The following is a 57671-nucleotide window of genomic DNA, read 5'->3' as shown; positions in this document are numbered from 1 at the left end:
ACACCGGTTCACTTTGGGCTGCTACCAGCTTCTGGAGCGCTGTTTTCGTCGGCGGCTTCGTTCTTGCCGCGATGGCTGGCGGGTTCAGCTTTGTGCCAGCTCTCATCCTCATCATTCTGGCTGAGGCGCGCGGTTACAAGTCGTCGCTGTTCTACTGCGTTGCGGGTGCCCTGATCGGGCTTGCCGCCGCAGGCGCATCGCTTCCGTTCAGCGATGGTCGGAGCGTGCCCGAAAGTTCGCTCTGGATCGCAGCCATTGCAGGCGCCGGTGTCGTCGGCAGCTTCGTCTACTGGCTGTTGGCCGGGCGCAATGCCGGACGGCTTTTAACCCGCCCGGCTGAATAGGCGATTTATTTTGCCTGTGCGGTGATGATCTTCAGCGCGAAGGCCGAGAATACGCCCGCAAACATCCAGTCCACGATGCGCGTCACAGTCGGGTTCTTCTTGAGGAGTCCGGCGAAACGATCTGCCGCCACCACCATCGGAATGGTGAAGGGCAGCGCCATCGGAATGAATGACAGGCCGAGGAAGAACAATTTGCCCATGGCATGCGGGTCATGTGCGGAGACGAACTGCGGCAGAAAGGTCATGTTGAACAGGATGATCTTCGGGTTCAGAAGATTGATGCCGAGGCCGGTCAACCAGTTCTGGAACAGCGTATGCTTCTTGCCACCATTCTTTTCCGGCGAGAAGGCCGAGCCCTTGCGGATCGCCTGCACGGCCAGCCAGACCAGATAGCCAGCCCCCACCACTTTCAGCGCCGTAAAGGCTGCAGGCGAAGCCAGAATGAGCGCCGAAAGGCCGAGCGCCACCATGGTGGTGTGAATGACGATGCCGGTGCTGGCGCCCGCCATGCAGGCAAAGCCTGCGGCCTTGCCTTCGGAAAGGGCGCGCCCGACGAAAAGCGTCATGTCAGGACCGGGCGTGATGGAAAGGATCGCGGTTGCTATCGCGAACTGGACAAAGATCGTCCATTCGGGAATGAAGGTCAGGTTTGTCAGAAAAGACATCGAAATGTGCTCCAAGAGATGGCGCACGCTAGAATAATTTCCCGGCAAATGAAACAGTCGAATGGAGGTAGAAATGCTGCTGATCATAGGGACCGTCCGCCTGCCGCCGGAAAACCTTGCAAAAGCGCGCGAGGCCATGCAGCGCATGATCTCGGCCAGTCGGGCGGAGGATGGCTGCGTGGATTATGGCTATGCCGCTGACATTCTCGAGCCGGGCCTCGTCCATGTGAAGGAGATGTGGCGCGACCGTGCTTCGCTCGACCGGCATTTCGCCTCCGCCCATATTGCCGAATGGCGCGCGGCATGGCCTGAGCTTGGTATAGGCGACCGCAATCTCGTTGTTTATGAAGTCGGCAAGCCGCAGGCTACATGATACCGCATCAGTTTTAGCGATAAGTCGCAGCCCTTCGGCTTGCACGCGGCTTGGCAACTGATAAAAGACTTGCGGATATATCTGTTGGAGTTCCCGCTCCAACCGGCACCGCATCAGACGGAAGTGAACTATGAGCAAGTGGAAAGACGTTAAGAAAGTCGTTCTCGCCTATTCGGGCGGCCTCGACACCTCGATCATCCTGAAGTGGCTTCAGACGGAATTGGGCGCGGAAGTCGTGACCTTTACTGCCGATCTGGGCCAGGGTGAAGAACTTGAGCCAGCCCGCAAGAAGGCGGAAATGCTGGGCATCAAGGAAATCTTCATCGAGGACGTACGCGAAGAATTCGTGCGCGATTTCGTCTTCCCGATGTTCCGCGCCAATGCCGTCTATGAAGGCGTCTATCTGCTCGGCACCTCGATCGCCCGTCCGCTGATCTCCAAGCATCTCATCGAGATTGCCAGGAAGACCGGCGCAGACGCCATCGCGCACGGCGCGACCGGCAAGGGCAACGACCAGGTTCGTTTCGAGCTTTCGGCCTATGCGTTGAACCCGGACATCAAGATCATCGCCCCATGGCGCGACTGGTCGTTCAAGAGCCGCACGCATCTGCTCGAATTCGCCGAACAGCACCAGATCCCGGTTGCCAAGGACAAGAAGGGCGAAGCGCCGTTCTCCGTCGACGCCAACCTGCTGCACTCCTCGTCCGAGGGCAAGGTTCTGGAAGATCCGGCTGTCGAGGCGCCGGAATATGTGCATATGCGCACCATTTCGCCGGAAACCGCGCCCGACAAGGCAACGATCATCAAGATCGGCTTTGAAAAGGGCGATGCCGTTTCGATCAATGGCGAGCGCCTGTCGCCTGCCACGCTTCTAGCCAAGCTCAACGACTATGGCCGTGACAACGGCATCGGTCGTCTCGACCTCGTGGAAAACCGCTTCGTCGGCATGAAGTCGCGCGGTGTCTACGAAACGCCGGGCGGCACGATCCTGCTGGCTGCCCACCGTGCCATCGAATCGATCACGCTTGACCGTGGTGCGGCGCACCTGAAAGACGAGCTGATGCCGCGCTATGCGGAACTCATCTATTACGGCTTCTGGTTCTCGCCGGAACGCGAAATGCTGCAGGCGGCAATCGATCACAGCCAGCGCCATGTCGAAGGCGAAGTCACGCTCAAGCTCTACAAGGGCAATGTGATGGTGATCGGCCGCGAATCCGACAAGTCGCTCTATTCCGACAAGCTCGTCACCTTCGAAGACGATCAGGGCGCTTACGACCAGAAAGACGCAGCAGGCTTCATCAAGCTCAATGCATTGCGCCTGCGCACACTTGCTGCGCGCGACCGCAAATAAGCATCGCTAATCCAAACAAAAGCCCGCCTTCCGGCGGGCTTTTTTTATAGCAGGACGTGAATTTTGTCTTTTTATCTGGCCCTGCCTGCCTGCATTCTGCTTGGCATTTATCTGTTGGTGCGCTGCACTTCCATCCTGTGGAAAGTGATTGCGCCTGATGTCCGTCATCGCTTTGCAGGCGACACAGAGCCACACATCTTTCATTTGCCGAAAGCCGGGCGATACGCGATCAATATCGTATTTCCGCCGTTCACCGTTCTCACCGGAACAGCTTATTTCTCAACACAGTTTGCCATCAAGGCGCGCGCGACCGGCGCCCCGATCGCCTATCATTCCACAAGCCGTTTCCTGTTGAGCGTCAGGCGGACGGATATGCGCGGCTATGCTTCTCACGCTTTGGGTCATTTCGACTGCACGGCACCCGGCGATTACGAAATCACCTGCCTGACACCTGAAAAGATCAGGGCGAATTTCCAGATGGAAATAACGCCCCATATTTCGTTCCTGAAACTCGCGCCTGTCATCGCAGGGACTATTCTTGCCGCTGGAATGAGCGTGGGCGGGACGATTGTCTTTGTGCTCTGGATGGCTGGCAGGATCGGATGAGATTCAAGCTGCGTGTTTCACACCAGCGAGCATCTTTTCCTCACCGGGGCGCAAGGTCAGCACCCGCACGCCATTCGAGGTGACCGCAACCGTATGCTCAAACTGCGCTGACAGTTTTCCATCACGCGTCACCACCGTCCAGCCGTCCTTTTCGGTCTTCACCTTGGCCGTTCCCTGATTGAGCATCGGTTCGATGGTGAACACCATGCCTTCGCGCAAACGAACGCCGGTGCCGGGCTTGCCGAAATGCAAAACCTGCGGTTCCTCGTGCATCTCGCGACCGATACCGTGGCCGCAATATTCCCGCACGATGCTGTAATCATGCCGCTTGGCGTGGCGCTCGATGGCATGGCCAATGTCACCCAAAGTCGCGCCGGGTCGCACGGCTGCAATCCCCTTCCACAATGCCTCATAGGTCACACGGACCAGCCGCGAGGCAAAGGGAGCAACCTCACCGACCATATAGGTCTTGCTGGAATCGGCGATATAGCCCTCCTTTTCCAGCGTGATATCGAAGTTGATGATTTCGCCGTTTTCAATGATCTCGTCATTCGACGGCATGCCATGGCAGACGACTTCGTTCTTTGAAGCATTCAGCACATAGGGATAGTCATATTGCCCCTTGCTGGCAGGCCGCGCCTGCAGTTGCCGGGTAATGTAATCCTCGACCAGATCATTGACCTGCATCGTGGTCATGCCCGCCAGCGGCGTGCGGTCGAGAAGTGCAAAAACGGAGGCGAGCAGCGCGCCGGATGCCGCCATTTTCTCCACTTCGGCAGGTGTCTTGGTCATGACGACTGCACCGCCAGAACCGGCAGCTCGACCTGCGCTGCACGCAACTGCATCTGCACGATCTCGTTGAACGACAGGTCGGGATGGGCCTGCGCCAGCATGCCGATCTTCATCCAGTATTCAGCCTGCGCATTGATCGAACGGCACATGACATCACTCGCCTTGCGCAGTTCCTCATGCAGTTCGTCACCGATTTTCACGATACCCATAGCATTGTCCAGACCATACGATTCATATATGGATCATATATAAACCGTATATATCTATCGATCAAGCTCCCCTGATTTTCACTTGAACATTCAAAACCGCTTGCTTTTAGTATGGCGCCATATTATATGTCGCCATATGGAAATAATCGAACAAAAGCATCGCGCCCTTCTGGGCGAAACGGAGCGCCGGCACAGCCCGTCCATCGGCGCGCTGAAAGTCTGCTTTGAGGTTTTGTCGCTTGCTGCGGCCATTGACCGGGATTGCGCCAACCGGCTTGCACCGCACAAGCTTTCGGAAGGCAAGTTCGTCCTGCTGTTTCTGCTGCACGATGCGCCCGACGGCCTCTCGCCGCACGAGCTTTCAGAACGCGCAGGTGTCACGCGCGCCACCATCACCGGCCTGCTGGACGGGCTGGAGCGCGATGGTTTCCTCAAGCGCCGCGCGGATAGCGAGGACCGCCGCAAGCTGATTGTCCGGCTGACATCCGAAGGTTCGTTGCTGGCGCAACAACTTTTCGAAGAACACACCGCATGGATTGCAAGCCTGATGAGCGACCTCTCGACAGGCGAACAGCAACTTCTCAGCACCTTGCTGCGTCGCATCTGGAGTCGCACCGATGCCGGTCGCTCTTTCAAGATCAATGCAACCCTAAGGGATATGACATGACCTATTACCTCGCCGAGCTTTATTCCCCGAAATCAAGCTGGTGCGCGCTTGATGTTGAAGGCAGGCAGGCCTTCTTTGAAAAAGTCGGTGCGGGTATGGGCGGTCTTGCGGCGCTCGGTATCGAGGCTTTGGCATTAGGTCCCGTCGACGCGACAAAGCCTTTTGCACCCGACCAGCGTTTCTTCGCCATCTGGCGTTTCCCGGACGAAGCAGCTCTCGACATGCTGATTACCGGAATCACCGCCACCGGCTGGCATGATTATTTCGACACCATCAATGCGGCTGGTGCTGGCACCGACCTTCCCGGCCATCTGGCGCAACTGGCAGGCGTGCCTTTCAGGGAAGCCGCCTGATCCAAAACCGCTATCGCGATGATAGAGCGTATCCCGAAAAGTGTGAAACGCCTATGCAAGGAAATCAGTCCACTGGACTGATTTCTGATCCCGCTTGACTCTTGCCTCGCTCGATTCAATACTAGAACATATAGAGAACAAAAGATGGAATCTAGACGTGAGCGGCATCGACATCGCGGCGCTGCGGCGCATGGTTACGACCATAGAAGGTAACGATCCGCAAGGTAGTTTTGCAAATCAGGGACAAACGGGCTTCGGGCGCGCGCGCAGTTTCACGCTCGGCCTTGCCGGGGCCGATGCCGCCTTTCCGCATGGCCTGGCGGGCGATGCGCTGCATGAGGTTTTTGCCGAAAACCCCGGTGCGCATATGGCCGCGACCGGCTTTGCGCTCGCTTTTGCCGCCCGTGCAGCAGAAGGTGTTACAGAGCCTCGCCGCCCGATCATCTGGATCGAGGAAGAAAGCGCCGCAAGTGAATATGGCGGGCTTTATCCGCCGGGGCTTCATGCCTTCGGGATCGACCCGTCGCGTCTTCTGATCGTGCGCTGCCCCACGGCACAGGATGTCCTGAAGGCAGCAAACGATGCGCTGGAAGCCGGAAGCGGCGGCAAGGCCTCGCATCTTGTTTCCGGCGTCGTCGCCTCGGTGACAGGCCAGCCGAAATGTCTCGACCTGACCGCTTCGCGTCGTCTGCTTCTTGCAACAGAAATCGCGCAACTGCCTGTCATCCTGCTCAGGAGCCACCGCACAGGCGTGCAGAGCGCTGCCGTCAGCCGCTGGCGGGTGGCGCCTGCGCCTTCGCGCTCCAGCGGAGCAAACGCGCCGGGAAAGCCCGCCTTTTCCACCGTTCTGGAGCGCAACCGCCACGGCACATGCGGGCAATGGATCATGGAATGGAACAATGAAACCCTTGAATTTGGTGCCAATGAACGCGACGGCAGAACGCTTGTTTCTCGCCCTCTGGTTTCCGTTTCTGCCGACCGACCGGCTTCGCAGCAGCGCTCCGCCTGATGGCAAACCGCGCCTGCCTTTGGTGGTGACCGAGCGCACGGCCAATGCGCTGCGCCTGACAGCGGTGGATGCGGCAGCGGCAAAGCTTGGCCTTTTTCCCGGCATGGCGCTGACCGATGCGCGCGCCCGCGTGGAAAGGCTCGACGTGGCAGCCGCAGCACCGGAACATGATGCGGCATTGCTCAAGCGTCTTGCCCATTGGTGCGAACGCTATACGCCGCTTGTCGCCTTCGATGAGCCGCATGGGCTGATGCTCGACATAACCGGCTGCGCGCATCTTTTTGGCGGGCTCGACGCCATGCGTGCCGATGCAATCCGGCGTCTGGAACGGGCCAGGCTTGGCGTACAGGCGGCGATTACCGATAACAGTTTTGCCGCGCGGCTTCTGGCACGGGGAACGAAGGGCGGTGTCTTCAGCAGGACAGAGACCGACCGGTTGCTTCCCCGCCTGCCGCTCTCCGCGCTTGAACTGACGCAAGCTGCCGAAACCGGCCTCAAGCGCGCCGGATTGAAACGCATCGGCGATGTGATGGAGCTTCCGCGCGCAGCCCTCACCGCCCGTTTTGGCACCGATCTTGCGACCCGGCTCGACCGGCTGGTGCGGCAGGAGCGCGCGCCGATTTCTCCCTTGCGCATCATGCCGCTCAGTACCGTCGAGCGCCGCCTGTCAGAGCCGGTTACCGCAATGGAACTGGTCGAACGCATCTTGCAGGAACTGGCGCAGGCGCTTTTTGCGCAGCTTGAACCGGAGGGCAAAGGCGCACTGCTGATTGAGGCCTCCTTCTTCCGTGTCGATGGCGAAGTGCGTCATATCCACATCGAGACCGGCCAGCCCTTGCGCAGCGACAAGGTTTTCCTGCGCCTTGCGCGTGAAAGGCTCAACGCCTTGACCGACCCACTCGATGCCGGTTTCGGCTTCGACATGATCCGGCTGGCAGCGCTGCGCAGCGCGGCAGTGGCCCAGCGCCAGACCGGGCTCGACCAGCACGAGGAAGATGAAGCGGGGTTCGGCCAGCTTGTCGACCGGCTTTCGGCACGACTTGGACAGGACCGCGTTCTCGTTTCCTTTCCGCGCAACACGCATATGCCGGAGCGCGCTTTCGGCCTCGTCCCTGCCTTGCATGGGTCGCGAAGAACCGAAGCCGATTATCGCAGCCAGGCGGAACTGCCGGGCGACCCGCCAGCGCGCCCCATAAAACTGTTTCGCCCACCACAGCCAATCGAAAGCGTGGCGGAAGTGCCCGACAGTCCGCCGTCATTCTTCCTGTGGCGACGGGTGCGCCATCATGTGCGCCTTGCCGAAGGGCCGGAAAGGATCGAACCGGAATGGTGGCTCGCCATCGGTCACGAAGTTCCGGGACTGCGCGATTATTACCGGGTGGAAGACGAGAACGGCCAGCGCTTCTGGATTTTCCGCGAAGGCCTTTATGACGGTGCCAATCATCCGCGCTGGTTTCTGCATGGGTTATTCGCGTGATGGTTCCTTATTATGAAATGGCCGCTGCCAGCAATTTTTCCTTCCTTTGCGGTGCTTCGCATCCGCAGGAGCTGGTAGCGCGTGCGCATGAACTTGGCCTGTCCGGCATCGGCATTGCCGACCGCAACACGCTGGCTGGCGTGGTGCGGGCACATGCGGTCTGGAAGGATATTCGCAAGAAAAGCGATTTCCGCCTTTTCATCGGCTGTCGCCTTACCTTCATCGACGGCACGCCGGATATGCTCGTCTATCCGCGTGATCGTCCGGCCTATGGGCAATTGTGCCGCCTGCTGACGGAGGGCAAACAGCGCGCCGCCATCAAGGGCGAATGCCATCTGCTATGGGCCGACCTGCTGTTTCGCGCGCGGCAGTTTCAGATCGCTGTCTTTCCGCCTGACGAAGACGAGCCGGATTTTGCCGCACGCCTGACGGAGATTGCGCAAGCTGCCCCCGGCTCGGTCTGGCTGGCGCTCGCCATGCCGCATCAGGGCCATGACGGACGCCGCGCAGAACGCACCGCCCGTTTTGCAGCCGAAGCCAATGTGCCGCTGCTCGCCACCAATGACGTGCTTTATCATCACCCCGACCGCCGCGCGCTTCAGGATGTGCTGACGGCAACCCGCCACCACACGACTGTTTTCGCAGCCGGGCGGCTTCTCGAAAAGAACGCCGAACGCCACCTGAAGCCACCAAAGGAAATGCTGAGACTGTTCCGGGATTACACTGAGGCCATCGAAGCGACCGCCGATTTCATCGCGCCCATCACCTTCCAGCTTGATGAGCTGAAATATGATTATCCCGATGAACCCATCCCACCCGGCAAGACAGCACAGCAGCATCTCTATGATCTCGTCTGGGAAGGTGCTGCCCGTCATTACGGCGCGGACACTATCCCGCCGAAGGTGCAGAGCCTGATTAACAAGGAACTGGCGCTGATCGCCAAGCTTGAATATGAGCCCTATTTCCTCACCGTCTATGACATTGTGAACCATGCCCGCGGAGAAGGCATTCTGTGTCAGGGACGCGGTTCGGCGGCCAATTCCGTTGTCTGCTTCTGCCTTGGCGTCACCGGTGTGGACCCGACACAGGTTGACCTCCTGTTCGAGCGCTTTCTTTCGGTGGAGCGAAAGGAGCCACCGGATATCGACGTCGATTTCGAGCATGATCGGCGCGAAGAGGTGATGCAATATGTTTATAAGCGCTATTCCAGAGATCGCGCAGCCATTGTCGCGACCGTCATCAGCTATCGGTCGCGCAGCGCAATCCGCGATGTCGGCAAGGCGCTGGGCCTGACCGAAGACGTAACGGCAGCGCTCGCCAATACGGTGTGGGGCATATCGGGCGGCGGCATCGACAAGCAGCATATCAGGCAGGCGGGTCTCGATCCCGACAATCCCATCATTCGGCGTGCGGTGGAACTGGCTATCACGCTGATCGGCTTTCCGCGCCATCTGTCCCAGCATGTCGGCGGTTTCGTTCTGACCCGTGATCGACTGGACGAGACCGTGCCTATCGGCCCGGCGGCGATGGACAAGCGATCTTTCATCGAATGGGACAAGGACGATATCGACGAGGTGGGGCTGATGAAGGTCGATGTGCTGTCGCTCGGCATGCTCACCTGCATCCGCAAGGCCTTCGACCTCATTCACCAGCACAAGCCGCAGCTTTATGGTGGGCAGAAGCTAACGCTGGCCACCTTGGAGCAGGGCGACAAAGCCGTCTACGACATGCTGTGCAAGGGGGATTCGCTCGGCGTGTTTCAGGTGGAAAGCCGCGCCCAGATGAACATGCTGCCACGTCTGCGTCCACAGGAGTTCTATGATCTCGTCATCGAGGTCGCCATTGTGCGCCCTGGCCCTATTCAGGGCGACATGGTGCATCCTTACCTGCGGCGGCGAAACGGACAAGAACCCTGCACCTTGCCATCGCCTTCACCGGAACATGGCCCGCCGGACGAGTTGCTGCAGATTCTCGGCAAGACGATGGGCGTGCCGCTGTTTCAGGAACAGGCGATGCGCATTGCCATGGAGGCTGCAAAATTCACACCGGATGAGGCCAACCAGTTGCGCCGCGCCATGGCCACTTTCCGCAAGATGGGCACTATCCATACGATGGAGACCAAGATGATCGAAGGCATGGTCAATCGGGGCTACGACCGGACCTTTGCCGAAAACTGCTTCAACCAGATCAAGGGTTTCGGCGAATATGGCTTCCCCGAAAGCCATGCGGCAAGCTTTGCCCATCTGGTCTATATTTCCGCATGGATCAAATGCCACCACCCGGAAGTGTTCGCCGCAGCGCTTCTCAATTCCCAGCCCATGGGTTTTTACGCCCCCGCCCAGATCGTGCGCGATGCTCGCGAGCATGGCGTGACGGTGCTGCCCGTCGATGTGAACTTCAGTCACTGGGATAATATTCTGGAGGATACGCTCGATATTCGACCAGCGCTCCGGCTCGGCTTCCGGCAGATCGACGGGTTTTCCAAACGGGACACCGAACTCCTGATTGCCGACCGGCAGGAGCCTTACCGCACCATCGAGGACATGCATCGGCGGCTCCGGCTCGACCGGCGCGCCTTCACGCTTCTGGCGGATGCCGATGCCTTCGGCTCGCTCGATATCGACCGCCGCGCCGCATTGTGGGCCGTGCGCCGTCTGCCCAACGACGAAACCCTGCCGCTGTTCCGCGCCGCCGCAACCAGCGAACTGGCGGAGGAACCGCGCACGAAGCTTCCTGAAATGGCCGCATCGGAGCATGTGATTGCCGATTACGAGACGACGCGGCTTTCGCTGAAAGGGCATCCGCTGCAATATCTGCGCGAGGGGCTGGCAGCGGAAGGCGTTTCCACCTGCCGCGCCGTGCAGGAAGGTGCCGACGGGCACCGCATGAAAGTGGCGGGCATCGTCACCGTACGCCAGCGCCCCGGCAGCGCCAAGGGCGTGGTGTTCCTCACTATCGAGGATGAAACCGGCATCGCCAATATTGTCGTCTGGCCGAAGATCATGAAGGCGTTTCGCCGCGAAGTGATGGGGGCGCGGCTGATCCATATCGAAGGGCGCATCCAGCGCAGCCCCGAAGGGGTCGTGCATCTGGTCGCGTCAAAACTGCAGGATCGTTCGGCAGCATTGATCGAAATGAGCGGACGCGAAGCGCAGCGCCTCGTCGCTCCATCCCAGATGGCGCATCATCCGCGCAATGTGAGGATTATGCCGAACTCACGCGACTTCCATTAGGATTCAGCTTCTGACGGCCTGCAAATGACGTTTTGCTGCGCTTCCGGTGCTCATGTACCTTAAAGTACATTCCGCTCCGGTTCTCGCAAACCACCATTTTCGGCACGTCATAAACTGAATCCGAAACGTCGCGCTTTTCGCTTATTCCATGCGCCCACATTTAAGGTACATGAGCATCGGGAACGCGCCATTTGCAGGCCGTCAGAGCCGAAATAGACCGGGCTTCAGTTCCATGCGCCAACGAAGAACACCGCACAATAATGCAGCGCCGCGCCCACCACGACAAAACCATGCCAGATGGCATTTTGAAACCGCAGGCGCTCCCAGACATGGAAGATCACACCCAGAGAATAAACCATGCCACCGGCCGCGATCAGCCAGAAAACGGCTGGCGGCAGTGACTGCACCATGGTGTCGTAGACCATCACGCCACTCCAGCCGAGCGCCAGATAAAGCAGGATCGACAACCGGTCGAAGCGCCCCGGCATGAACAGTTTCAACGTAATGCCGACCAAAGCCACACTCCACACGAAGAGAAGCAGCGGCAGCGCGCGGTCCCCCATATGCATGGCAAATGGCGTGTAGGTTCCGGCAATCAGAAGATAGATAGCCGAGTGGTCAAAACGGCGCAGGAACCATTTGGTCGGCGAAACCGGCCAGATATTGTAGACAGCCGAAATTCCGAGCGCTGCCAGAAGGCTCGCGAGATAGACCCCCGATGAAATCGAGGTCGCTGCAGGCATGTTCGGCAGAAAATAGATCAGCATGGCAATGGCGCCCGCAAGCGCCAGCCCGACACCCAGAACATGGATGATACCATCGGCCCACAATTCGGCCCGGTCATATTTCCATTTGATCGGATAAGGCAATCTTACATCCATGGAGGCTTTCCTGTCGTCAGCTCAGGACAGGAAACTGCCATCGCTTTGCAGCGTCAAGATGACAGTTGGTTTATTGCGCTGCCGGTGCGTAGGACGCCTGGATGGGAGCGACACCGGGGAGTGGCGCTGCCCCGCCTTCCGGCAAGGACGCCGGTTGGATGGAAGCGGCTGCGTCGCGGGTCGGGCCGCTGCGCTTCCAGCTTCCGTCGAGACCCGTTTCCTGCAACAGTCCCTTGCGCTTGGCATCGTAATAATAGCCGCGCGCATAGTAGCGAACTGCCTGGCTCTCATTACCACCGGCTACCTTATAAGCGCCGGACAGATAGCGAACCGCATATTTCAGATTGGTTTCGGCATCGAGCAGGCCCTTGGCTGCGCCCGTATAGCCCATGCCGCGAGCGGTCGGATGGCTGATCTGCATCAGGCCCCAATAGGGGCCGTTGCGCGCACCCGGATTGAACCGGCTTTCACGATGCACGACCCGGCGCACAAGGCGCTCCGGCACATCATAGGCGACGGAATATTTGGTGATCAGCGCATCAAGCTCTTCCGGCGCATGATCCGGTGTCTCAAACGCCATATTGGCAGCCACGGATGCCGGCGAAGCGGCGGCCTGCGCACCGGCATAGGCCATCATCGGTTCGGACTGGCCACGAATGCCGGGAATGGGGACGATAGCAGGCAGGACCGGATCGGAAGGATCGGTCACCGCTGCGACGGTTTGCGTTCCGGCAACAGCGCCTGCATCGGCAGTCACCGTGCCTGCGGTGTCTGCCGTCGCACCGGCAGCGCTGCCTGTCGCGGAAGCGGTCTGGCTGGATGCAGTATCGGTCTGCGTGATCAGCGCCGTCTTCACGGGCTTGCCGTCATTGGTGGTGTTGCAGGCACTGAGCGCCACGGCACAACCAAGAAGCATGAGGCCCTTGCGGACCAGAGCGGCAGATGAAGAAGAGGAAAGCGCGTAACGCATGACCGGACCCGTTCTCAGGAATCGAAATCTTTTTCGATGCGTTTTTCAAGCTCGACCAGATCTTCAGGCAGAGGCAAACCGCTGGCCCGCAGCGCATTGAGCTTCTCGCGAACCGTTTCACGGATTTCATGAGCGTCCTGCGGCTGATTCACCATTTGCTCGAAAAGCAGCGCAATTTCTGCCTTGATGTCCTCGAATGCCATCCAGATCCTCTTGGCTTTACAGGCATCGGAAAGCGCCCGTTTCAGTCAATATTCTTTCGGTCGATGACAATCGTGTACCACGCAAAAGACGGCAAACGGAAGCGCTAAACGTCAGGGCTCAGCCAAAATGAATATTTCAAATGGTAACAAAAGGATTAACGCAATCACAGAGCGCGTGAGAGCATTGTATCTACAGCATTGAAATTAAACGCGAAAATATCAAGGTCATCGAGGTCCAGACCGCCGTTTGGATCGAAGAGATAAATGCTCATCCAGACGAGCGCGATCACGAGCAAAATTGCCAGAATCATCAGAATCAAAAGACGTCGCCCGAGCGCGGTCTTGCGCCCCACTCCTTCCGGCGGCTGTTTGGCCATAGTCAATTGCTGCCTTGTTCAATCGTCATTGGTCGCGTTCAGTTCATCCGGCGGAGTGCCATGTTCGGGCTCCGCCGACAGATACCCCTCGCGCACCAGCCATTTGCGCAGGATCAGCGTCATCGCCTCGGTCTGGTTGAGACCGTGATGTTTTTCGGCGATGAAGCGCTCCAGAGCGTCGTGCACGTCATCGGGAAGATAGATGCTCATTCATGCTCCTCCGCATATTTCAAACGACTGTTACGGATAGTTCCCCCAAACCATCCACCTTGCCTTTCAGACGGTCGCCGCGCTTCACCGGTCCGACGCCCGCAGGCGTACCCGTAAAGATAAGATCGCCGGGCTGCAGCTCAAAGAGCGAAGACAGGTAGGAAATGGTTTCCGCCACTTTCCAGATCATCTGGTTGAGGTCGCCCGACTGACGGGTTTCGCCATTGATGGAAAGCGAAATCGCAGCCTTTTCAAGATGGCCGACTTCCGACACCGGCACGATGGCAGAACAGGGCGCAGAATGTTCGAAGGCCTTGGCCACTTCCCACGGGCGCCCGGCCTTCTTGGCGACAGCCTGCAGGTCGCGACGCGTCATGTCGATGCCGACGGCGTAACCATAAACATGGTCCAGCGCCTTTTCGACAGCAATGTCGGTGCCGCCGGCCTTCAACGCCACCACAAGTTCGATCTCGTGATGCACATCCTCGGTCTTCGGCGGATAGGGGAAATCACCGCCCTCGATCACGAGGCAGTCCGGGTTCTTCTGAAAGAAGAAAGGCGGGTTGCGGGTTGGATCACCGCCCATTTCGATGGCGTGATCGGCATAGTTCTGGCCGACGCAATAGATGCGATGCACGGGAAAGCGCGCGTCCGTTCCCTTCACAGGCAGAAATGGCTGCGGGGGCGGCGCGAAAACATAAGTCGTCATGGGGAACTATTCCGGTCGGAAACTGATGAAGCGATTTTTGCCATCATGCAGACGCAAGTCCATCGCCGCAACCCTCGAAAGGCGCAATTCCCTGTTATCATGCATCGGCTTTGACGACAAAATCTGCCTTGCGCGACTGAGAAACAACAAGTTCCGCATTGGGAATATCGTTGGAACGCGCACGGTTTCGGGCTGTTTCGGCATCGAAGCCGAAGCCGAGCCAGCGATCGATCAGGCGGCGCTCCAGCTCTGGAAAGGGCACGTCCAGATAGATCGTCATGTCGAAAAAGGGAACGAGCCGCGACCAGGGTTCCTGATCGAGCAGCAGATAATTGCCTTCGACCAGAAGCACGCGATGTTCCGGCACGACCACGGATGCGGCGGCGCGCGAAAGCTCCAGCGAGCGGTCGAAGACCGGGATGAAGACTTCGTCCTCTGCCTGCTGCAGACGCTGAAGCAATACCGCAAACCCGGCGCAGTCGAAGGTGGGCGGCGATCCCTTGCGGCTCAGCAATCCGCGCTGATCGAGAATCCCGTCATCGAGATGGAATCCGTCCATGGGCACGACGATGGACGGCACCTCGTCGCCCTTGTTGATGGCCTGTCGCAGATAGTCGGATAGGGTGGATTTCCCGGCTCCCGGCGGGCCTGCAATGGCCACGATCAGGCGTCCGTCGGTTTCCGCCAGCCGCGCAAGAATTTCCGAAGGCAGGGCTTCGCGCTCAATAGGCGTCATGTCCGGTTTCCGTGATTCGTCCTGTCAGCTTATCAGAAGTTCAAGCCGCTTCCTTCGGCCTCATCGCGCCGGTCATCAGGGCTACCGCGTCCGACATGGAATATTCCTTCGGGTCGATGACCGTCAGGCGGCGTCCGAGCCGGTGAATGTGGATGCGGTCGGCGACTTCGAACACATGCGGCATGTTGTGCGAGATGAGCACGATGGGCATGCCGCGCCGCTTCACGTCCAAAATGAGCTCGAGCACGCGGCGCGATTCCTTGACGCCCAGCGCCGCCGTCGGCTCATCCATGATGACCACCTTGGAGCCGAAGGCAGCAGCGCGCGCCACAGCAACGCCCTGACGTTGGCCACCCGAGAGGGTTTCCACCGCCTGGCCGATGTTCTGGATGGTCATCAGGCCCAGTTCTGACAGTTTTTCGCGCGCGATCTTTTCCATCGCGCCGCGATCCAGCATGCGGAACAGCGAGCCGAGCGGTCCCTTGCGGCGGATTTCGCGGCCCAGAAACAGATTGTCGGCGATGGAAAGCGCGGGCGACAAAGCAAGGTTCTGGTAGACCGTCTCGATGCCCGCCTGCCGCGCTTCCATCGGCGAATGAAAGCTGACCGGCTTGCCGTCGAGCAGGACTTCCCCCTCATCCGGCTTGATCGCGCCGGACAGCGCCTTGATGAGCGAGGACTTGCCTGCACCATTGTCGCCGATGACCGCGAGGATTTCGCCCGGATAGAGGTCGAAATCGGCATGGTCAAGAGCCGTGACGCGACCGTAGCGCTTGACCAGCCCCTTGGCAGAAAGAACAGGCGTGGTGTTCGTTTTCATGCGGCAGCCTTTCTGATCCACTGGTCGATGGCGACGGCGGCAATGATGAGAACGCCGATCAGGAGATAGGTCCATTGCGGATCGGTGCCCCACAGGCGCAGGCCCAGTGAAAACACGCCGACGATCAGCGCGCCGAACATGGTGCCGAGAATGGAGCCGCGCCCACCGAAGAGCGAAATGCCACCGATCACCACGGCGGTAATGGATTCGATATTGGCGAACTGGCCTGCGGTCGGCGACACGGAACCGAGGCGACCGATCATCGCCCAGCCTGCAAGCGCGCAGATGATACCGGCCAGCACATAGACCGACATGAGGATGGGCTTCACCGAGACGCCGGAAAGCTGTGCCGCCTCGGGGTCGTCACCAATGGCGTAGACGTGCCGTCCCCAGGCGGTATGGTTCAGCACATACCAAAACAGCAGAACCAGAAGCACCATCGCGATGACGCCATAGGTAAAGACCGCGCCGCCGATGCGGATGCTCTGGCCAAAGAATTGCAGGATCGGCGCTTGAGCCGTGATTTCCTGCGCGCGGATCGTCTCATTGGCCGAATAGAGGAAGTTGGTGGCGAGGATCACCTGCCACATGCCGAGCGTCACGATGAAGGGCGGCAGGCGGACATAGGCCACCAGAAAGCCGTTGATGAAGCCGCAAAGCGCGCCGGTGGCAAAGCCGCAGAGAATGGAAAGCTCGGCTGGAAGCCCGTAACGGAAGGTGAACTGGCCCATCACCACCGATGACAGCACCATGATGGCGCCGACCGAAAGATCGATACCCGCCGTCAGGATTACGAGTGTCTGTGCCACGGCAATGATGCCGGTGATGGCGACCTGCTGCAAAATGAGCGTGAGAGCGAATGCGGAGAAGAATTTGCCGCCAAGCGTGATGCCGAACACCAGCAGCGACAGGACGAGCACGATCAGCGGCACAGCGGCGGGATTGTGATGCAAAAAATTCCGCATCCGATAAAGCGTCGACTGGTCGCCCGCATCGAAGGAGGCGACATCGGCCGCGCTTTGCGACAACGTCTTTTCATAGTCCTGCATAGACGTTTTTTGTGCAGCGGAAGCCGCCTGGGGCTCACTCATATCTGTCTCCTGCCTTCACCTGCAGAAAGATCCGGCAGACCATCCGATCTGCCGAACCTGAGTTTCAGAAAAGGCTCAGCCCCAGCACTTGTCGAGCCCGGCCTTGGTGTCGATGGACGGAACGCCATCGACCGGCTTGTCGGTGACAAGCGATACGCCGGTATCAACAAAGTCCTTGCCTTCGGTCGGCTTCGGCTTTTCGCCTGAATCAGCGAACTTCTTGATCGCCTCGATGCCGAGTGCCGCCATCTGCAGCGGATATTGCTGCGATGTCGCACCGATAATGCCTTCCTGCACGTTCTTGACGCCGGGGCAGCCACCGTCGATGGAGACGATCAGCACATCTTTTTCGCGACCGACGGCCTTCAGCGCCTCATAGGCACCGGCAGCGGCAGGTTCGTTGATCGTGTGGACGACGTTGATGTTCGGGTCCTTCTGGAGAAGGTTTTCCATCGCACGGCGTCCGCCTTCTTCGTTGCCGTCGGTCAGATCGCGACCGGCAATGCGCGGATCGTCTTCGTCGCCGAGCTTGGTCTTGTCCTTCGGATCGATGCCGAAGCCGGTGGCAAAGCCCTGATCGCGCAGAACGTCGACGCTCGGCTGCGATGCGGTGAGGTTGAGGAAGGCAACCCGCGCATCCTTGGCCTTGTCGCCAAGCGTCGCCGCCGCCCATTTGCCAACCAGCTCACCGGCAAGGAAATTGTCGGTGGCAAAGGTTGCGTCAGCCGCGTCGGCGGGTTCAAGCGGCGTATCGAGCGCGATGATGAGCATACCCGCATCGCGCGCCTTCTGCAGCGACGGCACGATGCCCTTGGTGTCTGAAGCGGTGATGAGAATGCCCTTGGCACCGTCGGCGATGCAGGTTTCGATCGCCGCGACCTGGCTTTCGGAATCGCCGTCGATCTTGCCCGCATAGGTCTTGAGATTGACGCCCAGCTCCTTGGCCTTGGCAATGGCGCCTTCCTTCATCTTGACGAAGAACGGGTTGGTGTCGGTCTTTGTGATGAGGCACGCGCCGACATCAGCGGCATTGGCCGAACTCAATGGAATGGCGGCAGCGCCAAGCGTGAAGGCAGCAAAGGCTGCCGACAGAACTGTCTTCTTCATGGACTCCTCCCAGAGTGAAACCGGTCCTCTTCCCCCGGCATGGGAGAAGCAAAACACGGCTTCAAAAGAGAGTCAATTAATAAATCCACTTGATTTATTAATATGCTGTGTCACTCTGCGACGCGGAGGAGAGAGGGCTGGTAGGGACGCGCGACAGGCTTGCCGTTTGATCATGCGCCCCATCTTAAGCGATTGTTTTTATTTCATATCTCTTGCGATTGGGGCTTTTTCTCCTTCGGTGATTGGTTTAGAGCATTTCGAGCAAAAGTGTGAAACGGCTTTGCGTCCGAAAATGCGTGAAAACAAATGGTTAGAGCGGTCTTTGTGCATCCGGACGGACACACGGCGCTCTAGGAACTCCGGCATTCCATGGCAGCACTGCAAGACTGCATTTCATGGGCACGGGATCTGGGAGAGGCTATGGTCAGGCATAAAGTTGAAGGCGAGCCAGACAACAGGTCTGCCGATACGCTTTCCGGCACTCTTTCCGGCACTCCGGGCCCTGCCATGCTGCAATTCGCCGGACCCGGCGCGAGCGTCAATCGCGGTTCCAACCAGATCGGCGTGCGTGCCTATAATGAGCGGCTGGTTCTGGCGCTTGTACGCAGGCATGGCCAGCTTGCCCGCGCCGACATTGCCCGCCTGACCGGGCTTTCGGCGCAGACGGTTTCCGTCATCATTCGTGCGCTGGAAAAAGACGGCCTCATTACGCAGGGCGAACGGGTGCGCGGTCGTGTCGGCCAGCCCTCCATGCCGATGCGCCTTGCCGCCGACGGGGTTTTCTCCTTCGGTCTCAAGATCGGGCGGCGCAGCGCGGAAATCATCCTGATGGATTTTCTGGGCACGATCCGCGAACGGCGGCACATTACCTATCGCTGGCCTGTGCCGAGTGAAATCCGCCGTTTTGCCATCGACAGCGTCGCCGCTTTCACCGAAGCACTCGATCCCGGCAAGCGTGACCGCATCGCAGGCCTTGGCATCGCATTGCCCTTTGAATTGTGGAACTGGGTCGAGGAAGTCGGTGCGCCTGCCGAGGATCTGGATGCATGGCTCGGCGCTGATCTGGTCACCGATTTTGCCAAGGCGTTTTCGTTTCCGGTCTTCGTGCAGAATGACGGCACGGCGGCTTGCGGCGCAGAATTGACCTTTGGCCGCGGACCAGAATTCACCGATTTCGTCTATTTCTTCATTGGCTCGTTCATCGGCGGCGGCGTGGTGCTGAACAACACGCTCTATCCGGGGCGCACCGGCAATGCAGGCGCGCTTGGCTCCATGCCGATGCGCATGCGCGGAACCTGGGAACGCGGCGAGACCTTGCAGCTTATCGATACGGCCTCTCTGTTCGTTCTCGAACGCATGTTGCAGGAACGCAATCTGCCTTCCGACGACCTGTGGCTTTCGCCGGAAAACTGGCGCAATTTCGGCACGCCGCTCGACGAATGGGTGGCGCTTGCCGCACGCGGGCTGGCGCATGCGACGGTGGCGGCCGCCTCCGTCATCGACTTTCCCGCCGCAGTCATCGACGGCTGGCTGCCAGGCAATGTACGCCATCGCATCGTGGAAGCGACCCGCGTGGAGCTTTCATGCCTTGACCTGCAGGGCCTGCGGGCACCGAAGATCATCGAAGGCAAGGTTGGCGTCCATGCCAAGGCGATGGGCGCGGCAAGCCTGCCGCTCTCCAACCGCTATCTGTTCGATCAGAGCGTCCTGTTCAAGGATGCAGACTAGAACCCTTGATGGCCTTGTCGATATCCTTCTTGGGGCCATAAAGCGCAAGGCCGACCAGATCGGGCGCGTCGGCATTTTCCGCCTTGAATACGGCACGGTTGGCGACATCATGCCCGGTATCGAACATGGCCCGCACATAGGGCGCACGGATGAGATCGCGCTGGATCGATTGCTGCCATGCCCGCTGCAGGACATCCGGTGTTGCTGAGAAAATCAGCATCGGCTGGCCCAGCAGACGCGCATGTTTGCGGCCTGCCGCATCCTCATAAGGATCGCCCATGGCGTGCGGCACCGCGCCGGATATGCCGGTTGCGATGAAGGCGGTGACGTTGAGCTTCTGCCAGACAGGCAGATCGTGCAGGACGAGAATGGCTACTTTGGTATCGAAAATCATCGGTCTTCCTCTTTTCGAGAGAAGACCTAACGGCTTTTCACCGCAATTTCTGGAACGTTTGTGCGTCCCCGGCGATAGGCGGCGGGCGTCATGCCATAGGCGCGGCGGAACCAGCGCCCCATATGGCTCTGGTCGGCAAATCCGCTGAGCGCGGCTGCTTCCGCTGGCGCTACTTTTTCGCGCAACAGACGCCGTGCCTCGGCAAGGCGCAACTGCACCAGACAGGCATGCGGCGAGGTGCCGTATTCACGCCGAAACCCGCGTGAAAGCTGGAAACGGTCGGCAGCCCCAACCGCTTCCGCCAGTTCATCAAGGCCGAACTCCTCGTCGAAGCGCGCCCGCAGATAGTCCATGGCGCGGGATGCGACCGGGTGCGGAGCCGAGCCTTTTTCTGTCGCCTCCTGCCCAAGATGCCGGGCAAGATGGTTCGTCACCTGATCGCAGCAGTCTTCGATCATCAGGCGCGGCGCTTCGCGGAAAATCGCCTCGCAGGCGCGGGCGACCGCATGGAACAACTGTCCATCATCGGCCAGCGTCTCGCGAAAGCCGATATGGGCGTCATTGCCGCCCATTGCGCTTCTGACCAGCGATTGCGGCATATAGAGCATGTTATAGGCAAAACCGTCCGCCGCGACCGCCTGCCCGTCATGGCGTTCGCCCGGCTCGATGAGAATCACCCGCCCCGGCGTGCTCTGCCGCCGTCTGCCCCGGCAGAAAAAATCCTGCACGCCCGCATGGGTCACGCCGACGAGCCATTCGTCATGAAAATGCATGTCATAGGCGTGGCTGTGGAAACGAGCCGCCACGGCTTCGAGGCCGGTAGCGTCGTCGCGTTTCAGCCGCATCACATCGCGCGGGCCATTGATGGGACAAGCATTGTCGATCATGGCAGAATTTGTAGCATGGCGAGCGGCAAACACACGCTTTGTTATTTTCAATCAATAAGTTTGATATAGAACGATCTTAAAATCGTTCTATCTGTTTGTTTTGTACGCAGTTTCTCGCGGAAAACCGCTTCGCACTTTTCCTGAAACTGCTTATGTTGTCTTGCAAAGGGCACAAAAGCCGACGAGTTAACTGCTTGAAACCATTGGACCGAACGGGAAAGATATGACCGTCAAGACGATTGCGACCACGCCATACCAGGACCAGCAGCCGGGCACTTCGGGCCTGCGCAAGAAGGTTCCGGTTTTCCAGCAGCCCAATTATGCTGAAAACTTCATCCAGTCGGTTTTCGATGTGCTGGAAGGTTTTGCCGGCAAGACGCTCGTGGTCGGCGGCGACGGGCGCTATTATAACCGCGAAGTGATCCAGAAGCTCATCAAGATCGCCGCCGCCAATGGCTTCGGGCGCATCATGGTGGGTCAGGGTGGCATTCTTTCGACACCCGCCGCCTCCAACATGATCCGCAAATACAAGGCTTTCGGCGGCATGATACTTTCGGCAAGCCACAATCCCGGCGGGCCTACGGAAGATTTCGGCATCAAGTACAATATCGGCAATGGCGGACCGGCACCGGAAAAGATCACCGAGGCGATCTTCGCCCGCTCCAAGGTGATCGACCAGTACAGGATTGCCGAGGTGGCCGATGTCGATATCGACACGATCGGCAACACCCGGATCGGCGATACCGAAGTCGTCATCTTCGATCCCGTTACCGATTATGCCGAACTGATGGAAAGCCTGTTCGACTTCGATGCCATCCGCGCCATGATCAAGGGCGGCTTCGGTCTCAAATTCGATGCGATGCATGCCGTGACCGGGCCTTACGCCAAGGAAATCTTCGAGCGTCGTCTCGGTGCGCCGGAAGGCAGCGTCGTCAATTTCGTGCCCCTGCCGGACTTCGGCGGTCATCACCCCGATCCGAATCTCGTCTATGCCAAGGATCTCTATGATCTGCTGATGTCCGACCATGCACCGGATTTCGGCGCGGCTTCCGATGGCGACGGCGACCGCAACCTCATTATCGGGCGCGGCATTTTCGTGACCCCTTCCGATTCGCTCGCCATGCTGGCCGCCAATGCGCATCTGGCGCCGGGCTACAAGGACGGCATCAAGGGCATCGCCCGGTCCATGCCGACCAGTGCTGCCGCCGACCGCGTGGCTGACAAGCTCGGCATCGGCATGTTTGAAACGCCGACCGGCTGGAAGTTCTTCGGCAATCTGCTCGACAATGGCAAGGTCACGATCTGCGGCGAGGAAAGCTCCGGCACCGGCTCCGACCATGTGCGCGAGAAGGACGGCCTATGGGCCGTGCTGCTCTGGCTCAATATTCTGGCGGTGCGCAAGCAAAGCGTGAAGGATATCGTCGAGGAACATTGGGCGCGTTTCGGACGCAACTATTACACCCGCCACGATTATGAAGCGGTCGATTCCGACATCGCCAACAAGCTGGTGGCCGATCTGCGCGGCAAGCTTGCCTCCCTGCCCGGCACGACCGTCAACGGCCTCAAGATCGAGAAAGCCGACGACTTCGCCTATCACGATCCGGTCGACGGCTCGATCAGCGAACATCAGGGCATCCGCATCTATTTCCCGGATGGCGGTCGTGTGGTGCTGCGCCTGTCCGGCACCGGCACATCGGGCGCAACCATCCGCATCTATATCGAGCGCTACGAAGCAGATACCACCAAGCACAATCTCGATACGCAGGAAACGCTGGCTCCGTTCATCGAAGCGGCAGAACAGATCGCGCAAGTGAAGAAGCGTAGCGGGCGGGCAGAGCCGTCGGTGGTTACGTGAGTAGGGCAGTAGGGCAGTAGGGCAGTAGGGCAGAGAAGGATATGGTTGGCGCGGTCATCCGCAATCAAAACATATTCCCCTATTCCCTTAACATAATGCCTTACTGCCCTACTGCCTTAACCCCTTACCCCTTACTCCCCTAATCAAAGACAATCGCCGGTGCTGGCCTGCCAGCGCCCTTGCCGCCTTTCATGTTCTCCCAGACCTTCCGGGCTATCTCGCGATAGATTTTCGCGTGCTCGCTATCCGGTTCATGGACGGTGATCGGCGTGCCAGCGTCCGAATAGGCGCGCACATCCATATGCAGCGGCACTTCGCCCAGGAACGGCACGTCGAGACGTTCCGCTTCCCTGCGCGCGCCGCCATTGCCGAAAATATCGTAGCGCGCGCCGGTGTCGGGCGCGATGAAATAGCTCATGTTTTCGACGATACCCAGAAGCGGCACATCCACCTTGCGGAACATGTTGAGCCCTTTGCGCGCGTCGATCAGCGCCAGATCCTGCGGTGTCGAAACGACCACGGCGCCCGCCAGCGGCACCTGCTGCGCCATGGTGAGCTGTGCGTCGCCGGTGCCGGGCGGCATGTCGACGACGAGAACGTCAAGCTCGCCCCAGGCCACTTCGCGCAGCATCTGCGTCAGCGCCGACATGACCATCGGCCCGCGCCAGATCATCGGCGTTTCCTCATCGACCATGAAGCCCATCGACATGACCTTGATACCGTAATTTTCCATCGGCTTCAGGATGCGGCCCTCGACGGTTTCCGGACGACCGGAAAGGCCAAGCAGGCGCGGCATGGACGGCCCGTAAATATCGGCGTCGAGAATGCCGATCTTCAGCCCGTTGGCGGCAAGGCCGAGCGCAAGATTGACCGCCGTGGTGGACTTGCCGACCCCGCCCTTGCCCGATGCGACAGCGATGATCGCGCCAACGCCCGGAATGCCGGGTTTCGTCGCCGCACGCTGCGGTGGCGCGGGATGGCGGTGCGGCGCGGATGCGGCGGCAGCCGGACGCGCCTGATGGGTGGATTGCGGCTTTGGCGGTGGCGGGGCGTCATCGCTGGTGCGACCGCCTCTCTTTTCAGCCGTCAGTGTGACCAGCGCACCGGAAACGCCTGGAATTTCCTTCACGGCCTTTTCCGCGGCAAGCCGCATCGGCTCCAGCGCATCGGCGCGCTCGGCAGGAACCGTGATGGAGAAGAAGACCTTGCCATCGGCAATGAAGATATCCGATACCAGTCCGAGCGACACAACATCGCTTTCGAAATCCGGCCCAGTCACGGTCTTCAGCCGTTCCAGAACCTGTTCGCGCGTTACGCTTGCCATTTCGATTCCCTTGTCAGGGGAGTAAGGGAATAGGGGCGTACGGGAGTATGTTCCTCGAAACGAACACACCGCGTGACCACCTATTCCCTTACTCCCCTATTCCCATATTCCCTTACTGTTACTGCCTTATTCCCTTTTCACCAAGAGGCCAATGCCTCATTCGGGGCTCATTCAGGCCGCTTCCTCACAGACAGCCGTCTCGGGGCGATGCCCCATGAGGTAAAGCGCGCAGGTGGTGCGTAGCATGGATGCAAAATTCGGGATCGCGCCATTGGCCTCCAGCGCTTCATCGTAGAGCGTCGAGATGAAGCGTGGTGTGGTCAGGTTCTGGCTGGCCGCGATCTCATCCAGCAGTCGCCAGAACGTCGCTTCCAGTTGAATGCTGGTGGAATGACCGCCAATGCGCACAGAGCGATTGATCTGCCGGTAGCCTTCCGGGTCCTGCTCGGCGAAAACCTTGCACATGGGTTCCTCCATCCTTTAGAGCACGAACTTGGCTGTGGTAGCCGATTGCCACCACGCCGTCGTTTTTTCTTTCATAATCGACAACCAGCAAGACAATCGCAAGCCGCTTTTGACGAAGCGGCATAAGAAACAGGAGTAGCTTGTGGCTAAAGCCATCCATTCGATGATCCGTGTTCTCGATGAGGAAAAATCCGTTTCCTTCTACAATCAGGCCTTTGGCCTCGATATCGCCGAGCGCATCGATTTCGAAACCTTCACTCTGATCTATCTGCGCAATGCCGAAGCCGACTTCGAAGTCGAGCTGACGGTCAACAAGGGGCGCACGGAGCCTTACAATCTGGGTGATGGCTATGGTCACCTCGCCGTTGCCGTAAACGATGTCGATGCGGAACATGCCCGCTTTACCGAACTCGGCTTCAAGGTCGGTAAGCTTGTCGATTTCAAGAATAACGGCGTGCAGCTCGCCCGTTTCTTCTTTGCCGAAGACCCGGACGGCTACAAGATCGAAGTACTGCAGCGTGGCGGCCGTTACCAGTAATACCAGGGCGCTAAGATGCTGACGCATCACGCTCTGAAAATGCTCAATCGCCGCACGGGCTTAACCAAACCTAGATGAGTCGATCTCATTGAGGTTTGGTATAAGCCGCCCGGCACCTGTATCGCCTGCCATGGCCGAGAGGAGCGGCCATGACAGACGCCAACGTTCCCGGTGGTAAAAACCTTCGGGTGCGCGCAGCCAGTCCATCCATTCCGGATGGGCAAGCAAAGGAGGAGAACCGAATGACAACCGTTTTCGACGGTCTTTCCACCCATGAAAAAAAGAAGCTCTCCCGCCGCGACCTCTTGAAGCGCGGTGCAGGCCTGAGCCTTGGGGCCATGCTGGTCATCAGCGGCAATGCCGTTATCTGCCCGCAATTCGCATGGGCGCTCGAAACCACCACGCTCAAGCCCGAAACCATGGCGACACTCATCCAGCTCGCACGCGATATCTATCCGCATGACAAGCTGCCTGACCGCTTTTACGCCATTGCCGTCAAGCCCTACGACACGGATTCCGCCAAGGACGAAACGCTTAAAAAGCTGATCGAGGACGGTGTTGCCGATTTGAACAAGCGTGCCGGAACCGGTGGCTATCTGGGGCTCGGCTGGGAGGAAGAGCGCGTCGCGATCCTGCGCGATATCGAAAAAAGCCCCTTCTTCCAGAAGGTGCGCAGCGGACTTGTGACCGGCCTTTATAATCAGAAGGATATCTGGCCGCTCTTCGGTTACGAAGGCGAATCCTATTCCCAGGGCGGTTACATCAAGCGCGGCTTCGACGATATCGAATGGCTTTAAGGGGCTGATCAAGCTCAACCAATTCCAAGCGGCACCACCGTCCTGCAAGCGCCTTGCGTTTTGCGGAAACGGCGAAGCATTGGGAGGAAACCATGGCTGCTCCATATGATCTCAAGGACGACAAGGTCGTCGTCATCATCGGCTCCGGCGCAGGCGGCGGCACGCTCGGCAACGAGCTGGCGCAGAAAGGCATCGACGTCGTTATTCTGGAAGCCGGAAAGCGCCACGAATTCGAAGATTTCATCAATGACGAATGGGACAGCTTTGCGCAGCTTGCCTGGCTCGACAGGCGCACCACGTCCGGCGACTGGCGGGTCGCGAAGGACTTCCCAAATCTGCCCGCATGGATCGTGAAAGCCGTCGGCGGCACCACCACGCACTGGGCTGGCGCATCGCTGCGTTTTCAGGATTACGAGTTCCAGACCCTGACCCATTACGGCAAGGTCGAAGGGGCAAATCTGCTCGACTGGCCGATCACGCTTGCCGATCTAGAACCTTATTATACCAGGGCCGAAGACAAGATGGGCGTGACGCGCACCAACGGCATTGAAGGCCTGCCGGGCAACAACAATTTCAAGGTGATGAAGGCCGGTGCCGACAAGCTTGGCTACAAGGAATGTCATACGGGTCGCATGGCGATCAATTCCGCGCCGCGTGACGACCGCATGGGCTGCCAGCAGACCGGTTTCTGCTTTCAAGGCTGCAAATGGGGTGCGAAATGGTCGACGCTTTATACCGAAATTCCAAAAGGTGAGGAAACCGGCAAGCTGGAAGTTCGCCCCGAATGCACGGCGCTCAAGATCGAGCATAATGCGGCAGGCAAAGTGACGGGCGTGCTTTATGCCGACAAGGACGGCAAGCAGCATCTGCAGAAAGCGCGCATCGTCTGCGTAGCAGGCAATTCGATCGAAAGCCCGCGCCTGCTGCTCAACTCGGCCTCATCGAAATTTCCAGACGGGCTTGCCAATTCGTCGGGACAGGTCGGGCGCAATTATCTGCGCCATACGACGGGTTCGGTCTATGCCTCATTCGAAAAGCCGGTTCATATGTATCGCGGCACCACCATGGCGGGCATCATCCGCGACGAGGCTGCGCATAATCCGAAGCGGGGTTTTGTCGGCGGCTATGAGATGGAAACAATCTCACTCGGCCTGCCCTTCATGGCCGCCTTCCTCAATCCCGGCGGTTGGGGACGCAGCTTCACCTCGGCTCTGGATGACTATGTCAACATGGCGGGCCTGTGGATCGTCGGCGAAGACATGCCGCAGGAGAAAAACCGCATCACGCTGAGCAAGGACGTAAAGGACGAGCACGGCTTGCCCGTTCCCGATGTCTATTACGACGATCACCCGAACGATATTGCCATGCGCACCCATGCCTATGCGCAGGGCAAGGCGCTCTATGAGGCTGTCGGTGCCGTCCGCACCTTCCCGACGCCACCCTATCCGTCGACGCATAATCTGGGCACCAACCGGATGAGCGAAAAGCCGCAGGATGGCGTCGTGAACAAGCACGGACAGACGCATGACATCAAAAATCTGTTCGTTTCCGATGGCAGCCAGTTCACAACAGGCGGGGCCGAAAATCCAACCCTGACGATCGTGGCTCTCGCGATCCGCCAAGCAGACTATATCGCGGAACAGATGAAGAAGCGGACGATCTAGAGCATGTCTCCCAAAAGTGGGAACCGGTTTTGGGAGAAAGACATGCGTAAAACAAACTGGCGCCCCCTGACGCCGAATGGGGCAGACAGGGCGGAAGCGCGAGCTTGTGAGCGCATCTGCTCCAATGCCCGGCCTATTCTCCCCCGACCGCCCAAAAACAGAACCGGCGCGACCAATTCGCGCCGGTTCTGTTTGATGCTTGGCAAAGACGGGCCTCATAGGCTAGGTAAACTCGGCTTGAATGGAGAAGCTTTGAGTTGAAGACGAGCATCGGCCAATATCGGGTGTCTCTGGCAATACGCATCTTGAGCGTATTCGCCCTGATGTTCGTCGCCTTTGCGCACAAGCCGGTCGACCTCAACGCCCTCGACAGCTATCAGCTTGCCCAATACAAACTGCCGGACGGAACCTACCCGGTTCTCTGCATCGGCGATCATAGCTCCGATCCGGGCCAGAAGAATCACGACAAGCACCTGAGCAACACCAGTTGCGAAGCCTGCCGGATTTCTTCAGCCTTCCTGTGCCCGGCGCCTGCGGGTTCCAGCAGTGTGGCCCCACATGTTGCCATGGCAGACGGGATCGTGCCGCCGCAGCCCATCCTGCGGCACAGCACTTACCCACCCTCTGCGCCGCCACAAGCGCCGCCTCTCGCCTGAATATCCCATTTAGAGCGCGTTTCGATCTGATTGAATCAGTTCGGTGCTCTGACTGCTTGTTTTAACGCGCATCTTGTCCCGGTGTGCCTTCCAACGATTATTCAGGTTTGAAACAATGAAAAACAATCGTCTTTTCGCCTCCGCCATCTCGATTGCCGCTCTGTGCGCTTCCGCCGGTATCGCCACTGCCCATTCCTCGCTCGACCAGAGCGAAGCCAAGGCGGGCAGCTTTTACAAGGCAACCTTCCGCGTTCCGCATGGCTGCGACGGCAAAGCCACGACCGAGTTGAAAGTCGAGCTTCCCGAAGGCTTCATTTCCGCCCAACCGCAGGTCAAGGCAGGCTGGAAAATCGAAACCGTCAAGGGTGACTATGCCCAGAGCTACAAGGTACACGGCAAGGATGTGACCTCGGGCGTCCGGGAAGTCCGTTTCACCGACGGCAATCTGCCTGGCGATTTCTATGACGAATTCACCGTCGTCGGCCAGCTCGCCAAATTCGACAAGGATACAACCCTGTCCTTCCCCGTGACGCAGGTTTGCGGAAGCGACGCTTCGGTTGCCTGGACGGAAGTGCCCAAGGATGGCCAGAACCCGCACGATCTTGCACATCCTGCGCCGCAACTGCTGGTGAAGGCTGCGGGCGCTGACGATGGGCACGGCGGGCACGGCGGACACGACAAAATGGGCCAGATGGACCATGGCTCCATGCAGGCGGCAATGCCGACGAAGCTTGGCGAACTGGAAATCACAGCGCCTTCGGTGCGCGCCATGGTCCCCGGTGCCAAGGTTGCAGGCGGCTTCCTGACCATCGCCAATGACGGCAAGGATGCCGACAAGCTGGTTTCCGTCAGCACCGATGGCGTCAAACGTGTCGAAATCCACGAAATGTCGATGCAGAACGACGTGATGAAGATGCGCCAGCTCGAAGGCGGTCTGGATATTCCGGCAGGTGAAAAAGTCGAGCTGAAGTCCGGTGGCTATCACCTCATGTTCATCCAGCCGGAGAAGCCCTACAAGGAAGGCGAGAGCGTACCGGTAACACTGGAATTCGAAAAGGCCGGCAAGGTCACGATCGATTTCCCCGTCACCGCCCAAAGCGGCCAGAAAGATGGCCAGAAAGATGGAGAGCATTCGGGTCACTAGAGCGGTTCCGGTTTAAACGGAATCCTCGGAACCGCTCTATCTATTTGTTTTCACGCATTATCCGACGCAAAACCGCTTCGCACTTTTGCTGGAAATGCTCTAAGCGAACCAGCCGTTTCCGGTAAACCGCGCTATCTGTGCGGTTTCGGGAAATGCCTGAAGTTCAATCGCGAAGACCGATCCCTTAGCAAAAGGGCGAATGATCCGCGTCTCTCTCCTTCGCGCATTATGCGCCCGTTTGCCGCAACCGCTGCTCCCTCACAGCGGTTGCGTTCTTCGTTGAATACTGTAAACATGACAATTAGAGTCTAGAATAATTCTAAATAATTGAAATCTAATATGATTTTAAAGTTGAGGAATTGACTCCAGATGAATTTTCATGCTTTATCCATGGTGCAAATTCACAACCTTTGATGTCTGGGCCTTGAACCCTTTCGATTGGAGGACCAATGATTGGTCTCGGCGAATGCCGGTCCGCAAATGTCGACGGCCTGCCTTGGCAGCTCGGTCTCTTGCCGACCGGATATTGCAATGTGCGGGGGGAAACCGAACGCCCCTCGGCGGAAAAGCAGGGCTCACGCCCAGCATCTGTACGCGTGTCTTCATTGCGCGGCCTCCAGGGGAGGCAGACGTGAATATGCGCATATCCCAATTGAACGGCGCCAATACTGCAGGCTATTTCGATCGCCTGCCGGAGAAGCTGGTGCTGGAAGGTTACCGCCGCTGGACGGCGGGTTTCGAGACGGGCTCGATCATCCCGTGGGAAATGACCTGGGGCCTCTACTCGGAAGTTCTCGGACCGTCGGAAGCAAAACGTGCAGTGGGCGAGCTGTCGCATTTCATCCGCGTTCTGCGCCATTGCGCCAGTTGCCAGTTGCGCGCCTTCCCTTTCGACTCGCACCATGTCTGCCGTGAGGAATGCCTGACGCTGGGGCTGATTTCCGGCATCCAGAATCAGGACGCACTGCTGCTCGATACCTGTCTTGAAGCCATTGCCTGTCATCGCCGCTGCGACGATGTGGCAGGGGCTGCCCGCAATTTTGCCGACACGCTGGCTGATTTCGGCCAGACTTTGTTGCCAATACCGGTTCATGCCATCGACAGCGCTTTGAATTTTACGCCGCGCGCGACTTTTCACTGATCGGTCACCGACCGGCCAAGGACAGGAAAGTCGCAGCGTTTTGCGAATGAACGTGATTCCAGATTTTAAGTCGCCGTCACATGGCGCAAGGAGATAGAAATGCAGGCCAGAACCGAACGACGCCTCGGCATTGCCGCCGCCCTCGTCCTGACCGCAGGGGCGTTTGTCATGCCGGGCGTATCCACCCAGATCGTGCAGAACAATGTTGTGCCGCAAAACCAGATTCATATGGCTTCGGCAGAAAATCTGCGCGCCGAGCTGCGCCATTTCGTCAATCTCGGCGAAGCCATGCCCAAATCGGTGCGCTACGAATAATCGTATCGAATCCGATACAGAAAAGGCCGCGCCATATCTGGCGCGGCCTTTTTTCATAGCAAACCAATTGCTTATCCGACGATAATCGGGGCCTTCCCCTGCACGCGATTATAGAGATCGATAATGTCCTGGTTCATCAGACGGATACAGCCGGATGACATGGACTGGCCGATCGACCACCATTCCGGCGATCCGTGGATGCGATAGCCGGTGTCCCGCCCGTTCTGGAAAATATAGAGAGCGCGCGCTCCCAGCGGATTTTGCGGACCGGGCTCCTGACCGTTGCGATATTTCGCCAGTTCCGGTTTGCGCTGGATCATTTCCGGTGGTGGCGTCCAGACCGGCCATTGCTTCTTGTACTGGACATTGGCGGTGCCCTGCCATTCAAAACCGGCCTTGCCGATACCGATGCCGTAACGCAGCGCTTCGCCGCCCGGCAGAACGTAGTAGAGAAGATGATCCTTGAGGCTGACGACAATCGTTCCCGGCGCCTGTCCTGTCGGGTCCGGCACGATCTGGCGGCGGAATTGCTTTGGCACCTTTTCGTAAGGAATTGCAGGCAGTGAATACGGCCCTTCCTGTACGGCGGCATACATGACATCCGGCGTCGTGATATCGCGATCAACACTGATCTGCGGACGCATCGGCGTGATCCCGCCTGTCGACATCGGATCGATATTCATCTGGAAGGCCGACATATCCATCGTTTGCGAACAGCCGGCAGCACCGGTGAGGAGGATGGCGCCGGTGCCGAACAGGAAACGGCGGCGGCTCAGATCGTCAATGAACTTGGTCATGCAAATTACCCGGACTCAAGGGTTGAAACACAGTCGCCAGGCGACCGCTGTACTCAACAGCAATTTGCGTTCTTATGGTTGAAGAACGGTTAAACAACTCGCGCAAACGTGTCTAAAAATCTCAACTGAAAGCATAAATTGTGGTAGTTATGGCTATTCAATCGATTTAAAAATCAAGGCAAATGCGGCGAGCATATGTATGCCGTGGCTATTTGATGGCAAAATCGTGGCTTTTATGAAAATCGTTATTCAGGATTGCGCACGGAGAAAAGCCGGGGGCTGATCCCGGCCTCTCGTGATCGATGATCTGCGGCGATCAATAATCTTTTTCGTAGAAGATACCGCCGCTGGAATCGCCTTCCGCACCCAGCGCACCCTTGGCTTTCAGATTGCGGGTGATATCGAGATTGACAGTGCCCTTGGTCGAGCCGCCGGAACCCGCTTCAACGCCGAGATAGATATTGTCGCGGATATAGCGACCCGCGCGAACTGCCGTCTGGCCCTTGTCATCCGTCACGACATCGAGGTCGTCGAGACCTGTCCCGGCGCGCAGCTTGTTCATCAGCGAGTTGTTGGAACCGCCCGCAAGTTCTGCGGCGGCTGCGGCAAGCTGCGCGATCTGGAACGCCGACAATTCGCCGATGGAACGCTTGAAGATGAGCTGGGCCAGCACTTCATCCTGCGGCAATTCCGGTGTCGAGGAAAACTGGATGTCGAGATTATCGACCGTACCCGTCACCGTCACGATTGCAGTGATTTCATTGCCTTCCGAACGCGCGACGAAATTGAGCTGCGGATTGAGATCGCCCACCAGCGTGACATGGCCTTCATCGAAGGTAATGCGCTGGCCGAGAATGCCGATGCGACCGCGGATCATGTCGAACGAGCCGACCGGCTTGATGTCGGTGACCGGTCCGGTCAGGCGCAACCGCCCGCCCAGTTCCGTATCGAGGCCGCGGCCACGTACGAAGATCTGGTTCGGCGCGTTGATGAGAACATCGAGGCGCGGCACGGTCGGGCGCGCTGTTGGCGTCGGCACCCGGCTGCGGCGCGTTTCGACCTTGGCGCGATCAAGCGTGATCTGGACATTCTTCGGCGTGTTCTTGTGCCGAACCGGGACATAGGCTGCACCGCCGCCGAGATTTTCCGGCACCGAGATTTCAGCCCTGTCGACGTCAATGCGGCCTGAAATCAGCGGATCGCGCATCAGCGGCCCGCTGATCGTGATCCCGCCGTCGACGGTCGCCACGACCAGCTTGCCGTCGGCATAGCGGGCACGATTGAGCTTGATCTCGATATTGGCCGGGAAGTTCGCTTCGGCATTGGTCGAGATCGTACCGCTGGCGGAAACCGATCCGCCGCTGCCAAGCGCTGCATTGACCTGGCGCAGCGTGATGGTCTCACCATCCAGGCTGCCCATGACATTGATGTTGTTCAGGCGGACATTGGTGTCTGGATCGACAAAGGTTGCGCCATTGGTGGAGAACATGCCGCGCAATTGCGGACGGTTGAAGCCGCCCGAAACGCTGGCCGTCAGCGTCAGTGTCCCGTTTGCCTGCGCACCGCGATCCGCCAGGAAGCGATTGGCGAGCGCCAGCGGAATGCTGCCATTGACATTGACGCCCAGCCCCTGCCCCGAGAACGGCACCTTGCCATTGGCGCTAACGTTGAGGCCGCGCGGACCATCGACGGTCAGCGACGAAAAGTCGATGGCCATCGCCGCATAACTGCCTGCAGCCTGCAGGGTAAGAGGCGCAAGCCCGTTATCGCGCAGCGGTTTGGCCGCAAGACCGGTGCCGCGCAGATTGAACGTCGCCGCAGGATTGGTTAGCGGTCCGGTGACACGCGCCGTCCCTGTCACATTGCCAGCGAGATCCTGTCCCTTGACCGCACCGTTTAGTGCCGTCAACGGAAGATTGGCGAGATTGACGTCAACTGCCAGATCACCTTTACCGAGCGGCACGCCGCCATTGGCGCGCACATCGATGCCGCCACCTCCAGTAACGTGCGCATCGACATTGAGCCGGTTATTGGCCGAAGTACCCTTGGCATCCGCATTGAGAGGCGCAATGCCCTGCTTCTTCAGTTCGGCTGCGGTCACACCCTGCGCCGCCATGTCAAAGGCGACATCGGGCGCTTCTTTCGTGCCGGTGATGCGGGCCGTGCCATTGACCGTGCCGCCAAGGCCCAGTTCCGGCTTGAATGTATTGGCGAGCGCCAGCGGCAGGTTGGAAAGGGCAACCGAAAGATCGAGATGGCCATCGATCACGCCATTGACCTTGACCTGACCGGCGCTGGCATCCGCCCCCGTATTGATAATGATATCGCCGAAGGAGATTTCCTCGCCCTTCATGGAAATGGTGGCGGGCGCGGCCAGATTGGCGCTGAGCGTGCCCTGCTTCACATTGGCAGAGGCCAGCCCAAGCTCAAAACCACCATCCTTCGGCTCAAGCGAACCGGCCGCACTGGCGACCGTGCCGATCTTCAGCTTGGTGTTGGCAGTAAAATCGGTCTTCGACCCGGTTGCGTTGGCCTTGGCGTCAAAGCTGTCGATGCCGAATGTTCCGACCATGATGTCCCGCGCCGCAGCATTGCCATCGACCACCGGCACCCCGAACAGGTCCTTTGCCGTCAGGGCAATATCAGCCGAGGTGATATGATTGCCATTGACCTTGATGTCCTTGGCATTGGCTGTGATCGATGCATTCTGGCGGCCGTCATTGGCGTCAAGCGTGATGTCGGCATTGGCCGCGCCGGTTGCCTCTGCAAGCGCCAGGGCTGCAGCCGTGGAAATATCCGGCGCATCAAGCTTCAGCGCACCGGTCAGGAGACCTTTCGCGGTCTGGGTGACATTGCCCGAAAGATGCGCACCGCCTGCATTGAAGACGAGATTGGTCAGGCGCTTTTCGTCATTGACGATGTCGATCAGCGTTCCAAGATCGACGCGCTGGCCATTGAGGAATGCGCTACCGGCAAGCTTGCCGGAAAGGGCAGCGCCGGCTTTTGCATTGCCATCAAGCATGGCATTGAAATCAAGGCCACCTTCGGAAAGCTTGCGACCGGCCAAGGTGCCTTCCGGCGCATCGGCGCGCAATGCCAGTGCGATCAGCTTGTCGTCGCCGCGCGCGCTGCCCTTGACTGTCATCCGGCCCGATGCCTGATCGGAAAGAAGCTTGAGATCGGACAGCATCACGCCAAAATCAAAACTGGCCTTGTCGGATGCAAAGGAACCATTGGCAGTGATCTCGCTCAGCTCGTTGCCGATGCGGAAATCGCGCGCCGAAAAACCTTCCGCGCTGCGGCCAAGAGCACCGCTCAAGTTGACAGCGCCATCGAGAATGCGGTCAACCGCTTCTGTGCCGGTGCGCATGTTCTGCGCCGTTCCGTTGAGGTCGAGCTGGAATGCGCCGCTGACCGGGCGAATAATGCCCTTGGCGTTGACATCGATACTGCCTGCAAGGTCACGGTCGGCCAGAGCGCCGAATGGCGCAAGGCTTGCAATCTTGGCGGCGATATCGCCATTGAAGGCAAGGTCGTCAATATTGCCCTTGAGATCGAGGCTGAGACCGTTGCCGGCAATATTGGCCTGCGAAAGCTCGACCGGCGAACCGGCGCGCCACGCACCGTCGATGGCGAGCGCAATCTTGTTTCCGAGCGCTTCGGCGATTTCCGCACGTTCTGCCGAAATGCCGTCCATCCCGCCATTGACCTTGAAGGTGACATGGCGATTGGCAGCATCATCCAGGTTTTCGGCAACACCACCCATGTCGAGTGCGATGCTCTGGGCGGAAATCGTTGCGTTCTTGAGACCGGCAATGGCGAGCGTTCCCGTCCAGTCATTGGTCGGGCGATCACCATAAGCGACCTGGAATTTTGCATTATCGATATAGGTTTCAGCACCCTTGACTGGCAGGAGCACGCGCCCCTTGCTTTCATCGGCAATGGAAGCGTCGATGCGCAGCTTGTTCAGGAAGCGGTCGTTACCGGTTTCGGCGGAGGCTTTCAGTTTCAGCGCGGCGCTGTTCAGCGCCAGATCGTCGAGACGGAAACCGCCCGCATCCTTGAGAAAGCCATCGGCGGAAAGAACCGTTTCGGCACCGAAGAAATCGCGGAACACCGGCGGCACCAGAACCGCAATCGGGCCATTGAAACGGGCAGAGAAAACACGCCCGCCATCAGGCGCCTGACCTTGCCGGTTGAGTGCGAATTCGCCTGTCAACGTGCGGCTGCCATTGGTGTCGAGTGCAAGATCGACCTTCAATTCATCCAGCGGACCGGCACCGGTCAAAGTGAGATCGACCGGAGGTCGGCCATCGATGTTCAACAGGTTGGCGACGATGCCGTTGGCCGGTTCCGAGACTTTCAGGTCGAGATCGACCTTCTGGTCGGCATTGGCATAGGCCGCACGAAGAGCAAAATTTCCGCCCGGACCGTCGAGACGCTTGATGTCGAAGTTCGAATCCAGCGAACCATCGGCAAGCGACAGGCTGCCATTGGCCGACACTTCCGATTCAAGGCCGAAAATGTCCGGTCCGAAATGCAGGCGCGCAATGGCAAGCTGGTCGAGATTGATCGAAATCGGCAGGTCCGGCAGGCTGAACGTCGACGATTCCGGCGACGGCAGGCTGTTGTCGGGCAGCGGTTTGCGAATGATGTCGATGCGCTCGGCGGCCAGCGACTGGATGCTAAGGCGACCGACGAGAAGCGCGGTGCGGCTCCAGTTCAGCTTGGCATTCTCGATGCGCAGCCAGACGCCTTCGCGGTCAGCAATGGTGATCGAGCCGACGGTTGCTTCCGAAGACAGGACGCCGCTGATGCCGGAAATCGAAATACGGCGGTTCGGCGCGGAAAGCTGGCTTTCAACGAAGGACAAGAAATAGGATTTCTCTTCTTCTGCTGGCGCTTCTGCCTGTTCCTGTCCAGAGGCCTGTTCTTGAGCCTGAGCGGGAACTTGAGCTTGAGCCTGCAACTGCTTCTGCTGTTCTGGCCAGCCGAAGATGACTGCCGTGACGGCGAAAGCGACGAAGGCGATGATTGCGAGAAATTTGGTCAAAACGCCTGTCCTATACCTACGTACAAGCCATAGCTCGGATCACCCGAGCGGCGGTTGAGCGGAACGGCGACATCGAGGCGGATCGGTCCAAGACCGGTCAGATAGCGCAGACCACCACCGACGCCGACACGCATCTGTTCCGAGAAATCGGGAAACGACTTTTCGCCGACATAACCGGCATCGACAAATGCCACCGCGCCGATGGAATCGGTGATGCGGGTGCGCACTTCGCCATTGGCCTCGACCAGCGAGCGCCCGCCGATGATCTCGCCATTGCCTGCGCTAACGCCGATGTTGCGATAGCCGTAACCGCGAACCGAGCCGCCGCCGCCTGCCAGGAAGAGCTGGCTCGGCGGCAGGTCCTCAATCGAGGCGCCGACGATCGAACCGACCTTGAGACGGCCCGCAAGGATCACACGGTCCTTTGCGCCAAAGCCGTAATAAGTGCGGCCTTCGGCGGTGAAACGGGTGGCGAAATTGCCGTACTGGAATTCGTAGAAGGGCTGGATATTGCCTTCCAGATAGAAGCCCGAACTCGGGTCCGGCTTGTTGTTGCGGCTGTCATAGAGAAGATTGCCCTCCAGTCCCGCCGTCGTGAAGCTGCGCGAACCGAAGACGTCGTCATCAAAGTGGCCCTGGCTCGCCTTGGCATAGAGCGCACCTGACAATTCATCGCTGAATATCTGCGTGAAGCCGGTCTTCGCATTGATCGAGGTTTCGGTATAGGCATCCAGCACTTCACGCTTGGCGTCGAGCGCGGCGACAAAATCCGTATCCGGCGTATAGACGCCCGGCTTCGTGAAGCTTGTGCCGACAAGATAGGTAAAATTCTTCGGATCGAAGGAATTGTCCTGCGTGCCGCCGATGCCGCTGATCTTGGCATCGAAACGCAGGCGTTCGCCGCGCCCGAACAGGTTGCGGTGCATCCAGTAGCCGGTCAGGCCGAAACCGTCGATGGTCGAATATTCGGCACCGAAGCCGAAACGGCGCGGCTTGCGCTCCTGCACATTGAGCGTCATCGGCAGGCTGCCATCCGGCTCGATCTTTTCGGCTTCTTCGAAACTCATGGCACGGAATACTTCCATGCGGCCGAGACGCTTCTTGGCTTTCTCGATATCGTCGGGATCGAATTCCTGGCCCTCTTTCAGCCCGGTCATCCAGGCTACGAATTGCGGGTCCATGCGTGCAGTACCGACAACGCTGACCGGGCCGTAATGCGCCTTCTGGCCGGGATCGAGCGAAACATCGGCGGAAACCCGGTTGTCGGCATGATCGGCGACGATGTCCTCGCCGGTCACCCGCGCCTTCGCATAACCCTGCTGGCGCCAGGCCTCGACAGCAAGACGCTCCGCCTTGATAACCGTGCCGGACCGGGCCACCTGTCCGGGCGCGAATCCAGCATCTTCCGGTGATGGCACATGATCGCGCTTGTCGACCGGTGGCGGCGCGATATTGGAAATGGCCGTGCGCGAGAACAGAAACTGCGGACCGGGGTCAACCGAGATTGCGACCTTCGCATCGTTGGGGATTTCCGCATCAGGGGGAATGTCGTTCGCCTCGCGGCCATCGACAAGAATAGAAATCGTGCCGCCATAGCGGCCCTCGCCATAGAGCGCGGCCAGAATGCGACGATAATCGCCGCGCGCCTTGGCCAGCAGACCGGCAGAACCTGAAGCCGGTTTCTCTGCATCGGATACGAGGCCTGAAGCGCCTTCAATCGTGGATTTCAGATCCGCTTCCGTGCCGTCCGCATTCTTGCGGTCGCCCGTAGTCGTGACCTCGACCGTGTAGGTCTTGGGGTCGATGATATCGGGATCTTCCTTCTTGTCCTCGCCCCACAGACGAACACCGAAGATCTCGAACGCCAATGCAGGCGACATCGCGAAGGAGGAAAAATGCGCCGCCAGCAAAAGCACGGCGATGCTCCTTCCCTGTATCGTCCTGTTACTCCAAGTCATACGCGCTACTGTCCGGTTCCTGTCTATGCGGTCGCCTGGCGGCGTCCCGTTCATCACCCCCAAGCCCAGGACGATTCAGGGATTACCATAGGGAGAACGGAAGTCCAAGCAACAACGCTAGATATGGACCATTTCAGTCAATGGAGTATTAACGTTACCACAGCATTGCAATTTCCCGTCTTGATTGAAGCCGTCGCGAATTGCCAAGCGGCCTGATTGCAGGATCATATGCTGTGAAATGCGTAACAGCTCGCCGGCGGGGGTGCTGCCGACGAGCCGCTCATCAGGTCATTGGGAGGAGGGAGGAACGACCTGATCAAGGTGAATTGTGTTGCGACGTCTCCACGGGTCTCAATCAGCGGCCAGCGTGCATCGGACGCATATTGCCGAAGTGGAAACCGCCACCGCCAAAACCGCCGCCGAAGCCACGATTGGCGAATGTCGGACGGTTGAAGCCGCCGAAACCGGTCGGACGCATCACCGGACCAGGGCCCCAATTGTGGCGTATCTGCCCATTGGGCCATCCGCGCCCGCCCCAGTTGCCGCGACCGTTCCACTGCGGGCCATGCCCCCAGCGCGGGTTCCAGCCGCCGCGATTGGACTGGCAGTTGCGACCGATGCAGCCATTGACGTAATTCGGCCCGCCGCGCCAGCCCGGTCCCCAGCCACCGCCCCAACCGGGGCCCCAATAGCCGCCGGTGGCCCAGCCGAGGCCAAGTCCGAGACCGAAGCCCGACCCCCAGCCATCATCGTAACCGTCATTGTTGACGATGACCGTCGTGCTGGACGGCGCCGCATAAGCCGGGCCGCTATAGGCACCGAAGCGAACATAACGCGCCGATACAAAGCCAACCCGGTTGCCGTTGTAAATCTGGCACCAGCCGTTGCGGCAGGAACCGGCGTTGACGGTTGCACCGGCGGGGAGCGCGGCAAGCCGTCCGTAATTGGAACCGGGGCCTGACCGGACATTCACCGAAGCCGAGACATAGGCGGTTGCAGCGGAAGCAATGGCAGGCGTAAACAGAGCGGCAGCAATGACGGCTGCACCAAGAATATGATTACCAGTAAGCACTCTCTTAAATAAAGACATCGCATCTTCTCCAGATTAGCGATCAAATAGAGACGCAATAAAGTACCAAACACAAAAGACAATACGGCAATACCATACGAGATACAAACAACGTCTTCAATAATGGTAAATTTATGGCGTATATTATTTTTTTCTACACTTCGATATTAACGGTAATCATCTTATTTTTACATTAAACAAAAACGCGATTACAGCAAATTGATTAAAAGTTTACATAAGTAACACCCTCCCAGAATGGCAATACGCCAAAAAGAAAAGCGCCCCGGAGGGAACCGGGGCGCCACGCGGCTTTGGGGGGAGAGAGGGAGGATAAAGCCGCGATACGATGCTGGATTACCGGGCTGCATTACCGGGCCGTCAAGGCCAGTTGTTTTGCAAAGGCAATGCGAGCATTTCCAGGCCGGAGCCATCGGAAATGCTCGCGCGCCTTGTTATGGCAGATTGCGCACGTCTTCCGGCGACATGTACATCGGCATCATATTGGTATCGAGGTGATGCATGACCCAGATGGAGCCGGCAAGCACGATGGCCAGAATGATGACCGTGAAGATGAGCGCCAGGATGTTCCAGCCGCCTTCGGACTTTGGATCAAGGTGCAGGAAGTAAACCAGATGCACCAGGATCTGGACGACAGCAATACCGAGCACGATGGCAGCGGTGGTTCCCGGCGTGAAGTAGCCATTCATGGCCATCATGAACGGAACGACGGTAAGGACGACCGCCAGTACAAAGCCGATCAGATAGGACTTCAGGCTGCCGTGGCTTGCGCCGTGGTCATGTGTTTCGTGTGCAGAGCTCATCACAGTACACCCAACAGATAGACAAGGGTAAAGACGCCGATCCAGATAATATCCAGGAAGTGCCAGAAGAGGCTGAGGCACATCACGCGCGTCTGGTTCTTTTCCGTCAGACCGTCACGCAGAAGCTGGGCGGAAAGCACCAGAATCCAGATCAGGCCAGACGTGATATGAAGACCGTGGGTTCCCACCAGCGCAAAGAAGGCCGAGAGGAAAGCGCTGCGGCCCGGACCGGCATCTTCGAGGATCAGGTGATGGAATTCATAGATTTCCATCACGAGGAACGAAGCGCCGAGCAGGAAGGTCACGCCCAGCCAGAACAGCAGGCCGGCACGGTTCTTCTTGAACATCGACAGTGTTGCCAGACCATAGGTCAGCGACGACACCAGCAGCAGCATGGTTTCGATCAGAACGAAGTTCAGATCGAACAGCTCACGGCCGGTCGGACCGCCCGCGAACTGATGCGCCAGAACGGCATAGGTAGCAAACAGCCCCGAGAAGAGAACGCAGTCGCTCATCAGGTAGATCCAGAAGCCGACCAGTGTGGTCGATCCTGCATCGTGATGGTCTTCGTGCGCGGGATGCTCGTTTCCACCCGTGAACGGAGCGGTGGTTGAAATGCTTGCGCTCATCGGAATCAGGCCTCCTGAGCAGTCAGTTGCCGGGTACGGAGGTCTTCGACTTCCTGCACCTCTTCGGCCGAGACGTAATAGTCTCTGTCATTATTGAAGGAGTGAACGATGGCAACGGCCAGCACAGCCACGGCGGAGGCGATTGCCAGCCACCAGATATGCCACACCAAGGCAAAGCCGAGCGGAATATTCAGCATGCCGATGATGAAGCCGGCGCCGGTGTTCTTCGGCATATGGATGCGCGCGAACTTTTCGGTGCGGCGTACATAGCCGTTCTGCTTCATATCCCACCAGCCATCATGATCACGCACATGCGGAACTTCGGCGAAGTTGTAGAAGGCAGGCGGCGAAGCCAGCGACCATTCGAGCGTGCGGCCGGTACCCCAGCTATCGCCATTGTTATCGCGCAGCTTTTCGCGGTCGCGGATCGAAACCGCAATCTGCAGAACCTGGAACACGATACCGCACAGGATGATCGCAACGCCGACGGCGGCAATGATGAGATAGATATGCCATGCCGGATTTTCGGTATGGTTCAGACGACGGGTCATCCCCATCAGGCCGAGCACGTAGAGCGGCATGAAGGCCATAATGAAGCCGACCAGCCAGCACCAGAACGCGTTCTTGCCCAGACGTTCGTTCAGCTTGAAGCCGAAAGCCTTCGGCCACCAGTAGACGAGACCGGCGAAGCAGCCGAACAGAACGCCCGAGATGATCACATTATGGAAGTGGGCGATCAGGAATACCGAGTTGTGCAGCACGAAATCCGCAGGCGGAACCGCGAGCAGAACGCCCGTCATGCCACCGACGACGAAGGTGCACATGAAGCCGATGGTCCACATGACCGGCGTTTCCATGCGAACGCGACCCTTATACATGGTGAAGAGCCAGTTGAAGACCTTCGCCCCTGTCGGGATCGAGATGATCATGGTCGCCACGCCGAAGAAGGCATTGACATTGGCCCCACCCCCCATGGTGAAGAAGTGGTGCACCCAGACCAGGAACGACAGGACCGTGATGGCAACGGTGGCGTAAACCATCGACTTGTAACCGAACAGGCGCTTGCCGGAGAAGGTCGCGACGATTTCCGAGAAGATACCGAAGGCAGGCAGAACCAGAATATAGACTTCCGGGTGGCCCCAAATCCAGATGAGGTTCACATACATCATCGGATTGCCACCGGCATCATTGGTGAAGAAGTGGAAATCCAGATAACGGTCGAGCGACAGCAGAGCCAGTGTGACGGTGAGGATCGGGAAGGCAGCCACGATCAGCACGTTCGAGCAGAGCGCAGTCCAGGTAAAGACCGGAACCTGCATCATGCCCATGCCGGGCGCGCGCATCTTGATGATGGTGGTGATGAGGTTCACACCCGAGAGCAGCGTGCCCATACCGGAAATCTGCAAGGCCCAGATATAATAATCCACCCCGACATCCGGGCTGAATTCCTTGCCCGACAGCGGCGGATAGGCAAGCCAGCCAGTCTTGGCGAATTCACCGATACCGAGCGACAGGTTGATCAGGATCGCACCTGCAACGGTCAGCCAGAAGCTGAGCGAGTTGAGGTATGGGAAAGCCACGTCGCGCGCGCCGATCTGAAGCGGCACGGCAAAGTTCATCAGACCGACAACGAAAGGCATCGCCACGAAGAAGATCATGATCACGCCATGAGCGGTGAAGATCTGGTCGTAGTGATGCGGCGGCAGGAAGCCTTCATTGGCGCCGGAGGCCAGAGCCTGCTGGGCACGCATCATGACGGCATCCGAGAAGCCGCGGAACAGCATCACGAGTGCCAGAATGATGTACATGACCCCGATGCGCTTGTGGTCGACGGATGTAAGCCAGTCGTTCCAGAGCGGAGTCCATTTGCGGTAATAGGTAATGGCTGCCAGAATAGCGAGCGCCCCGCCAGCCACCGCGGCCAAAGTGACCATGATGATTGGCTCGTGATAGGGTATCGCTTCGAGCGTAAGTTTTCCGAACATTTTTTATCACGCTTCGATTGGAGCGGTTCCGGGAGGGCCGACAATGGCTTTCATTCCGGAACCGCGTGAAACAAGGGACTGAATGCGGATGGCCGCGACCTCATCCGAGGTCACGGGCCAATCGGCACATCAATTTTCGAGCTGCGAGAGGCGCTGCGGCTGGACTGCGCAGATGATGTCGCTTGCCCACTGGCTGAAATCGACAGGCGAAGACTTGCGCAGATTTGCGCGCGCTTCGCGGATCATCTGTTGACGATGCATTTCGTCATCCATGCAGACGGACTTGCCGTCCCAGCAGCGGTTCACGATGTTGTGGAACAGCGCCTGGTCACTGAAGGTGAAGAACTGCGGCGGAACCTTCTCGCTCGGCTGCACCAGCGAGGCGTAACGGTCGCGGCTCAGCTCTTCGCCATTCGCCTTGGCCTTCACATCAGCCACCCACTTGTCGAAGTCGGCCTGATTATAAGCATGCGCCTTGAAGCGCATCTGGGCAAAGCCCTGACCGCTATAGTTGGCGGAGATACCGTCGAATTCGCCTGCATGATTGGCAACCAGATGCAGCTTCGTCTGCATGCTCGGCATGGTGTAGACCTGACTGCCGAGCTGCGGAATGAAGAAGGAATTCATGATGTTGCTGGAGGTCAGCTTGAAGTTGACCGGCACATCGACCGGCATTGCCATCTCGTTGACGGTGGCGATGCCCTGATCCGGATAGATGAAAAGCCATTTCCAGTCGAGCGCGACGACTTCGACATTGATCGGCTTCGCGTTCGATTCCAGCGGGCGATACGGATCGAGCTTGTGCGTGCTGATCCAGGTCACCGTGCCCAGAACGACAATGATTGCCATCGGGATGAGCCAGACGGCAAGCTCGATCTTGGTCGAGTGGTGCCAGTCGGGCTGGTAATCCGCCTTCTCATTCGAGGCGCGGTACTTCCATGCGAAATACAGCGTCATGAAGATGACGGGAAGCACGACGAGCAGCATGATGCCGGTCGCAAAAAGGATGAGATCGCGTTCTGCCACGCCGACTTCCCCTTTCGGGGAGAGCAGGACCTGGTTCTCGCAGCCGGCGAGAAACGCCGTGAGGGCCAAGACGGCGAACGAAACGATCGTCCGGGGGGTGCCGTGTTTCATTTGTCTTTCCATCCTGCGCGCAGAGTGTCATCTCCGGCGCATGCGTCATTTCCTAGATTTCGGTAAATTCTGAAATTTCCAAAAATACCGTTATAACGAATAATCCCGTTTGTCACGTGCCTGACGAAAATTGTACTGGATCGTAATGTCGCGCCCAAAAACAGGCATTTTGCATAAATAATCCGGCCTGATCGCAGATGCGGCGATGTCTTGGGCCGCCTCTCAAGCCACATCTCGGGCAATGCGTAATGCGATAAATCCAACGATCAGTGTATCAGAGGCCGGATATCAAAGGCCGAGTATCTAAAGGATCAACGCCCTGACGGATTTTCTCGAAATATAGCCAACCGTCAGACGCGGCGGAGCGAATAGGCCCAAAGGATGGGGTTTGCAAGATGAAAACCGCCGTCTGCCCCCGAATAAACGGGATTGTGATGGAAATTTACCGGAGTCACCGCAAATTATGCGGGTAAATTTGAAGATACTTATGTAATTCACCGGCTTTCAGGCAACTGCCCTGATCCACCTCCACCGTTTCATTGATGCGCGACCGGTAAAAATGACGGGCAGCGAAGAACGGTTTATCCTCAGCGCTTTGTATGCTTATACCAAGGCGCTGAGATGCTAACGCATCACGCCTTGAAAAAGTTCAATCGCCACTCGGGCTTAACCAAAGTCCATTGAGTTTCACTCAATGGACTTTGGTATTAGAGGGCGTTTCGATCTGGAACATTTCCTGTTTTCCTGAATCATTGGAGATGCTCTATTGAAAGAGCTGCGAGGGAATTGGGGGGAGAAATGATATTTGCCGAAATGCCGCTCGATGAAGCCGAAGGAACAATTCTCGGCTATGCGATCACGGCAGGCGCGCTCACTTTACGCAAAGGCACAGTTCTCGATGCCCTCAATCTCGCTCTGCTGCGAGAGGCAGGCATAGGTTCGGTTCTGGCCGCGCGTCTGGAAAAAGGGGACATCGGCGAGGATGAGGCAGCCCTCACCATCGGGCGCGTGCTTGCTTCCGCCGAGATAGAGATCGGCAATGCCACAACCGGGCGGGTCAACCTCCATGCCCGGCGAAACGGCGTATTTTCTGCCGATATCGACCGTATCGATACGGTCAATGCGCATGATGTGCGTATTTCCGTCGCGACGCTGCGCAATCATATGCGGGTGGAAGCCGGGCAGATGATCGCCACCGTCAAGATCATTCCTTTCGCCGTGCCGGAGACCCTGTTGCAGGAGATCGGCCTTGATAGACAACCGGCACTTCATGTCTACTCTTTCAACGGTTTACGAATCGGGCTGATCCAGTCGCGCCTCCCCTCAATACGCGAAACGGTTCTGGAGAAGACGCGCGAACTGATGGAAAAGCGCGCTGTCCGAAATGGTGGGACGCTTGTTTGCGAAAAACGCGTCGCACACGATCAGTCCGCACTGGCGGTGGCAATCGCGGATGTCAGCCCGGCCTGCGACATTATCGTGATTTTCAGCGCTTCGGCTGTCGCGGACGAGGCGGATATCGTACCGCAATCGATCCGTATTTCAGGCGGCGAAATCCTGCGCATCGGCATGCCGGTCGATCCCGGCAATCTGCTGGTTCTTGGCCAGCGTGACGGCAAATATATTGTCGCGGCCCCCGGCTCGGCCCGTAGCGCCCGCGAAAACAGCCTCGACTGGGTGCTGGATCGCCTGATGGCGGGGATTGCGCTTTCTGCCGACGACCTTTCCCGGATGGGGGTGGGCGGACTGGTGCTGTAGCCTGCATCGTCGCGCAATGCACGGCTTCAGCAAACCTCAGATCGCGTAGTCGAAAACCAGTATCCCTTCGATGCCGCCGTCGGCTGCTTCGACAAGGCTTTTGCCAACCTTCGCGTGTTCTGGATGCGGAAGATAAGCATCCCGCGCCGCGCCATCCGTGAAATCGACGACGAAACCGTGCCGGAATCCCTTTTCGAGACTTTCCGGGCTGTTGTTTTCGCCAGCCGTGATGGACAGGATGCCGCCGATTTTGCCCTTGAGGGCCACAACTGCCTGCAGTTTTTCTTCGATCTGCGCGGCTTCAAGTTCCGGCCTGAATTTGATGAGAACGATATGACGTATCATGAACGGTTTCCGTGATTGAAAACAGCATCGCGCCGCCTCTGGAAATGGCGGCGTGCAACCTCTCTCATACGGTATTTATCAAACAGAGAAAATGCTTCCGCTACATCCGGTGGAACGGAACAACATCAGGATCAGCATCGGAAGCCATTTCTCGGGTCAAACCCCGCTGAAACTAGCCTGCCGTTAGTATTCGAACTCTTTTTTGACGTGGACTTATCTGCTCGGACCGGACCGGTCCCCAGTGCATGTATCTCGCGCCTTTCAGCGACATTCCAAAAGCGAAAAAGGCCGGGTTGAACCCGACCTTCCGCTTTCACCTGAGTTACGCCAGTACATCCGTGGTCGCGATCCCAAGTGAATTCCCGATATGCAGATGAATATAACCCGTCTGCATTTCAGGAATATGACATTGCGGGCAGTGGCCAGATTGCTCCAAAACCGGTTCAATCCGGCCCTGCCCCGACAGTCCCGGCACACAAACCGTCGCCTGAAACTGCCGTATTCGCCCGATAGGCGTCTCTTGCACGCCCAATTCTATTCCCGTCAAACCCGCTTCTGCAGGTTGACGTCTATATTTCCCGCTTCAAACACCCCGATCCATCGCCCGACAGATACGGTTGGCAACCGACCGTCCGCGCGATCAGCGCCTTTACTCGAAACGTTTCTTTGCCAAGCCGTCATCGGCTTGGGTGCAGGTTTGCCGCGATGCCGCGATGCTTTGCACCCAGCGGGCCGCAGAACAGGTCGTTCAGGCCGCCATTGGTGTTTCTGCCAGATCGGGATGGTTGTAATTCCACACCTCGATCAGGCATTGCCGCATCAAATCAAGATCGACCGGACCGATCCGGCTCAGTACAAGATCGAGTTCGTCGGGCTCTACGCCCCGGTTGAGTAACTCAACAATCGCCTCAATCAGAATTCGTTTATCGTCAAATCTGTAGCGCTGCATAAACCTGCTCCGCTAGCTGCCCCAACACATGGTCATAGATTAAACGGTCATGGTTAACCGAAGCTTAAGCCCCGAAAATCCAACGCAATTTACCGACACCACGAACTGACACAGATGTTGCCCCCAACATTGTTCCCGCACGCATCCCAGGGAAATTTTACAAATAACTCAAACAGAACAAATGAAATATCTTCTTCTTTCGAACAAGATTAAGTCTAAATCTTAGTATATTCTATCCGAAAGCCAAGAAGAAATTTCCAGCCAGCTATATTTTATTATTTACTTGCGTTTGAATGAGGCCCCTATGTCGTTCTTTCGGAAATACGTTGAATGGTCCTTTAGCTATGCCCGGCTGGCCGGGCTTGGGCTGCTTATCGGATCGAGCATCATGGGCGGCTATCTCTATACGCTGCAATATAAGGGCAATGTTCACACCATCATCGACGGGCAGGCTTATCGTTCCAACCAGCCAGACCCGGCGCGCATCGCTTCCTTGCAGAAGCTCTACGGCATCAAGACCATCATCAACCTGCGCGGCCCCGAACCCGGCTCGAAATGGTATGATGAAGAGATCGCAGCCGCAAAGACGCTTGGCATCAAGCACGCCGATTTCGAAATGTCGTCTAGACGACAGTTAAACCCCGCACAAACCAGACAGCTTATCGCCCTGATGCAGAATGCGGAAAAGCCGGTTCTCATCCATTGCAAATCCGGCGCCGACCGCACCGGCCTGGCTGCGGCGCTCTATGTGGCTGCGGTGGCGAAGGGCAGCGAAAGCAAGGCCGAACGGCAAATGTCCATCGCCTACGGGCATTTCGGTTTTCCGCTCAGTCCAACCTACGTGATGGAAAAGACATTCGAGGCCATCGAAGCGGAACTGGGCTATACTGGCTCCTGACGGCGTCGCACGTCCCAAACGCAAAACGCCGGGGATAAACCCCGGCGTTTTTCTATCTCAAGGCAATGATCTTATTCGAGGCCGACGATCTTGCCGTCATCCCACTTGAAGATGTCGAAGCTCGGCGAGCTGAGATCGCCGCTTGCGCCATAGGTCAGCGTGCCGATAGCGGTTTCGATCGGCTTGCCGTCATGCAGCGCCTTGGCAACCGCAGCGGAATCGTCAGCCGAACCGGCGCTCTCGATACCAGCCTTGATGACTTCCACAGCGGCATAAGCGTTCATGGTGAAGGCTTCAGCCGGGATGCCCTTGGCCTTGAGCGCCTCGATAGCATCCTTGGAAGCCGGGTTCTTGGTGGCGTCCTTGGCATTGGTGAACAGCGTACCCTGCGCATTGGTGCCGCCGATTGCCCAATATTCGGTGTTGGACAGGCCTTCACCGCCGAGTACCAGCGCCTGCATGCCAGCATCATGCAACTGACGCGACAGAAGACCGCCCTCGGCATGATAACCGCCGAAATAGACGATTTCGGTGCCAGCGGCCTTCAGCTTGGAAACGAGCGCGCTGAAGTCCTTGTCTCCGGGGGTAACCGAATCATATTGAACTTCGGTGACACCGCCCTTGTTGATCGCAGCCTTGAAGGCGTCAGCCAGACCCTTGCCATAGGCACCCTTGTCGTGGATCACGGCGACCTTCTTGTCCTTGAAATTCTTCAGGACATAGTCGGCCATGACTTCCGCCTGCTGGTCATCGCGACCGCAGGTGCGGAACACGTTTTCCAGATTGCGTGCAGTCAGATCCGGGCCGGTGGCGGTCGGGGTGACCATCAGGACGCCGTTTTCCGAGAACACGTCGGAAACAGGGATGGCAACGCCAGTCGTGACCGGGCCGACAACGAACTTGATACCGTCGCCGACGATCTGGTTGGCGGCGGAAACGCCCTGCTTCGGTTCGCCGGCATCGTCGGCAAACTTCAGAACGACTTTCTCGCCCTTGATGCCGCCAGCCTTGTTGATGACTTCAACGGCGGTTTCCGCACCCTTCTTCACCTGGTCACCGAAAGCGGCGACAGGACCCGTCAGCGGTGCGACAACGCCGATGGTGATGTCTGCATAAGCAGCGCTGGCAAAGCCGAGTGTAGCTGCAAAAGCCACGCTGGACAGAAGTTTCAGGTTCATTCTTTTTCTCCTTTGGTGGGGCAGCGTCCTCCGACGGCCCCGAGACAACCCTTGCCGGTCAAATCTCAGCGCATCCGCGCTGCCGAATTGCCAGGCCCTCCCTTTTGTTCATCGCATGATCTCAAAGGGTCAATCCAAAAGCGCGCTCCCCACTCATCGAAGAGGTCCGAGCCATAATATTATCCGAAATTGCATCCGCCCTTTCGGAATCATGCTCCAGAACGGGAGCGAGCTTTCATGATGTAATAAGAATGCATTTCCGGCTTCCGATTGCAAGGGGCCAAGTGCCCGCAACTACAACGAAAAACGGCTCCTCCCAAAGTCTTAGTTCCCTCCCTTCCATGATGGTGATTTCTTCGCAAAAAAGGCCGCAATTCCCTCTGCGGCCTCTGGCGTTTCCCATGTATCTGCAAGACGGGTCAGCGTCATTTCGATGACGGCCTCGTCTATCGGTGCGCCCAGCGCATGAACCAGCCGCTTGGAGGCGGCAACCGCTGCGGGCGCGGTGGAAAAATAGGGTTTGATCTCTGCCTCTATCGCCACATCGAGACGTTCGGCCTCGACCACCTCATGCAGAAGGCCGATGCGCCGCCCCTCCTCGGCATCGAAAAGGCGGGCGGACGTGAATGTGCGCAGCGCATTGGCCTGCCCGATGCGCGCCACCACATAGGGGCTGATGGTTGCCGGTATCAGACCAAGTTTCGTCTCCGTCAGCCCGAAGCGCGCGCCGGAAACGCTGATCGCCGCATCGCACACGCTGATGAGACCCACACCGCCACCATAGGCCTGACCGTTGACGCGCCCGATCAGCGGTTTTGGCAGATCGCGTAGCGCTTTCAGCATGAGGGCGAGCTTGCGCGCTTCTTCAATCCGCTGGGCGCGCGTGGCTGTCACCTGCTCCTGCATCCATCCTAGATCGCCACCCGCGCAGAAACTCGCGCCGGTGCCGGTCAGAACCACGAGGCGCACAGCTTTGTTGTCCGCCAGATGCAGCGTCGCCGTCAGAAGCTCATCGATCATCCGACCGGACAGCGCATTGTGCTGCTCTGGACGGTTGAGCACCAGTGTCGCGACGCCGCGCGCGTCAATCGAAACATCGATTGTCTCAAAAGCGCTCATAAATCCCCCTAGGCCGCTTTATCCTGACGCAGCGCCTCAGCGAACAAGGCCGCCGATCTAAGCTTGTTCAGATCAAGGCCGGTTTCAAAACCCATTTCATGCAGCATCTCGACGACGGAAACCGTATCGACATTGCCCTTGGCGCCCGGTGCGAAAGGACAGCCGCCGAGGCCACCGACCGAAGCATCGAACACCCGCAGGCCCTTCTCCAGACTGATGCGGATATTGTCGAGCGCGCGGCCACCCGTGTCGTGATAATGGCCAGCAAGGCTGTGTGCAGGCGCAATGGCCAGCACCGCGTCAAGCATCGCCGCAACCTTGTCCGGCGTACCGCGCCCGATCGTGTCGCCGAGGCTTACTTCGTGACAGCCGAGCGAGAAGAGCTGCTCGGTCACATCGGCAACCGCTTGCGGGGCCACCAGCCCGTCATAGGGGCATTCGACCACGCAGCTCACATAGCCGCGAATGGCAAGCCCGTCATTGATGGCAGCGCCGATGACAGGTGACAGCCGCTCGATGCTTTCGGCAATCGTGCAATTGATATTGGCTTTCGAAAACCCTTCCGAGGCGGAAATGAAAACCGCAATCTCATCGACATTCGCAGCAGCGGCAGCTTCATATCCCTTCATGTTGGGCACGAGTACCGAGTAACGCACGCCGTTGGCGCGGCGAATCCCGGCCATGACTTCCCCCGCATCGGCCAGTTGCGGCACCCATTTCGGGCTAACGAAACTCGTTGCCTCGATGCGGGCATAGCCGCAATCCGACAGGCGGTCGATCAGTGCGACCTTGTCCGCTGTCGGCACAAACCGCTTTTCATTCTGCAGGCCATCACGCGCAGCCATTTCAACGATTTCTACGTGTTCAGCCATGTTCTTCCTCCAGTTCTACAAGAAGGATGCCTTCATTGACCTGATCGCCCGCTGCAACAGTTACGGACGAAACCTTGCCGTCGCGCGGCGCGGTCAGTGACAGTTCCATCTTCATCGCTTCCATCGTTACAAGCGGATCGCCCTTGGCGACGCTTGCACCCTCCACGACGGAAACCAGTCGTACCAGTCCCGGCATCGGTGACAGGATGCGGCTTTCGCTTGAGGTGTCCTCTTCCGCGCCAACAGACTGCACATGATGAAATATGGTGTCGCGACCTTCGAGTTGCACGGTCACATCATGCCCGATGCGCACGACGGACGCCTCCGACACGCGTCCATCGACAGCAAAGCGAACCAGCCCGTTCTTATGCTCACGAATTTCGATGGTGCCGAAAGCAAAGCCGAAATGCCTGTCGCCCCTGGTCGTGAAGCTGACCGTGTGGCGCTCGCCTTGATGATCGATCAGTATCGATCGCGATGCTTCCCCCCAAAGCCGGAACCCGCGCAGATCCGACCATGGATCGCCTTTTCGTGGCGCATCTAGGAGGTCGAGGGCACCAAGCGCAGCCAGCGCAAAGGCGATGTCGGAAGGCTGCTCCTCTGTGAAAAGCGCCGCTGTCTCGCGCCCGATCAGCCCGGTATCGACATCGCCTGCGCGGAAGGCATCCAGATTGCAGAGCGCCGACAGGAACTGGCGATTGGTGACGAGGCCAGCGATCCGGGTCTTGTTTAATGCCGCATCAAGCCGGTTCAGCGCCGCATCGCGCGTTGCGCCATGAGCGATGATCTTTGCGATCATCGGATCGTAGAACGGCGTGATCGTGTCGCCGGTTCGAACACCGGAATCGACACGCGCATTCTCAGGCGGCGCGAACAGAGCAAGCTTGCCGGTTGCAGGCAGGAAATCCCGCGCCGGGTCTTCCGCATAAAGCCGCGCTTCGAACGCCCAGCCATCGATCACAAGTTCGTCCTGCCGTTTCGGCAAGGCTTCGCCGGAAGCCACGCGCAATTGCCACTCGACCAGATCGAGGCCGGTGATCGCTTCCGTCACCGGATGTTCGACCTGTAGCCGCGTATTCATTTCCATGAAGAAGAAGCGGTCCGGGCGTAGCCCTTCCGAGACATCGGCGATGAACTCCACCGTGCCAGCGCCGGAATAGCCAATGGCCAATGCGGCCTTCACCGCAGCCTCGCCCATGGCCGCACGCATATCCGGCGTCATGCCGGGTGCTGGCGCTTCCTCGATCACCTTCTGATGGCGGCGTTGCAGCGAGCAATCGCGCTCGAAAAGATGCACCGCATTGCCGTGATTATCGCCAAAAACCTGCACCTCGATATGGCGCGGTTTGGTCATGTATTTTTCCACCAGCACGGCGCTATCGCCAAACGAGGCTTCCGCCTCGCGTCGTGCACTGTCCAGCGCCGCTGAGAAATCCGCTGCCTGATCGACGCGGCGCATGCCCTTGCCGCCGCCGCCCGCCCGCGCCTTGATGAGCACGGGATAACCGATACGGTTCGCCTCGCTTTTGAGGAAAGCGCCATCCTGATTGTCGCCGTGATAGCCCGGCACAACCGGCACACCGGCTTGTTCCATCAGCGCCTTGGCGGCGTCTTTCAGCCCCATGGCGCGAATGGCTTTTGCCGATGGGCCGATGAAGGTGAGTCCCGCCGTCTCGACGGCATCCACAAAACCGGCATTTTCGGAGAGAAAACCATAGCCCGGATGGATCGCCTGCGCGCCGGTTTCCAGCGCGGCCCTGATGATCGCATCGGCATTCAAATAGCTTTGCGCCGAAAGTGCGGGGCCAACGCGTACCGCCTCGTCAGCCATTTCGACATGCAGCGCGTTGGCATCCGCATCGGAATAGATCGCGACAGTGGCAACGCCCAGTTCACGCGCCGTGCGAATGACCCGCCAGGCAATTTCTCCGCGATTGGCAATCAGTATCTTTTGAAACATCTGATTGTCTTCCTACATTCTGAAAATGCCAAAGCGCGTCGGCTCGACCGGCGCATTCAGCGTGGCGGAAAGCGATAGTCCCAGCACTTCGCGGCTCTTGCGCGGATCGACGATGCCATCGTCCCAAAGCCGCGCCGAGGCATAGAGCGGATGGCTCTGGCGCTCGAACATTTCGAGCGTCGGGCGCTTGAATTCCGCTTCCTCTTCCGCCGACCATGTGCCGCCGGTTCGCTCGATCCCGTCGCGCTTGACGGTTGCCAGCACGCCAGCCGCCTGCTCCCCGCCCATGACCGCGATGCGGCTGTTCGGCCAGGTCCACAGGAAGCGCGGTGAATAGGCCCGCCCCGCCATGCCATAATTGCCCGCACCATAAGACGCGCCGATCAGCATGGTGATCTTCGGCACATTGGCCGTCGCGACCGCTGTCACCAGCTTGGCGCCGTGCTTGGCGATGCCTTCGGCCTCATATTTACGCCCGACCATGAAGCCGGTGATGTTCTGCAAAAACACCAGCGGAATATTGCGCTGGCAGCAAAGCTCGATGAAATGCGCGCCCTTCAGCGCCGCTTCGGAAAACAACACGCCATTGTTGGCAATGATCCCGACCGGCATGCCGTAAACGCTGGCAAAACCGCACACAAGCGTAGTGCTGTAGCGCGCCTTGAACTCATCGAAATCCGACCCGTCGACCAGCCGTGCGATCACCTCGCGCACATCATAGGGAATGCGCGTATCGGCGGAAACGACGCCCAGAATTTCCTCCGGGTCGTAAAGCGGAGCGGCGCCGTCACCTCTCGCAATGAAGCTGCGCTTCTCGCTATTGAGATTGGCGGCAATGGCGCGCGCGATCTGCAAGGCATGCGCGTCGTCATTGGCCAGATGATCGGCCACGCCGGACAGCCTTGTATGCACATCGCCGCCGCCGAGATCTTCCGCCGTCACCACTTCACCGGTCGCAGCTTTGACCAATGGTGGACCGGCCAGAAAAATCGTGCCCTGCCCCCGCACGATCACCGTTTCGTCGCTCATGGCAGGCACGTAAGCACCGCCTGCCGTGCACGAACCCATGACCACCGCCACCTGCGGAATGCCCGCCGCCGACATCTGCGCCTGATTATAGAAGATGCGCCCGAAATGGTCGCGATCCGGGAAAACCTCGTCCTGATTGGGTAGGTTCGCGCCGCCGGAATCGACCAGATAGATGCAGGGCAGACGGTTTTCGCCCGCAATCTCCTGCGCGCGCAGATGCTTCTTTACCGTGACTGGATAATAGGTGCCGCCCTTCACCGTCGCATCGTTGCAGACGATCATGCAGTCGCGGCCCGACACGCGCCCGATGCCGGTGATGATCCCGCCGGAAGGGGCCGCGCCGCCATACATGCCATGCGCTGCCGTCAGCCCGACTTCGAGAAAAGGCGAGCCGGGATCGAGCAATTGCGCCACGCGTTCGCGCGGGAGCAGTTTTCCGCGCGAAACATGGCGTTCGCGCGCTTTTTCGCCACCGCCATCGATGGCAAGGCGAGACGCCTCGGCCACGATATCGATGGCCTCAAGCATGGCTTTGCGATTGGCCTCGAAGCTGGCACTGCGCGTCGAGATTTCCGATTTCAGGACCGGCATCAGCGGGTCTCCTGAAAGAGTTCCCGTCCGATCAGCATGCGCCGGATTTCCGAGGTGCCCGCACCGATTTCATAAAGCTTGGCGTCGCGCAGCAGACGACCGGTCGGATAATCGTTGATATAGCCGTTGCCGCCCAGCGCCTGTATCGCCTGCAGGGCCATCTGCGTAGCATTTTCAGCCGTATAGAGAATGCAGCCCGCCGCGTCCTTGCGCGACGTCTCGCCCCGGTCGCAGGCCGCAGCCACCGCATAAGTGTAGGCGCGCGAGGCATTGAAGGTCACATACATGTCGGCAAGTTTGCCCTGCATAAGCTGAAACTCGCCAATCGGCTGGTCGAACTGCTTGCGCTCATGCACATAAGGCACGACGACATCAAGGCACGCCGCCATGATGCCGAGCGGACCGCCCGACAGCACCACGCGTTCATAATCGAGCCCGGACATCAGCACATTGACGCCCTTGCCTTCCGTCCCGAGCAGGTTTTCGGCAGGCACTTCGCAATCTTCGAACACCAGTTCGCAGGTGTTGGAGCCGCGCATACCGAGCTTGTCGAGCTTCTGCGCCGTGGAGAACCCCGCAAACCCCTTTTCGACAATAAAGGCGCTGATCCCGCGTGAGCCGGCCGACGGGTCGGTCTTGGCGTAGACCACCAGCACATCGGCATCGGGGCCGTTGGTGATCCACATCTTGTTGCCGTTCAGCACATAGGTCTGCCCACGCTTTTCGGCACGAAGCTTCATCGAGACGACGTCGGAACCGGCACCCGGCTCGGACATGGCGAGCGCGCCGACATGCTCGCCGGAAATGAGTTTTGGCAAATATTTCGCGCGTTGTTCGGTCGAGCCGTTCCGCTTGATCTGATTGACGCAGAGATTGGAATGGGCGCCATAGCTGAGGCCGATGGAAGCGGAAGCCCGGCTGATTTCTTCCATCGCGATGCAATGGGCAAGATAGCCCATGCCTGCACCGCCATATTCTTCGGGCGCCGTAATGCCGAGTACGCCAAGCTCACCCAGTTCACGCCAAAGATGCATTGGAAATGCGTTGTTGCGATCGGTTTCAGCGGCCAGCGGCGCAATGCGGCTTTCCGCAAAACGGCGCACCGTATCGCGAAGGGCTTCGATCTCCTCGCCAAGACCGAAATTGATGCCCGATGCAAACATACTCGTCCTCCACAAGTTCTGCGCGGCAACCATCTTTTGCAAGATGGCTTATATGCAAGGCAGAGTGTCTCGTGAATTTCGAATAGGCAACCGTTTTGCATGGCGTTCTGTGGCTATTTATTACCGGATAACGAAATTTTGTTACGCCCGTTACCCAATAACTCCAAGCAATTGGAGGCTGATCAAATCAGTCCTCATGAAGCTCGGCTAAATCGCGGTAAAGCTCCAGCGCTTCCGGGTTGGCCAGCGCCTCGCGATTCTTCACGTCGCGTCCATGCACGATATCGCGCACGGCAAGTTCAACGATCTTGCCGGATTTGGTGCGCGGAATATCTGCGACAGGAACGATCTTCGCCGGGACATGACGCGGAGTCGCGCCTGTGCGGATCTTGGTCTTGATGCGCGCCTTGAGGTCGTCATCGAGCATCACACCTTGGGCGAGGCGCACGAACAGCACCACCCGCACATCCTTGTCCCAATCCTGCCCGATGCAGAGCGCTTCGGCGATCTCCGGCATCTGCTCGACCTGATTGTAGATTTCCGCCGTACCGATACGCACGCCGCCGGGATTGAGCGTCGCATCCGAACGGCCATGGATTATGATACCGTCATGTTCGGTCCATTCGGCAAAATCGCCATGGCACCAGATATTGTCGAAACGCTCGAAATAGGCTGCCTGATATTTCGCTCCGTCCGGATCGTTCCAGAATTGCAGCGGCATGCAGGGAAAAGCCTTGGTGCAGACCAGTTCACCCTTTTCGCCACGCACCGGCTTGCCATCGTCGTTCCAGACATCGACGGCCATGCCAAGACCAGCCCCCTGGATTTCACCCAGCCAGACAGGTTCGATGGGCACGCCCAGCACGAAACAGGATACGATATCCGTACCGCCGGAAATGGACGCAAGATGCACATCGGACTTGATCGCCTCATAGACGAAGGCAAAGCCTTCCGGCGATAGCGGCGAGCCGGTAGACGATACGGTGCGCAGCGCCGACAGATCGTGCGTTTCGCCAGGTTTCAATCCGGCTTTCAGCACAGCATCGATGAATTTCGCGGAAGTGCCGAAATAGGTCATACCCTCAGCGGCAGCATAATCGAACAGCGCATTTCCATCGGGATAGAAGGGTGAGCCGTCATAAAGCAGCAAGGTCGCACCCGAGGCTATGCCAGAGGCAAGCCAGTTCCACATCATCCAGCCGCATGTGGTGAAATAGAAGAACTTGTCGCCTTCGCGAATATCCGCATGCAGGCGCTGTTCCTTCAGGT

Annotated in this window: 54 protein-coding genes (2 of these 54 running past the window's edge); 20 read left to right on the top strand and 34 right to left on the bottom strand. The window is 58.5% G+C overall.

Features of this window, described 5'->3' with window-relative positions:
- Positions 1 to 344 carry the 3' portion of a hypothetical protein gene (locus FIB18_RS10895; RefSeq protein WP_140020714.1) on the top strand. The gene continues 160 nt to the left of window position 1, outside the view, so 344 of the gene's 504 nt are visible here — the last part of the coding sequence; the start codon falls outside the window, past its left edge; the stop codon is at positions 342 to 344.
- Positions 345 to 349: 5 nt separating this feature from the next.
- On the opposite strand, the gene FIB18_RS10890 is transcribed toward FIB18_RS10895, so the two are convergent.
- Positions 350 to 1009: a LysE family translocator gene (locus tag FIB18_RS10890; RefSeq protein ID WP_010657892.1), complete on the bottom strand. Its 660-nt coding sequence runs from the start codon at positions 1007 to 1009 to the stop codon at positions 350 to 352.
- A gap of 73 nt (positions 1010 to 1082) precedes the next feature.
- On the opposite strand from FIB18_RS10890, the gene FIB18_RS10885 reads away from it, so the two are divergent.
- From FIB18_RS10885 to FIB18_RS10870, 3 genes are all read left to right on the top strand, one after another.
- Positions 1083 to 1382, top strand: a complete 300-nt coding sequence (locus tag FIB18_RS10885; protein ID WP_140020713.1) for a putative quinol monooxygenase — start codon at positions 1083 to 1085, stop codon at positions 1380 to 1382.
- 130 nt (positions 1383 to 1512) lie between these two features.
- Positions 1513 to 2733, top strand: coding sequence for an argininosuccinate synthase (locus FIB18_RS10875; RefSeq protein WP_040129026.1), 1221 nt, complete (start codon positions 1513 to 1515; stop codon positions 2731 to 2733).
- A gap of 63 nt (positions 2734 to 2796) precedes the next feature.
- Positions 2797 to 3339: a hypothetical protein gene (locus FIB18_RS10870; RefSeq protein ID WP_235894869.1), complete on the top strand. Its 543-nt coding sequence runs from the start codon at positions 2797 to 2799 to the stop codon at positions 3337 to 3339.
- 3 nt (positions 3340 to 3342) lie between these two features.
- Here FIB18_RS10870 and map read toward each other — a convergent pair whose 3' ends face one another.
- Both map and FIB18_RS10860 read right to left on the bottom strand, forming a co-directional pair.
- Positions 3343 to 4131 carry a type I methionyl aminopeptidase gene (gene map / locus FIB18_RS10865; RefSeq protein WP_140020712.1) on the bottom strand — a complete coding sequence of 263 codons (789 nt, stop codon included), beginning with the start codon at positions 4129 to 4131 and terminating at the stop codon, positions 3343 to 3345.
- Positions 4128 to 4340 carry a ParD-like family protein gene (locus FIB18_RS10860; protein WP_140020711.1) on the bottom strand — a complete coding sequence of 71 codons (213 nt, stop codon included), beginning with the start codon at positions 4338 to 4340 and terminating at the stop codon, positions 4128 to 4130. Before FIB18_RS10860 ends, map begins: the two co-directional genes overlap by 4 nt.
- A 136-nt stretch (positions 4341 to 4476) precedes the next feature.
- Between FIB18_RS10860 and FIB18_RS10855 the strand changes: the two genes are divergently transcribed.
- The 5 genes from FIB18_RS10855 to FIB18_RS10835 all read left to right on the top strand — a co-directional run bounded on the left by FIB18_RS10855 (position 4477) and on the right by FIB18_RS10835 (position 11079).
- Positions 4477 to 5007 carry a MarR family winged helix-turn-helix transcriptional regulator gene (locus FIB18_RS10855; protein ID WP_140020710.1) on the top strand — a complete coding sequence of 177 codons (531 nt, stop codon included), beginning with the start codon at positions 4477 to 4479 and terminating at the stop codon, positions 5005 to 5007.
- Complete coding sequence (locus FIB18_RS10850; RefSeq protein ID WP_140020709.1) at positions 5004 to 5360, top strand: DUF6616 family protein; 357 nt, start codon at positions 5004 to 5006, stop codon at positions 5358 to 5360. The genes FIB18_RS10855 and FIB18_RS10850 overlap by 4 nt, the downstream gene beginning before the upstream one ends.
- 157 nt (positions 5361 to 5517) lie before the next feature.
- Positions 5518 to 6369 carry an ImuA family protein gene (locus tag FIB18_RS10845; RefSeq protein ID WP_140020708.1) on the top strand — a complete coding sequence of 284 codons (852 nt, stop codon included), beginning with the start codon at positions 5518 to 5520 and terminating at the stop codon, positions 6367 to 6369.
- A gap of 25 nt (positions 6370 to 6394) precedes the next feature.
- Positions 6395 to 7846 carry a Y-family DNA polymerase gene (locus tag FIB18_RS10840; protein ID WP_140020775.1) on the top strand — a complete coding sequence of 484 codons (1452 nt, stop codon included), beginning with the start codon at positions 6395 to 6397 and terminating at the stop codon, positions 7844 to 7846.
- Complete coding sequence (locus FIB18_RS10835; RefSeq protein WP_140020774.1) at positions 7846 to 11079, top strand: error-prone DNA polymerase; 3234 nt, start codon at positions 7846 to 7848, stop codon at positions 11077 to 11079. The genes FIB18_RS10840 and FIB18_RS10835 overlap by 1 nt, the downstream gene beginning before the upstream one ends.
- A 224-nt stretch (positions 11080 to 11303) precedes the next feature.
- Here the strand turns inward: FIB18_RS10835 and trhA are convergent, their stop codons facing one another.
- The 10 genes from trhA to FIB18_RS10785 form a co-directional block, all read right to left on the bottom strand.
- On the bottom strand, positions 11304 to 11960 hold the full coding sequence (gene trhA / locus FIB18_RS10830) for a PAQR family membrane homeostasis protein TrhA (protein WP_140020707.1): 657 nt from the start codon (positions 11958 to 11960) through the stop codon (positions 11304 to 11306).
- Between the two features lie 70 nt (positions 11961 to 12030).
- Positions 12031 to 12930, bottom strand: a complete 900-nt coding sequence (locus tag FIB18_RS10825; RefSeq protein ID WP_140020706.1) for a lytic transglycosylase domain-containing protein — start codon at positions 12928 to 12930, stop codon at positions 12031 to 12033.
- A gap of 14 nt (positions 12931 to 12944) precedes the next feature.
- Entirely contained in the window at positions 12945 to 13133 is a 189-nt protein-coding gene (locus FIB18_RS10820; RefSeq protein WP_061344759.1) for a hypothetical protein, read from the bottom strand.
- A gap of 164 nt (positions 13134 to 13297) precedes the next feature.
- Positions 13298 to 13510, bottom strand: a complete 213-nt coding sequence (locus FIB18_RS10815) for a hypothetical protein (protein WP_140020705.1) — start codon at positions 13508 to 13510, stop codon at positions 13298 to 13300.
- Positions 13511 to 13528: 18 nt separating this feature from the next.
- Entirely contained in the window at positions 13529 to 13720 is a 192-nt protein-coding gene (locus FIB18_RS10810; protein ID WP_140020704.1) for a ribbon-helix-helix domain-containing protein, read from the bottom strand.
- Between the two features lie 19 nt (positions 13721 to 13739).
- Positions 13740 to 14429 (bottom strand): fumarylacetoacetate hydrolase family protein, encoded by a 690-nt coding sequence (locus FIB18_RS10805; protein ID WP_140020703.1) that lies wholly within the window; start codon positions 14427 to 14429, stop codon positions 13740 to 13742.
- Between the two features lie 97 nt (positions 14430 to 14526).
- Positions 14527 to 15165 (bottom strand): nucleoside/nucleotide kinase family protein, encoded by a 639-nt coding sequence (locus FIB18_RS10800; protein ID WP_140020702.1) that lies wholly within the window; start codon positions 15163 to 15165, stop codon positions 14527 to 14529.
- Between the two features lie 40 nt (positions 15166 to 15205).
- A complete protein-coding gene (locus FIB18_RS10795) occupies positions 15206 to 15985 on the bottom strand; it encodes an ATP-binding cassette domain-containing protein (RefSeq protein WP_140020701.1) in 780 nt (259 codons plus the stop codon).
- Complete coding sequence (locus FIB18_RS10790; RefSeq protein WP_140020700.1) at positions 15982 to 17076, bottom strand: ABC transporter permease; 1095 nt, start codon at positions 17074 to 17076, stop codon at positions 15982 to 15984. Before FIB18_RS10790 ends, FIB18_RS10795 begins: the two co-directional genes overlap by 4 nt.
- A 75-nt stretch (positions 17077 to 17151) precedes the next feature.
- A complete protein-coding gene (locus FIB18_RS10785) occupies positions 17152 to 18183 on the bottom strand; it encodes a sugar ABC transporter substrate-binding protein (protein WP_140020699.1) in 1032 nt (343 codons plus the stop codon).
- Positions 18184 to 18603: 420 nt separating this feature from the next.
- Here FIB18_RS10785 and FIB18_RS10780 point away from each other — a divergent pair, with 420 nt between their 5' ends.
- Positions 18604 to 19911 (top strand): ROK family transcriptional regulator, encoded by a 1308-nt coding sequence (locus FIB18_RS10780; protein WP_140020698.1) that lies wholly within the window; start codon positions 18604 to 18606, stop codon positions 19909 to 19911.
- On the opposite strand, the gene FIB18_RS10775 is transcribed toward FIB18_RS10780, so the two are convergent.
- Positions 19895 to 20305, bottom strand: a complete 411-nt coding sequence (locus FIB18_RS10775; RefSeq protein WP_140020697.1) for a DUF2000 domain-containing protein — start codon at positions 20303 to 20305, stop codon at positions 19895 to 19897. The two genes, FIB18_RS10780 and FIB18_RS10775, sit on opposite strands and share 17 nt — an antisense overlap.
- Positions 20306 to 20331: 26 nt before the next feature.
- Entirely contained in the window at positions 20332 to 21192 is an 861-nt protein-coding gene (locus FIB18_RS10770; protein WP_140020696.1) for an AraC family transcriptional regulator, read from the bottom strand.
- A 223-nt stretch (positions 21193 to 21415) separates the two neighbouring features.
- Between FIB18_RS10770 and FIB18_RS10765 the strand changes: the two genes are divergently transcribed.
- Positions 21416 to 23047: an alpha-D-glucose phosphate-specific phosphoglucomutase gene (locus FIB18_RS10765; RefSeq protein ID WP_140020695.1), complete on the top strand. Its 1632-nt coding sequence runs from the start codon at positions 21416 to 21418 to the stop codon at positions 23045 to 23047.
- Between the two features lie 139 nt (positions 23048 to 23186).
- On the opposite strand, the gene apbC is transcribed toward FIB18_RS10765, so the two are convergent.
- Both apbC and FIB18_RS10755 read right to left on the bottom strand, forming a co-directional pair.
- On the bottom strand, positions 23187 to 24371 hold the full coding sequence (apbC, locus tag FIB18_RS10760; RefSeq protein WP_140020694.1) for an iron-sulfur cluster carrier protein ApbC: 1185 nt from the start codon (positions 24369 to 24371) through the stop codon (positions 23187 to 23189).
- Positions 24372 to 24542: 171 nt separating this feature from the next.
- Positions 24543 to 24836, bottom strand: coding sequence for a ribbon-helix-helix domain-containing protein (locus FIB18_RS10755; protein ID WP_140020693.1), 294 nt, complete (start codon positions 24834 to 24836; stop codon positions 24543 to 24545).
- 142 nt (positions 24837 to 24978) lie between these two features.
- Here FIB18_RS10755 and FIB18_RS10750 point away from each other — a divergent pair, with 142 nt between their 5' ends.
- The 7 genes from FIB18_RS10750 (at position 24979) to FIB18_RS10720 (ending at position 31091) form a co-directional block, all read left to right on the top strand.
- Positions 24979 to 25374 (top strand): VOC family protein, encoded by a 396-nt coding sequence (locus FIB18_RS10750; RefSeq protein ID WP_140020692.1) that lies wholly within the window; start codon positions 24979 to 24981, stop codon positions 25372 to 25374.
- Positions 25375 to 25616: 242 nt separating this feature from the next.
- Positions 25617 to 26171 (top strand): gluconate 2-dehydrogenase subunit 3 family protein, encoded by a 555-nt coding sequence (locus FIB18_RS10745; protein ID WP_140020691.1) that lies wholly within the window; start codon positions 25617 to 25619, stop codon positions 26169 to 26171.
- 92 nt (positions 26172 to 26263) lie between these two features.
- Complete coding sequence (locus FIB18_RS10740) at positions 26264 to 27835, top strand: GMC family oxidoreductase (protein ID WP_140020690.1); 1572 nt, start codon at positions 26264 to 26266, stop codon at positions 27833 to 27835.
- A gap of 257 nt (positions 27836 to 28092) precedes the next feature.
- Complete coding sequence (locus FIB18_RS10735) at positions 28093 to 28491, top strand: hypothetical protein (protein WP_140020689.1); 399 nt, start codon at positions 28093 to 28095, stop codon at positions 28489 to 28491.
- Between the two features lie 115 nt (positions 28492 to 28606).
- A complete protein-coding gene (locus FIB18_RS10730; protein WP_140020688.1) occupies positions 28607 to 29635 on the top strand; it encodes a DUF1775 domain-containing protein in 1029 nt (342 codons plus the stop codon).
- A 631-nt stretch (positions 29636 to 30266) separates the two neighbouring features.
- On the top strand, positions 30267 to 30776 hold the full coding sequence (locus FIB18_RS10725; RefSeq protein ID WP_174977414.1) for a hypothetical protein: 510 nt from the start codon (positions 30267 to 30269) through the stop codon (positions 30774 to 30776).
- A 99-nt stretch (positions 30777 to 30875) separates the two neighbouring features.
- Positions 30876 to 31091, top strand: a complete 216-nt coding sequence (locus tag FIB18_RS10720; protein WP_140020687.1) for a hypothetical protein — start codon at positions 30876 to 30878, stop codon at positions 31089 to 31091.
- 71 nt (positions 31092 to 31162) lie between these two features.
- Here the strand turns inward: FIB18_RS10720 and FIB18_RS10715 are convergent, their stop codons facing one another.
- The 8 genes from FIB18_RS10715 to cyoA all read right to left on the bottom strand — a co-directional run bounded on the left by FIB18_RS10715 (position 31163) and on the right by cyoA (position 44540).
- Positions 31163 to 31888 carry a L,D-transpeptidase gene (locus FIB18_RS10715; RefSeq protein ID WP_140020686.1) on the bottom strand — a complete coding sequence of 242 codons (726 nt, stop codon included), beginning with the start codon at positions 31886 to 31888 and terminating at the stop codon, positions 31163 to 31165.
- 316 nt (positions 31889 to 32204) lie between these two features.
- Entirely contained in the window at positions 32205 to 36941 is a 4737-nt protein-coding gene (locus FIB18_RS10710) for a translocation/assembly module TamB domain-containing protein (RefSeq protein WP_140020685.1), read from the bottom strand.
- Complete coding sequence (locus tag FIB18_RS10705; protein WP_210296074.1) at positions 36938 to 38899, bottom strand: autotransporter assembly complex protein TamA; 1962 nt, start codon at positions 38897 to 38899, stop codon at positions 36938 to 36940. The genes FIB18_RS10710 and FIB18_RS10705 overlap by 4 nt, the downstream gene beginning before the upstream one ends.
- 355 nt (positions 38900 to 39254) lie before the next feature.
- Positions 39255 to 39989, bottom strand: coding sequence for an SH3 domain-containing protein (locus FIB18_RS10700; protein ID WP_140020683.1), 735 nt, complete (start codon positions 39987 to 39989; stop codon positions 39255 to 39257).
- Between the two features lie 431 nt (positions 39990 to 40420).
- On the bottom strand, positions 40421 to 40789 hold the full coding sequence (locus FIB18_RS10695) for a cytochrome o ubiquinol oxidase subunit IV (protein ID WP_109987154.1): 369 nt from the start codon (positions 40787 to 40789) through the stop codon (positions 40421 to 40423).
- Positions 40789 to 41418 carry a cytochrome o ubiquinol oxidase subunit III gene (gene cyoC, locus FIB18_RS10690; protein WP_140020682.1) on the bottom strand — a complete coding sequence of 210 codons (630 nt, stop codon included), beginning with the start codon at positions 41416 to 41418 and terminating at the stop codon, positions 40789 to 40791. The genes FIB18_RS10695 and cyoC overlap by 1 nt, the downstream gene beginning before the upstream one ends.
- Before the next feature lie 5 nt (positions 41419 to 41423).
- On the bottom strand, positions 41424 to 43403 hold the full coding sequence (gene cyoB, locus FIB18_RS10685) for a cytochrome o ubiquinol oxidase subunit I (RefSeq protein WP_140020681.1): 1980 nt from the start codon (positions 43401 to 43403) through the stop codon (positions 41424 to 41426).
- 129 nt (positions 43404 to 43532) lie between these two features.
- Complete coding sequence (cyoA, locus tag FIB18_RS10680; RefSeq protein WP_140020680.1) at positions 43533 to 44540, bottom strand: ubiquinol oxidase subunit II; 1008 nt, start codon at positions 44538 to 44540, stop codon at positions 43533 to 43535.
- 798 nt (positions 44541 to 45338) lie between these two features.
- Here cyoA and FIB18_RS10675 point away from each other — a divergent pair.
- Positions 45339 to 46298, top strand: coding sequence for a molybdopterin-binding protein (locus FIB18_RS10675; protein WP_140020679.1), 960 nt, complete (start codon positions 45339 to 45341; stop codon positions 46296 to 46298).
- Between the two features lie 36 nt (positions 46299 to 46334).
- Here FIB18_RS10675 and FIB18_RS10670 read toward each other — a convergent pair whose 3' ends face one another.
- Positions 46335 to 46643, bottom strand: coding sequence for a Dabb family protein (locus FIB18_RS10670; RefSeq protein ID WP_140020678.1), 309 nt, complete (start codon positions 46641 to 46643; stop codon positions 46335 to 46337).
- 748 nt (positions 46644 to 47391) lie between these two features.
- Entirely contained in the window at positions 47392 to 47592 is a 201-nt protein-coding gene (locus FIB18_RS10665) for a hypothetical protein (protein WP_140020677.1), read from the bottom strand.
- A 304-nt stretch (positions 47593 to 47896) separates the two neighbouring features.
- Here FIB18_RS10665 and FIB18_RS10660 point away from each other — a divergent pair, with 304 nt between their 5' ends.
- On the top strand, positions 47897 to 48490 hold the full coding sequence (locus FIB18_RS10660; protein ID WP_140020676.1) for a tyrosine-protein phosphatase: 594 nt from the start codon (positions 47897 to 47899) through the stop codon (positions 48488 to 48490).
- Positions 48491 to 48561: 71 nt separating this feature from the next.
- Here FIB18_RS10660 and FIB18_RS10655 read toward each other — a convergent pair whose 3' ends face one another.
- From FIB18_RS10655 to FIB18_RS10620, 7 genes are all read right to left on the bottom strand, one after another.
- Positions 48562 to 49668 carry an ABC transporter substrate-binding protein gene (locus FIB18_RS10655; RefSeq protein WP_140020675.1) on the bottom strand — a complete coding sequence of 369 codons (1107 nt, stop codon included), beginning with the start codon at positions 49666 to 49668 and terminating at the stop codon, positions 48562 to 48564.
- Between the two features lie 324 nt (positions 49669 to 49992).
- A complete protein-coding gene (locus FIB18_RS10645; protein WP_140020674.1) occupies positions 49993 to 50787 on the bottom strand; it encodes a crotonase/enoyl-CoA hydratase family protein in 795 nt (264 codons plus the stop codon).
- 8 nt (positions 50788 to 50795) lie between these two features.
- Entirely contained in the window at positions 50796 to 51659 is an 864-nt protein-coding gene (locus FIB18_RS10640; RefSeq protein WP_140020673.1) for a hydroxymethylglutaryl-CoA lyase, read from the bottom strand.
- Complete coding sequence (locus FIB18_RS10635) at positions 51652 to 53619, bottom strand: acetyl/propionyl/methylcrotonyl-CoA carboxylase subunit alpha (RefSeq protein ID WP_140020672.1); 1968 nt, start codon at positions 53617 to 53619, stop codon at positions 51652 to 51654. The genes FIB18_RS10640 and FIB18_RS10635 overlap by 8 nt, the downstream gene beginning before the upstream one ends.
- A 12-nt stretch (positions 53620 to 53631) precedes the next feature.
- Positions 53632 to 55239, bottom strand: coding sequence for a carboxyl transferase domain-containing protein (locus FIB18_RS10630; protein WP_140020671.1), 1608 nt, complete (start codon positions 55237 to 55239; stop codon positions 53632 to 53634).
- Entirely contained in the window at positions 55239 to 56402 is a 1164-nt protein-coding gene (locus tag FIB18_RS10625) for an isovaleryl-CoA dehydrogenase (RefSeq protein WP_140020670.1), read from the bottom strand. Before FIB18_RS10625 ends, FIB18_RS10630 begins: the two co-directional genes overlap by 1 nt.
- 187 nt (positions 56403 to 56589) lie before the next feature.
- Positions 56590 to 57671, bottom strand: partial view of an acetoacetate--CoA ligase gene (locus FIB18_RS10620; RefSeq protein WP_140020669.1) — the 3' portion only. The gene runs 907 nt beyond the window's last position; 1082 of the gene's 1989 nt are visible here — the last part of the coding sequence; its start codon lies beyond the right edge, outside the window; its stop codon occupies positions 56590 to 56592.

The organism is Brucella pecoris (assembly GCF_006376675.1).
GTDB lineage: Bacteria > Pseudomonadota > Alphaproteobacteria > Rhizobiales > Rhizobiaceae > Brucella > Brucella pecoris.
This window is presented reverse-complemented; position numbering and strand designations above follow the sequence as displayed.

Excerpts from the sequence above, each read along its gene's own strand:
- FIB18_RS10890 (WP_010657892.1), bottom strand. The coding sequence starts at position 1,009 with ATGTCTTTTCTGACAAACCTGACCTTCATTCCCGAATGGACGATCTTT.
- FIB18_RS10885 (WP_140020713.1), top strand. The coding sequence starts at position 1,083 with ATGCTGCTGATCATAGGGACCGTCCGCCTGCCGCCGGAAAACCTTGCA.
- FIB18_RS10875 (WP_040129026.1), top strand. The coding sequence starts at position 1,513 with ATGAGCAAGTGGAAAGACGTTAAGAAAGTCGTTCTCGCCTATTCGGGC.
- map (WP_140020712.1), bottom strand. The coding sequence starts at position 4,131 with ATGACCAAGACACCTGCCGAAGTGGAGAAAATGGCGGCATCCGGCGCG.
- FIB18_RS10860 (WP_140020711.1), bottom strand. The coding sequence starts at position 4,340 with ATGGGTATCGTGAAAATCGGTGACGAACTGCATGAGGAACTGCGCAAG.
- FIB18_RS10855 (WP_140020710.1), top strand. The coding sequence starts at position 4,477 with ATGGAAATAATCGAACAAAAGCATCGCGCCCTTCTGGGCGAAACGGAG.
- FIB18_RS10850 (WP_140020709.1), top strand. The coding sequence starts at position 5,004 with ATGACCTATTACCTCGCCGAGCTTTATTCCCCGAAATCAAGCTGGTGC.
- FIB18_RS10835 (WP_140020774.1), top strand. The coding sequence starts at position 7,846 with ATGGTTCCTTATTATGAAATGGCCGCTGCCAGCAATTTTTCCTTCCTT.
- trhA (WP_140020707.1), bottom strand. The coding sequence starts at position 11,960 with ATGGATGTAAGATTGCCTTATCCGATCAAATGGAAATATGACCGGGCC.
- FIB18_RS10825 (WP_140020706.1), bottom strand. The coding sequence starts at position 12,930 with ATGCGTTACGCGCTTTCCTCTTCTTCATCTGCCGCTCTGGTCCGCAAG.
- FIB18_RS10820 (WP_061344759.1), bottom strand. The coding sequence starts at position 13,133 with ATGGCATTCGAGGACATCAAGGCAGAAATTGCGCTGCTTTTCGAGCAA.
- FIB18_RS10815 (WP_140020705.1), bottom strand. The coding sequence starts at position 13,510 with ATGGCCAAACAGCCGCCGGAAGGAGTGGGGCGCAAGACCGCGCTCGGG.
- FIB18_RS10810 (WP_140020704.1), bottom strand. The coding sequence starts at position 13,720 with ATGAGCATCTATCTTCCCGATGACGTGCACGACGCTCTGGAGCGCTTC.
- FIB18_RS10805 (WP_140020703.1), bottom strand. The coding sequence starts at position 14,429 with ATGACGACTTATGTTTTCGCGCCGCCCCCGCAGCCATTTCTGCCTGTG.
- FIB18_RS10800 (WP_140020702.1), bottom strand. The coding sequence starts at position 15,165 with ATGACGCCTATTGAGCGCGAAGCCCTGCCTTCGGAAATTCTTGCGCGG.
- FIB18_RS10795 (WP_140020701.1), bottom strand. The coding sequence starts at position 15,985 with ATGAAAACGAACACCACGCCTGTTCTTTCTGCCAAGGGGCTGGTCAAG.
- FIB18_RS10790 (WP_140020700.1), bottom strand. The coding sequence starts at position 17,076 with ATGAGTGAGCCCCAGGCGGCTTCCGCTGCACAAAAAACGTCTATGCAG.
- FIB18_RS10785 (WP_140020699.1), bottom strand. The coding sequence starts at position 18,183 with ATGAAGAAGACAGTTCTGTCGGCAGCCTTTGCTGCCTTCACGCTTGGC.
- FIB18_RS10780 (WP_140020698.1), top strand. The coding sequence starts at position 18,604 with ATGGTCAGGCATAAAGTTGAAGGCGAGCCAGACAACAGGTCTGCCGAT.
- FIB18_RS10775 (WP_140020697.1), bottom strand. The coding sequence starts at position 20,305 with ATGATTTTCGATACCAAAGTAGCCATTCTCGTCCTGCACGATCTGCCT.
- FIB18_RS10770 (WP_140020696.1), bottom strand. The coding sequence starts at position 21,192 with ATGATCGACAATGCTTGTCCCATCAATGGCCCGCGCGATGTGATGCGG.
- FIB18_RS10765 (WP_140020695.1), top strand. The coding sequence starts at position 21,416 with ATGACCGTCAAGACGATTGCGACCACGCCATACCAGGACCAGCAGCCG.
- apbC (WP_140020694.1), bottom strand. The coding sequence starts at position 24,371 with ATGGCAAGCGTAACGCGCGAACAGGTTCTGGAACGGCTGAAGACCGTG.
- FIB18_RS10755 (WP_140020693.1), bottom strand. The coding sequence starts at position 24,836 with ATGTGCAAGGTTTTCGCCGAGCAGGACCCGGAAGGCTACCGGCAGATC.
- FIB18_RS10745 (WP_140020691.1), top strand. The coding sequence starts at position 25,617 with ATGACAACCGTTTTCGACGGTCTTTCCACCCATGAAAAAAAGAAGCTC.
- FIB18_RS10740 (WP_140020690.1), top strand. The coding sequence starts at position 26,264 with ATGGCTGCTCCATATGATCTCAAGGACGACAAGGTCGTCGTCATCATC.
- FIB18_RS10730 (WP_140020688.1), top strand. The coding sequence starts at position 28,607 with ATGAAAAACAATCGTCTTTTCGCCTCCGCCATCTCGATTGCCGCTCTG.
- FIB18_RS10720 (WP_140020687.1), top strand. The coding sequence starts at position 30,876 with ATGCAGGCCAGAACCGAACGACGCCTCGGCATTGCCGCCGCCCTCGTC.
- FIB18_RS10715 (WP_140020686.1), bottom strand. The coding sequence starts at position 31,888 with ATGACCAAGTTCATTGACGATCTGAGCCGCCGCCGTTTCCTGTTCGGC.
- FIB18_RS10705 (WP_210296074.1), bottom strand. The coding sequence starts at position 38,899 with ATGACTTGGAGTAACAGGACGATACAGGGAAGGAGCATCGCCGTGCTT.
- FIB18_RS10700 (WP_140020683.1), bottom strand. The coding sequence starts at position 39,989 with ATGTCTTTATTTAAGAGAGTGCTTACTGGTAATCATATTCTTGGTGCA.
- FIB18_RS10695 (WP_109987154.1), bottom strand. The coding sequence starts at position 40,789 with ATGAGCTCTGCACACGAAACACATGACCACGGCGCAAGCCACGGCAGC.
- cyoC (WP_140020682.1), bottom strand. The coding sequence starts at position 41,418 with ATGAGCGCAAGCATTTCAACCACCGCTCCGTTCACGGGTGGAAACGAG.
- cyoB (WP_140020681.1), bottom strand. The coding sequence starts at position 43,403 with ATGTTCGGAAAACTTACGCTCGAAGCGATACCCTATCACGAGCCAATC.
- cyoA (WP_140020680.1), bottom strand. The coding sequence starts at position 44,540 with ATGAAACACGGCACCCCCCGGACGATCGTTTCGTTCGCCGTCTTGGCC.
- FIB18_RS10675 (WP_140020679.1), top strand. The coding sequence starts at position 45,339 with ATGATATTTGCCGAAATGCCGCTCGATGAAGCCGAAGGAACAATTCTC.
- FIB18_RS10670 (WP_140020678.1), bottom strand. The coding sequence starts at position 46,643 with ATGATACGTCATATCGTTCTCATCAAATTCAGGCCGGAACTTGAAGCC.
- FIB18_RS10665 (WP_140020677.1), bottom strand. The coding sequence starts at position 47,592 with ATGCAGCGCTACAGATTTGACGATAAACGAATTCTGATTGAGGCGATT.
- FIB18_RS10660 (WP_140020676.1), top strand. The coding sequence starts at position 47,897 with ATGTCGTTCTTTCGGAAATACGTTGAATGGTCCTTTAGCTATGCCCGG.
- FIB18_RS10655 (WP_140020675.1), bottom strand. The coding sequence starts at position 49,668 with ATGAACCTGAAACTTCTGTCCAGCGTGGCTTTTGCAGCTACACTCGGC.
- FIB18_RS10645 (WP_140020674.1), bottom strand. The coding sequence starts at position 50,787 with ATGAGCGCTTTTGAGACAATCGATGTTTCGATTGACGCGCGCGGCGTC.
- FIB18_RS10640 (WP_140020673.1), bottom strand. The coding sequence starts at position 51,659 with ATGGCTGAACACGTAGAAATCGTTGAAATGGCTGCGCGTGATGGCCTG.
- FIB18_RS10635 (WP_140020672.1), bottom strand. The coding sequence starts at position 53,619 with ATGTTTCAAAAGATACTGATTGCCAATCGCGGAGAAATTGCCTGGCGG.
- FIB18_RS10630 (WP_140020671.1), bottom strand. The coding sequence starts at position 55,239 with ATGCCGGTCCTGAAATCGGAAATCTCGACGCGCAGTGCCAGCTTCGAG.
- FIB18_RS10625 (WP_140020670.1), bottom strand. The coding sequence starts at position 56,402 with ATGTTTGCATCGGGCATCAATTTCGGTCTTGGCGAGGAGATCGAAGCC.